The sequence below is a fragment of the Mycobacterium sp. UM_Kg27 genome (assembly GCF_000972905.1).
Classification (GTDB): domain Bacteria; phylum Actinomycetota; class Actinomycetes; order Mycobacteriales; family Mycobacteriaceae; genus Mycobacterium.
The window spans coordinates 1-56,691 of record NZ_JRMM01000004.1 but is presented as its reverse complement, the minus strand read 5'-3'; the positions used below and the strand labels follow the sequence as shown (position 1 = coordinate 56,691).

Genomic DNA, 56,691 nt, shown 5'->3' with positions numbered 1-56,691 from the left:
CGTGACGCCGCAGGCAAGGGCGGTGTCATCAAGCGCATCACGGAGTATCTGAGTCCGCGCACCGTGCGGATCGCGGCGCTACCGGCCCCCACCGAGCGGGAGCGGGGGGAGTGGTACTTCCAGCGCTACGTCGCGCACCTGCCGGCGCGTGGTGAGATCACGCTCTTCGACCGATCCTGGTACAACCGGGCCGGGGTGGAGAAGGTGATGGGATTCTGTACGCCCGAAGAGCATGCGCAGTTCCTCAAGCAGGCCCCGGTCTTCGAGCAACTGTTGATCGATGACGGAATCCTGTTGCGCAAGTATTGGTTCTCCGTCTCGCAGACCGAGCAGCTGCGCCGGTTCCGCAAGCGGCGCAACGACCCGCTGCGGCAGTGGAAGCTGTCGCCGATGGATCTTGAGGCACTGCGCCGCTGGGAGGACTACTCCCGGGCCCGCGACGAGATGATGGCCCACACCGACACGGCGGCCAGCCCCTGGTACCTGGTCGAGTCGGAGCTGAAGACCCACGCGCGGCTGAACATGATGGCGCACCTGCTGCAGACCATTCCCTATCGCGAGGTGGAGCGCCAGCGGGTCAGCCTGCCGAAGAAGCCCATCGTCACCGGTTCTTACGAGCGGCCCGACCGCAGTCTCTACCGCTACGTGGACGATTACGCCGCCACGCTGCTGGGCGACGCGTGACCCGTCCACCGCGAGCGGGTGGGCGCACACCGCAGGTAGGGGAGTGCCCCCAGCGCCGGCTTCGCCGCGCTCGCGATCGCGGCGGTGCCTGAGGCTAAGGTCTGGCTCATGCGGGTATACATCCCAGCGACGCTGGCCATGCTGGCCCAACTGGTCGCCGACGGCTCATTGCGTCCGGTCAGCGGGACGGCGTTCGCGGTGACCCCGGCACTGCGGGAGTCCTACGCCCACGGCGACGACGACGAGCTGGCCGAGGTGGCGATCGGAGAGGCGGCTCTGGCCTCGCTGCGGCTACTGGCCGGTGCGGACGCCGATCCGGACGGTGCGAAGTTACCCACCCGCCGGGCGGTGCTGGTTGCCGAGGTCGAGGGTGCCGCCGTTCGCCCCGATCTGGACGCCGCCGTGGTCCGGTTGGCGGGGCCGGTCGCGATGAGTGACGTGCTTGCGGCTTATGTGGACACCGCCGCGGCTGAACCTGCCGTACTCGCGGCATTGGCGGTGGTCGACGACGCCGACCTCGGCGACGAGGACGCCGAGCTGACCGTCGGTGACGCCCAGGACCACGACCTGGCCTGGTACGCCACCCAGGAACTGCCGTTCCTGCTCGACCTGCTCTGATGCCGACCGGACGAGGTTACGGTACCGTAGGTTCATCAAACCGCGGCATACGAGCAGGGAAGTTTCGTGAGCAAGAAGCATTCGACGATCGTCGCGCAGATCGGCGACACCAAGCGGCCGACCGCCGCCGGTGCCGACCGTCACCCGGTCTGGAATGCTGTGCGCCGCATCGCAACACAGATCACCACTCCGCTGCTGCCGGACGACTACCTGCGCTTGGCCAACCCGTTGTGGTCGGCCCGTGAACTGCGCGGGCGGGTGGTGGAGGTCCGACGGGAGACAGCGGATTCGGCGACACTGACCATCAAGCCCGGCTGGGGTTTTCAGTTCGACTATCGGGCCGGCCAGTACATCGGCATCGGCCTGCTGGTCGACGGACGCTGGCGCTGGCGTTCGTACTCGCTGACCTCCCCGCCGGTGACCGGAGCGCGGACCATATCCATCACGGTCAAGGCGATGCCGGAGGGGTTTCTGTCCAGCCACCTGGTGGACGGTGTGTCCCCGGGAACCGTGGTGCGGCTGGCTGCGCCGCAGGGGGAGTTCGTGTTGCCCGACCCCGCACCGGCCGCGGTGCTATTCGTCACCGCCGGGTCCGGGATCACGCCGGTCATGGCGATGTTGCGGTCGCTGGCCCGCCGCGGACCCATCGCCGATGTCGTCCACCTGCATTCGGCGCCCACCGCGGCCGACGCGCTGTTCGCCGATGAGCTGGCCGCTTTGGCGCAGGATCACCCGGGTTACCGGCTGCTGTTGCGCACTACCCGAGACCAGGGGCGGCTGGAGCTGCGCGGACCGGAAACCCTCGACGCTGAGGTGCCCGACTGGCGCGAACGTCAGACCTGGGCCTGCGGGCCGACAGCGATGCTCGGCGACGCCGAACGTGTCTGGGCTGCGTCCGGGGTCGCCGACCGACTGCATGTCGAGCGGTTCGCGGTGGCGCGCAACGCGCCGGCCGGGGGCGGCGGCACCGTCACCTTCGCGGCCAGTGGCAAGAGTGTGACGGCGGACGCGGCGACGACGCTGCTCGAGGCCGGGGAGAGCGCCGGGGTATCGATGCCGTTCGGATGCCGGATGGGCATCTGCCAGTCGTGTGTGGTCTCGCTGGTGGGCGGACACGTTCGCGATCTGCGCACTGGTGCAGATCATGAGCCGGGCACCCGGGTGCAGACCTGCGTCAGCACAGCGGCCGGCGATTGCGAACTAGACGTCTGACGATTACCCGCTGGTAACCTACGGCAGCGTAGGTTACGATAGCGTAGGTATAGACGATGATGCGTTTCTGAAAGGCGGTCTGATGGCGGTAACCGACGTCGAGGTGTTCGCGCACCTCAGCGACGCCGACGTGGCGAACCTCGCCGCAGAACTGGACGCCATCCGCCGCGACGTCGAGGCCAGCCGCGGTGCGCGCGACGCCCGGTACATCCGCCGCACCATCGCCGCCCAGCGCGCGCTCGAGGTGAGCGGCCGGCTGCTGCTGGCCGCCGGTAACCGGCGCTGGGCGCGCTGGGCCGGAACCGCCACCCTGGGCGTGGCCAAGATCGTCGAGAACATGGAGATCGGCCACAACGTCATGCATGGGCAGTGGGACTGGATGAACGATCCGGAGATCCACTCCACCGGCTGGGAGTGGGATATGGCCGGTGTCTCCAAGCACTGGCGCTTCACCCACAATTTCGCCCACCACAAGTACACCAATATCCTCGGCATGGACGACGATGTGGGTTACGGCGTAATTCGGGTTACTCGCGACACTCGCTGGCAGCGCTTCAACCTGCTCAACCTGTTCTACAACGCCATGTTGGCGATCGGGTTCGAGTGGGGAGTCGCGTTGCAGCACTTGGAGATCGGCAAGATCTTCAAAGGCCGCGACAGCCGCCAGGCGACCCTGGTCCGGCTGCGCGAGTTCGGCGACAAAGCCGGCCGGCAGGTGTTCAAGGACTACGTGGCGTTTCCGGCCCTGACCTCGCTGTCGCCCGGCGCAACGTTTCTCTCGACGGTGAAGGCCAATGCGATCGCCAATGTGATCCGCAACCTGTGGGCCAATGCGATCATCTTCTGCGGCCACTTCCCTGACGGCGCAGAGAAATTCACCAAGACCGACATGGTCGGCGAGTCACAGGGGCAGTGGTATCTGCGGCAGCTACTGGGCAGCGCCAACATCGACGCCGGGCAGCCGATGCGGTTTATGAGCGGCAGCCTGTCGCATCAGATCGAGCACCACCTGTTCCCCGATCTGCCGAGCAACCGCTACCCCGAGATCGCGGTGCGGGTGCGTGCGGTGTGTGAGAAGTACGACCTGCCCTATACCTCCGGGCCGTTTCTGGTGCAGTACGCCAAGACTTGGCGCACCATCGCCAAACTGTCGTTGCCGGACCGCTTCCTGCGCGACACCGCCGATGACGCACCGGAGACCCGCAGCGAGAGGATGTTCGCCGAGCTGGGTTCGGAATTCACTCCCGTCGACCCGGTGACCGGTCGTCGTCGCGGGCTCAAGACTGCCATCTCGGCGGTGCGGGGCTGGCGTCGTGACAAGAAGGTCGATCTGGCTGCCTGAGCCGCTGTCGCGTTGCTGCATCGTCGCGTTGCTGCGTCGGGGTAGGCGGCGCCTCACCCAAAGCAGCTAGCGGGACCGTCGCCTGCTCATCCCGGGTTTGGCTCGATCCGGCTTCGCGTATGCCGCGCCCGAGCAAATCAGGGCGCGGCATACGCGAACGGAGCGGGATCTTGCCCGGTCAGCCGCCAGACGGCGGCCGCCCGACCATCATCGGCCGGAACCCGTAGCGGGGGGTGCCAAAGGCGCCGAACCCGCCGCGGCCGCCGGCGCCACCGGCACCCGCCATCGGCACCCCGCCTAGGGCACTGTGGCCGGCCTCGCCGGCCGCGACCCCGGCGGAGCCGGCGTAGCTGGCCAGTTGGACCGGGGCAGAGTGGACGGCGGCCGCGGGGAGCGCGGCGGCCCAGGTCGGCGGCACCGACAGCGGGCCCACCAGCGAGGCATGCCCGATGGTTCCGGCGACTCCGGCACCGACGCTCTTGGCGGCACCTTCAGCTGCCTTGGCGGCGCCTTCGGCGACCTTTTCGACAGCTTTGGTCGCGGGGACCAGCGAATGCGACAGGCCGTCCATGTCCTTGAACGCGGTGGTGAAAAGTCGCATGGGCGACACCATCCGGATGAACATGTCGAATGGGCTGGACGCACTCAGCGTGGGCGATCCGGTCAGGCCTCGCATCAGATCGCCGAGCATGCCGTTGAACGTGATGGTCGATCCGTCCCACGTGATTGGATTGAGCAGATCTTCGATCAAGTTGGATGCGGCTGGGCCGGCGAGGCTACCGAGCTGACCGGGCAACGTCGAGATCATGGACGCCAGCGTCTCGGCGTCGGTCGCGGTTGCAGTCCCGACGGCAAGGGCAACGGCGGCCTCCTGGGCTGCCACCCCAGCCGGGTTGACGGTGGGGGCCGGCGCCGTGAACGGCGTCAACTGCGATGCGGCTGCCGATTGTCCGGCATAGCCATACATGGTGGTGGCGTCCTGCACCCACATCTCGCCGTAGGCGGCTTCGGTAGCCGCGATCGCCGGCGTGTTCTGCCCCAGGACATTCGTCGCCATCAATGACATCAGTGTCTCGCGGTTGGCCTCGACCACCGCCGGCGGAACCGTCGAGGCAAAAGCCGCATCGTGAGCGGCGGCCGCAGCACCCGTTTGGGCTGCCACCTGCTCAGCCTGCGCGGCGGCCCGGTTGAGCCACTCCAGGTGCGGTTCGAACGCCTTCGCCATCGCGGCCGCAGCCGGCCCGTGCCAGTCCGCGCTCAGGTCGGCCAGCACAGTCGTGTAACTGGCGGCCGTGGTGTAGATCTCGGCGCCGAGGGTCTCCCAAGCGCGGGCAGCGGCCCACAGTGGCGCCGAGCCGGCGCCGGAGTACATCAGTGCGGAGTTGATCTCAGGCGGCAGTGTGCCGAAGTCCATAGCGTCGACCTAGCTCTAGGAGACCGCAGCCGCGTTTGCGGCCTCGGTGGCGTCGTAAGAACGAGCGCTGATGTTCAACACCATTTCCAGCATCTGCCGCATGGCCGTGGCTTGGGCGCTGACCTGCTGGTAGAGCTCGGCATGCGCGGCGAAAGTGGTGGCTGTCAGAAGCGACACCGGGTCGGCGCCCGCGGGGGTGATCTGGGTGGTGGGGGCAGCCGCCGCTGCGTTTCCGGCTTGCATGTCCGCGGTGATGGCCTGCAGCTCTCGGGCGCTCGCGGCCAGTACCTCCGGCTGTGTAACAACGGTCGACACGTCTATCTCCTTTTCGCCTGCAATCACGTACAGGGACTTGGCAGGAACCTTCCAGGACATTGCCAGGTTAGGGAGCGAGGCGCGGGCCACAAAAGCGCCTACACCCTTTGTTCACCAGTACGGAACCAATGTTCATCGGCTGGCCGAAGGCGTTTGATTCGATGACGCCTGCCGTTCACTTTGGGCCCGCGGTTCACCATGTGAGGGCGGTCAATGGGTGCGTTCCCCGCGACCGTCAGCCCTCGCGCAGCACCGTCAGCAGTCGGCGCGCCGCTTCGACACGGCGCTGCGCTACGCCGGTCAGATCGTCCAGCGCGCATTCGGGATCGGCCGGTGGTCCCAGGTGGCCACAGCCGCGAGGACAGTCGTCGATGGTCTCAGCGAGGTCGGAGAATGCCAGCAGCACGTCGTCGGGTGCGATGTGGGCCAGGCCGAACGAGCGGATCCCCGGGGTATCGATCACCCAACCCGAGCCGGACAGCCGCAGCGCCACCGATTGGGTGGAGGTGTGCCGCCCCCGGCCGATATCAGTGACCCGTCCGACAGCCCGATCAGCTTCGGGGACAAGGCGATTCACCAAGGTTGATTTGCCGACGCCGGAGTGTCCCAAGAGCACCGTCACCTGGGATTGCAGCAGGGGGGCGACCGCGTCGAGCGGGTCGTCGCGGCCCGCGGTGACCACCGTGAGGTCCAGGTCGGCGAACTGGCCGGCGAAGGGCGCCGGATCCGCCAGGTCAGTTTTGGTCAGGCACAGAATCGGCGTCAGTCCTCCGGCATAGGCGGCGATCAGCGCCCGATCGACCAGTCCCGTCCGTGGCGGGGGATCGGCCAGCGCGACCACGATCAGCAGCTGGTCGGCGTTGGCGACCACCACCCGCTCGGTGGGGTCGGTGTCATCGGCGGTGCGCCGCAACACGGTTCGTCGTGGTCTGCGCCGCACGATGCGGGCCAGGGTGTCGGGCCGGCCGGACAGGTCGCCGACCACGTCGACGCGGTCGCCGACCACGATCGGGGTGCGACCCAATTCGCGGGCGCGCATCGCGGTGACCTGAAGATCGGCCGGGCCGTCGGGGCCGTCTAGGACACAACCCCAGCGTCCGCGATCGACGCTGACCACCATGGCCGACTGGGCGTCGGCGTGCCCGGGACGGATTTTGGTGCGAGGCCGCGAGCCGCGGCCGGAGCGGACTTTGACGTCGGATTCGTCGTAGTCCTCCGGTTTCAAGCGCCGGCCCCCGCGTCGGCGAGCATGTCCGCCCACATCCGGGGGAATGCGGGCAGGGTTTTGGCGGTGGTCTCGATGTCCTCGACCTCGACACCGGGGACCCGAAGCCCGATGATCGCACCGGCGGTGGCCATCCGATGGTCGGCGTAGGAATGCCAGATTCCGCCGTGTAACGGGGTCGCGGTGATCAGCAGGCCGTCGGGCGTCTCGACACTGTCGCCGCCCAGCCGGTTGATTTCGGTCGTCAGCGCGGCCAGCCGGTCGGTCTCGTGCCCGCGCAGGTGCGCGATGCCGCTCAGTCGTGACACCGAGCCCGGGGCGGCCAGAGCGGCCAGTGCCGCCACCGTCGGGGTGAGCTCGCCGACGGCGCGCAGATCCACGTCGAAGCCGCCGTAGCTGCTCGGGCCCTCCACCTGCAGGTGCGCATCGGCGTGGCTCACCCGGGCTCCGGTCGCACCGAAGATCTCGATGATGGCGCCGCTGGGCTGCACGCCGACGGCCGGCCAGTCGGCGATACGGACGCGGCCACCGGTGACCACCGCGGCCGCCAGAAACGGGGTGGCGTTGGACAGGTCGGGTTCGATCTCCCAGTTGCGGGGCGTCGCCGTCGCCGGGGTGACCCGCCAGCGGTTCGGGACGGCGTCGTCAACGTCGATACCTGCCTGGCGCAGCATCGCGACCGTCATCGCGATATGCGGGGCGGACGGCAGGGTGGCCCCGGTGTGCACCACGGTCAGCCCGTCGTCGAACGCGGCGGACGCCAGCAGCAGGCCGGAGACGAACTGCGATGACGCGGAGGCGTCGATCCCCACGGTGCCGCCCGCGACGGAGCCAGTGCCGTGAATCCCGAACGGTAGGCCGTCGCCCTCGACCGCGATACCCAGGCTGCGCATCGCATCCAGCAGCGGCGCGATCGGCCGGGCCCGGGCCTGTTCGTCCCCGTCGAACGTGACGGTGACGGTGCCCAGCGCGGCCAGCGGCGGCACGAACCGCAGCACGGTGCCGGCGAGGCCACAGTTCAGTCGGAGATTCGGTTCAGGGTCGATCTTGCCGCTGACTGTCACATGGTGAGCTACCGCCTCAACCCGCAGGCCCAGGCCGCGCAGAGCATCGAGCATCAGGTCGGTGTCGCGGCTGCGCAGGGCGCCGGAGAGGGTGGAGACACCGCCACCGCTTGCTGCGGCCAGGGCGGCCAGTACCAGCGCACGATTGGTCTGCGACTTCGAGCCGGGCACGGTCACCGTCGCGTCGATAGGGGCGGTGGGCGTCGGTGCCGGCCAAGTCGTCACGGTTTCATCCTGCCAGCGTCCGCCTCCAGAGCTGGTACCGGCGGTTCAGCGAGCCTCGATCGGGTTCTTTGCCGGCTCGCTGCCTGGTATCACCCAACTGTTTACCCAGCATCATTAGTGTCTGCGGCATGGCTCTGGCGGCGGGCTCGATTTTTGCTGAGTACACCATCTTGAAACTGTTGGGTGCCGGCGGGATGGGCAAGGTTTACCTTGCGCAGCACCCCCGGCTGCCCCGACGCGAAGCTGTGAAGATTCTGCGCCGGTCCTTGAGTGCCGACGATGAGTACGAGGAGCGGTTCCGGCGTGAGGCCGAAGCCGCCGCGGTGCTGGTGCACCCGAACATCGTGCGCGTGCATGATCGCGGCGAATACCGCGGCCGGTTGTGGCTCTCGATGGAATACATCGAGGGCGAGACGCTCAGCGAGCTCATCACCCGCAAGTTCCCGGCCGGGATGCCTGCCCAGATCGTCATCCCGATCGTCGCGAGCATCGCCGATGCCCTGGACTACGCCCACGGACAGGGTGTGGTGCACCGCGACGTCAAACCCAGCAACATCTTGGTGACCGAGGACGGCGACGAAGTTCTGACCGCCGTTCTGGCCGACTTCGGCGTCGCTCGGCAACTGAGCGGACCCACCGGACTGACCGCCAGCAATCTTGCCATCGGCACCGTCGCCTACGCCGCACCCGAACAACTGATGGGTGCCGAAGGTCTGGAATGTGCCGACCAGTACGCGTTGGCTGCTACCACCTTTCAGATGCTGACCGGGATGCCGCCGTATCAGCACGAGAACCCGGTGACGGTGATCAGTCATCACCTGAACACCCCGCCGCCGCTGCTCAGCGACCGGCGTCCCGAGCTGCAACAGTTCGACGATGTGCTGGCCGCTGCGCTGGCCAAAGACCCCGCCGAGCGATTCCGGGACTGCTCGGACTTCGTCGCAGCCCTGGCCGAACAGCTCGCCGACCCGGACTCCGATGACAAGTCCGACTCCGCCAGTACCGTCGTGCGGGGCGTTCCGCGCGCCCTGCCGGCACCGCCGCCGAGCCGGCTGTCGAAACTGGCCCGACCCGCTGTCCTGGTGCCCTTGGGTCTGGCAGTAGTGGGATCGGTTGCGGCGATCGTCCCGCGCCTGCTGGCTGAGGAGCCGACCGACACGGCGTCGGTCACCGCCAGCACAGCACCCGCGGAGGTCGTGGCGCCACCGCCCAAGGCGCCCGCTTTCGAGGGGACTTACCGCGTCGACGCCAACCGGGCTGGCGAGAAGTACAACGGCGTCCCGAACCCCCAGCCGCCCAACGTCAGCACCTGGTGGGCCGTCAAGTCGTCCTGTGACACCTCCGAGTGCACGGCATCGGCGATCATGCTGGACTCGAAAGATCACCGGAAAGCGGCGACGACGCCGTCGGGTGGCAACGAATTGGCCCTGGAATACACCGGTGACTCCTGGCGGTCGCAGCCACAGACATTGCAGGCGCCGTGTATAGCTGTAGACGGCCGCCAAGGCAGTCAGATCACCACCCAGGTGCTCACCCTGGAGCCGACCATTCCGGGTGTCCTGCACGGCGCGATGGTCGCCACCGTGGAAAGCAACGAGTGCGGCCAGCGCGGAGCCCAGATCTGGGTTCCGGTGGTAGCCAGCCGATTCGGTGATCTTCCGGCGGGCATCAACCCGTCGGTCGAAATGGTCAAACCGGCCAAGCCGGCCTGATCATCTCGGGACCGCCCTGCTCGACTTTGCATCACTGGAAAATTTAGAGCGCACTATTGTGCGTTTGCTATCTATGTTACTTTTCGAGTAATTCAAGGCTGCTCGACAGCTTTCGCATGGGCGCAGAGTCCGCCTCGTCGCACGGCAAAGGAGCGCAGGCCATGCAGCGGACCCTTCCCGCGCCGGTTTATCGTCTACCACTGCGCACGCCTGGTCGGGCTGCCCGAAGGAGAACCCAGTGAGTCACGTACGCGGCCCCTTGTGCGCTGTTGCCACCGCCGTGGTGGGTGCGGGTTTGATCGCACCCACGGCGGCGGCCGCGCCGTCAGCCGCCCTGCAGATTCCGGGATTGCGCCTGTCCGCCAATGAAATCGCGACTCAGCCACTGGGCGGCGGCACGGCGTTCATCATCGGCGGCAGTGGGTTGGCCACGCCCGGGCCGTCGTACGTGGCCGCCGCTACGTCGATGTATCTGGAGCCGCTCGGCTTCACCGGCACCACGCAGGTGCTCACCATGCCCCAACAGCTCTACCCGTTCTTGGGCCCGTTCGGCGGAACGCTGGATGAATCGGTAGCGCAGGGCCAGCAGACCCTCTACGAGGCGATCATGGCTCAGTACCAGAACGGAGACCTCAGCGCGGAAAACCCCGCCGTCGTTTTCGGCTGGTCGCAGGGCGCCATCATCGAGTCGATGGCGCAGTACCAGCTTGCGGAAGCAGGCGTGCCCAGTGACTACGTGCGTTTCGTGATGATCGGCGACGTCAGTGCGCCGAACGGTGGCATGCTCTCCCGCTTCAATCTGCCCGAACTCGGGCCGGTGAGCCTGCCGAGTCTGGGGCTGACGTTCAGCGGGGCAGGACCGTCTGATCTGTACCCCACCGAGGTCTACAACCGGGAATACGACGGCTTTGCCGACTTCCCGCAATACCCGCTCAACTTCTTGTCGGTTCTCAATGCGATCCTGGGAATTGCGTTCCAGCACACCACCTATCTGGGCCTGACGTCCGATCAGATCGATGACGCGATCCTGCTTCCCAATGCATCGCCGGATTCGTTGACCAACTACTACATGATTCCGGCCGAGGGACTGCCGTTGCTGTATCCGCTGCTGTTCTTCGGCAGTGGGGGGCAGGCGCTTTACGATCTGTTCGAGCCGGTCACGCGCATCCTGGTGAACCTGGGCTACGGCAATATCGAGCACGGCTGGAGTCAAGGACCCGCCGATGTGGCGACGCCATTGGGATTCCTGCCGGATCCGGCGACGCTGGCGGCGCTTGCGCAGGAGCTGCCGCAGGCGCTGAGCAACGCCTGGCAGCAAGGCGTCGCCGACTTCTTCGACGAGATCGTGAACCCGACCACCGCGCCGCCAGCCTTCATGGCGGAGATGGAGGGCTTCATCAACGCGATCTCGGACACCCAGACGGCGGACTTCTTCTCGTACTTCCCCACGCTGGACGACATTTTCGGCACCTTCCCACCCCATACCGGCATTCCGCTGCTGGATGTGGGCACCGCGCTGTTGTTCAACCTGCCCCAGGTCAGCTTCGACATCTTCGCCACGGAGTTGGCCGACGGTGATCTCCTCGACGCCATCGGCCTCCCGCTGGCCGTCGGCATGGGAATCCTGCCTCTCGCGTTGCTGGGCGCGTTGATCTGAACGCGCCCAGCGCCTATCCGGCGCTGGGCGGCCGGTTCATCACCCGGTGGCGGTAGCCGTATCGGGGAACGAACCGGAAGCCGGTGGGCCCACCGCCGCCGCCGGCGGCCGCCGGCAACGCTGCCAGACCGCCCATACCTGCCATCGCGGCGCGGGGCATCTCAGCGGGCCCGGCGGCCATTCGGCTGGAGACCAGCGTTGCCGCAGCCTGATTGGCCGTGCTAGGGGCAATGGGCCAACTCTGCGGCACCGACAGGGCGCCGACCTGTATGCCCTTGCCCACTGCGGCGGACGGCATCGCGGGGCTGAAACCCGATTTGATTGCGGTGGATCCGGCACTCTTGGCAGCGCTCTCGGCTGCCTTCGCCGCGTCGGCGAGAACGTCCCGCACACCTGCTGGCCCGGAGCCGGCGTGCTGCCAGCCTTTAAAAGCTTCACCGATCGGATGCGCGTACCGCACCGGGTGCAGCGGGTCCCTCCACATGTCGTCTAGCGGCTTCATCGTGTTGACGACCTTCTGCAGGAACGCGGTCAACGGCGGCACGGTGCCTCCAGGCGGCGTGGCCCCGGTGCCTGGAGGCACCGGGGAGCCCGGCGTGGTGGGTGTCCCGCTGGCAGTGCCGGCCTGGGCGATTGACTGGTTCAGCGCCTGCGTGGCCGCCGAGTTCCCAGCAGCGTTGCTGGTTGCGGCCGCCTGTTCGGCGGGCCCGGCCGGGTTGGTGGTCTGCGGCGGTGAGGTGAATTCGGACATCTGTGTTGCCGCTGCGGAGCCGGCCGCATAGGTGTACATCGCGGTCGCATCCTGAGCCCACATCTCCGCATAGTGCGCTTCGGTCACTGCGATTGCCGGGGTGTTCTGACCGAAGAAATTGGTGGCAACCAGCGTCATCAGCTGGATTCGGTTGGCCAGTACGACGGGAGGAGGAACCGTCATTGCGAACGCTGCTTCGAAAGCGGCCGCGGCGGCCCTGGCTTGGGAGGCCGCGAGCTCGGCCTGCCCGGCGGTGGCCCTGAACCACGTGGTGAAGGGCAGCACTGCAGCCGCCATGGCGGCTGCAGACGGCCCACGCCACGGACCACTGGTCAGATCTGCGATGGTCATATCCACCGCGGCAGCGGTAACGCTCACCTCTTGGGCCAGGACATCCCAGGCCCCCGCGGCTGCCAACAGTGGACCGGAGCCGGCTCCCGCGTACATCCGTGCGGAATTGACCTCCGGTGGCAGCGCCCCGTAGTCGATCACCAAGTCTCCTGGGCGCTATCCGCCGAACGGACGGCGCGGCATGACGGTTAGCTGGCTCCCGTAGCGGGGCCCGCCGAAGCCCTTGAAGCCGGCGCCTGCGGCGCCCGCAGCTCCTGCCGGCATCCCCGCCATCCCCATCGGGGGAGCCATCGGGGAGCCGCCGAGGATTCCGCCGGCGGCGGCGCCGCCGATCGGCTGCCACGTTCCTCCCGATACCGGGCCCAGGGCGGTCAATGGCGCCGATGGAACAGTCCAGCTTGGCGGCACCGAGAGCCCACCGAGCGAGCCGGCGGCACCCGCCGCGGCGCGAGCAGCGCCCGAAGCGGCACCCGAAGCGGCGCTCGCAGCGCCCGCGGCGCCCGAAGCGGCGCCCTTGGCGGCGTCGGCGGCACCTGAGGCGGCCTTGGCTGCATCTTTCGCCCCATCGGCGAACATCTTCTGAAGACCGGTGAGACCGCTCATTCCGCGCCAGACCGCACAGAGGTTGTTCGAGTACATGCTGATCTGGCCCGTGGCCATGTCCACGGCTTGGCCGCCCAGTTGGTAGTTCGGGTCGTCGAGGATGTCCCCGGCGGGACTGCCCGTGCTCTCGGCCGACATCGGGCGGAACAGGTTCTGCAAGGCCGACGACGCCGGCGCCGCTTGGTTGGCATTGGTGGCAGGGCCGGCCTCCGAGCCCGGGTTGGTCGGATTCGGCGGCGAGGTGAACTCGCTCAGTTCGGTGGCGGCGCTGGACTGGGCTTGATAGCCGTACATCGCCATGGTGTCTTGTGCCCACATCTCGCCGTGCTCGGCTTCGGTGGCCGCGATCGACGGGGTGTTCTGCCCGAGGATGTTGGTGGCCACCAACTGCTGTAGCAACTGGCGGTTGGCTGTGACGGCTACCGGCGGAACCGTCTGGGCGTGGGCCGCCTCGTAGGCGGCTGCCGCGGAACGGCCCTGAGCGGCGGTCTGCTCGGCCTGCGCGGCGGTGAGTTCCATCCAGTTCACGTAGGGCGCGGCCGCTGTAGCCATCGCCGCTGATGCCGGTCCCAGCCATTCTTCGGAGGTCAACAGATTGATGACCGACCGGTACTCGGCCGCAATGGTTTTCAGTTCAGCGGCAAGCGCGCTCCAGGCCGAGGAGGCCACCACCATCGGCTCCGAACCGGGGCCGGAGTAGATCATGGTGGAGGTCACCTCTGGCGGCAACGACAAGTAGTTCATCGCCGTCGCCTAACCGGCCGCGGCTGCGTTGGCAGCCTCAGTAGCGGCGTATGCGTTGGCTCCGTTGGTCAGGGCGTTGACGAACATTTCGTGGACGGCCACAGCCTGTGCGCTCACGGCCTGGTAGGTCTGGCCGTGAGCGGCGAACTGGGCAGCGGTCAGCGCGGAAACCTCGTCAGCGGCTGCCGGGACCACACCGGTGGTGGGTGTTGCCGCAGCGGCGCTGTGAGCGGCCAGCGACGAACCGATGGTTCGCAGGTTGGCGACGGCGGCCAGCAACGCTTCGGGCTGCGTTGTGACGAACGACATGAAGGCTCCTCGTAGAAGACTTTCCAGTTCCGCGATTGCTACGCAGATCGCGTACGCCCTTGGCGCAGAGCCGACGTTATGCGATCTGACACCCGACACGCAGCCTGGAAGCGGACTTTTCGGAGACTGTCAGCAGTTGTTCATTGACAGTTGGAAAAGGCACCCGAAACATTCACCGAGCAGCCCTCTGGCGTTGGTTTGTCTTCATCTCTTGTTCACTTTGCCGACGCGGCGTCGGCCAATAGCCGCAACGTGACTTCACGCCCCGGCGCGCTGGCGGCAGCGGTGCCTCGCCGGCTTGAGGCGACCGGGTTGAGCATCAACTCGTCCACGCCGAATCGGTCGGCCAATTTCCGCAGCTGTCCGAGCGCTTCGGCCGGCGTGCCGACCACCGCGCGTGAGAGTTCGCCCTGCGCGACGCGCTGTTGCTGCGGCGTCAGAGTCGACTGCTCGGCGTCTTCGACCAGTTCCAGGCGGGCGGGTGGATGTCCGGTCGCCGTGTGAGCCTGCAATCGCAGGTACGGAAGGATCAAAGCCATTGCCTCGTCGTGTGTTTCGGCAACCACGGTGTTGACCGTCAGAAAGGCGGTCGGCTGGTCGGCAAACTCGCTCGGGACGAACTGCGATCGGTAGTGCGCCAGTGCCTCGTCGGTGTGTTCGCCGAACAGGTGATGCCCGAATACGTAGGGCAGTCCCTTAGCCGCGGCGACTTGAGCCGACTGCATCGAGGATCCCAGCACGTACACGCGTGGCCTCGACACCGCGCACGGCGTCGACCGCAGGACGTAGTCGCGGTCCGGCAGTTGCACCGATACGCCCGCGTTGCCCAGCAGGGCGACCACATCGGAGAGGTTGTCGGGGAAATCATTGAGGCCCTGGTTGTCGTGGTCGCCGCGCCCGCCCCGCAACACCGTCGATGCCACCAGGTCGGCGCCGGAAGCGCGTCCGATGCCCAGGTCGATACGGCCGGGATGGGCGGCCTCCAGCAGCGCGAACTGCTCGGCCACGGCCAGGGGAGCGTGATTGGGCAGCATCACCCCGCCCGAGCCCACCCGGATACGTGAGGTGGCGGCGGCGATCATCGCGGTCAGCACCGCCGGGCTGGTGGCGGCTACCGCGGGAATATTGTGGTGCTCGGCGACCCAATAGCGGGTGTAGCCGAGTTCGTCGGCGATCTTCGCCAGTCGCATCGTTGCCGCCAGCGCATTCGAGGTGGACTGGTCGGTGCGGACCGGTGTGAGATCGAGGACGGAGAGGCGCACAGCGGCGATCTTGCCATCATCTGGGCGACTGTCGCCGTTCGTACACCGTGCGTTCTGATTTCGTTAACCGGACTCGCGCACAGTTGTGGGCGATGAACAGCGATACCGAGCTCGGCGGCGCACCACCGGCAAGTCCTCCCGAGCCGTGGGAGATTGGTCGTCCGCAGCCGGTGGTGCAGCAACTGGTGGCGTGCGGAGCGCTGCGCGGGGAAGTCCTCGACCCCGGAACCGGCTCGGGTCATCACGCGATTCACTATGCAGCCCATGGGTATTCGACCACGGGGCTCGACCATTCTCCGGCTGCTATCGCGGTCGCGCAGCGTAACGCGGCCCAAGCCGGTGTGACGGTGAACTTCCAGGTGGCCGACGCGGTCGACCTCGACGGGTTCGACGACCGGTTCGACACCGTGGTCGACAGCGCGTTCTACCACCTGTTCCAGGACGACGAAGAAGCTCAGTTGCGCTACGCGCGCAACCTGCACCGAGCGACCAGGCCTCAAGCCCGGTTGTTCATGTTCGAAGCCGGCCGCCACAACGTCAACGGCTGGCAGTTGGACGGGCTTTCGCCCGAGCGCTTCGGCCCGCTGCTCGAATCCGCCGGGTGGCGTATCGAGCACGTCGGCACCACGACCTATCAAGGGACTTTCGAACCCACTGCCTTCACCGACATGATCGCGGTGATGGAGGCGATGGGTCGCGAGGACCTGGTGGCAGGTGTCCGCGCGCTGGCCGAGCGGTTCGCCTATCTGCAACCGCTGCTGGTGGACAACCTGGTGCATATGCCGTTCTGGGCGGTCACCGCCACCCGGATCGATTAGCTGTCACCATGGAGCTATGTGCGGGCGTTTCGCGGTAACCATCGATCCGGCGTTGCTGGCTACGCGTATCGATGCGATCAACGAGATGCCGGTCGGCGTCGACGCCGGTCCGAACTACAACGTGGCCCCCACCGACGGCATCGCGACCCTGGTCAGCCGGCACACCCAGGCGCCGCATGAACCCGGTGGTTCAGCGAGGTTCGACGTAGGAGAGGCGAAGCTGGGACCGCCGCATGAACCCGGTGACCAACCGACTCGGCGGCTCCGGCAGATGCGCTGGGGACTGGTGCCGCCGTGGACCAAGGCCGGCCCGAACGGGGCGCCGGCCCCGGGCGGCCCATTGTTGATCAATGCCCGTGCCGACAAGCTCACCACCTCACCGGCGTTCTCCGCGTCCGCGCAGCGGCGGCGCTGCCTGGTGCCGATGGACGGCTATTACGAATGGCGCGCAGAGCCCCAAGGTCGCAAGAAACCGTTCTATATCCACGGTGACGGCGCGATGCTGTACGCGGCCGGTCTGTGGTCGGTCTGGCGCCCCGATCGGCTGTCCGACGCGTTGCTCAGCGTCGTAATCATCACCACCGCGGCCGTCGGGGAACTGGCCGGCATTCACGACCGGATGCCGTTACTGCTGGCCGAAAACCATTGGGAAGCTTGGCTGGATCCTGACGCTGCGATCGACACCGCGTTGCTGGCCCGCCCGCCGGACGTGGCCGGGATCGCGGTGCGTGAGGTCTCGACCTTGGTCAACAGCGTGCGCAACAACTCGCCCGAGCTGATCGCACCGGTCGAGCCGCAACCCGAGCAGGCCTACCTGCTTTAACGCCCGACCAGACTCCGTTTCTCCAGCGCGTACTCCTCGGCCGTGAGAATCCCGGCGTTGCGCAGTTCGGCCAGCTCGCGCAGCTCGATGTCGGCGCCCATCAACAGAGCGAACGCCGAGGACGCGGGCAACTCCGGCAGCTGGTTGGGCCGCGATACCGGCGGCGGGGTGACGGTACCGGCGGTCGGGATGCGGTGCCCCTGGGTGGCGCCGGCCCCGGCTCGCCCGGCCACCCCGGCTGCGGCCATCCCTGCCGCTGGGATCACCATCTCACCGGCGGCCACGGCCGGGACAGCGGAGGTGGCGGCGGCCGTACCGGCGGACGCCAGCGACATACCTATCTGCGGCGCCACCGCCGCCGGTGCGGCCGCCGCCCAGGCCAGCGGCACCGACAGCCCGCTGATCGAGGTCGCCGAGGCCAGATTGGCCGAGACCGGCAGCGCACCGGCCATCGCAGCACGCAGCAATTCCTGGCCCACCTCGGCGGCGCCCATCGCATCGATCAAGAACGTCCCAAGCGCGTCGACGCCGAACGTGCCCATCGAGTCGACAACCAGCTCGACACCGGCGATGCCGACCTCGATTGCGGGCTCGCTGATCAAGATTGCGTCTGCACCAATGGCCTCAGCCAGGGCGGACGAGGACTCCAGCGCATGGGTCAAAGTGGTGATGACGCCCTCGCCGTGGCCCTCCGAGCTGGTAGCGGCCGCCTGCATGACGGCCGCTGACTGAGCCGATGTAGCGGCGGAGTTGGTGGTGCGCGGCGGCTGCCTGAACGGGCTCAGCCGGCCGGCGGCGGCGGCACCGGCGGCATAGCCGTACATGGCGGTGGCATCCTGGGCCCACATCTCGTAGTAGTGGGCCTCGGTGGTCGCGATAGCGGGTGTGTTCTGGCCCAGGAAGTTGGTCGCGACCAAAGTCATCAGCAGGCTGCGGTTGGCCGCGACGACCGGCGGCGGCACCGTCATGGCGAAAGCTGACTCGTAGGCGGCGGTGGCGGCGCGGGCCGCGATGGCGGTCTCCTCGGCCTGGATCGCGGCGGTGTGCAGCCATTGGGCGTACGGTGCTGCGGCGGCGGCCATGGCCCGCGCGCTGGGGCCGGCCCAACCGGAGCCCAGTTCGGTGAGCACCGAGGTGTAGGCGAGTCCGGCGCTGTGTAGCTCAGCGCCCAGCGCATCCCAGGATGACGCCGCGGCGAGCATGGGGCCGGCGCCCGCGCCGGAATACATCCGGAGGGAGTTGACCTCCGGTGGCAGCAATGCGAAATCCATGGGGGCTACCGGCCGAGAAGGCGCTGCTTTTCCCGGGTGAACTCTTCTTCGGTGAGGATCCCGGCATCGCGCAGATCGGCCAGTTCCCGCAGCTCACCGGAGATCCGGGTGATGGGGCCGTGCAATGGACGTACCGGCGGTTTCTTCGGCTTCTCGGTTTGGTCGCGCTGTTTGACCATGGCGCGCGGTGCCCGTTTGGGGGCGGCTTTCGGGTTCGGGGTGGCGGCGCGACCCCGCCCGAGGCCCGCGGTGGCCCGGCCGGCCAACCCGGCGGCGCCGATGGCGGCCAGCGGCAGCGCGGAGGCCCCGGCCGCGGCGGCGGGCACTGCAGCTTGCCCGGCGTTGGGCAATGCGGCGCTGAACTGCTGGATCACGGTGGTCGTCGGCGCCGCGGTGGCCCAGGCCTGCGGCACCGACAGACCGCTGAGCGTGGCCGCTTCACCCATCTCGGCGCTCACCGGAGTGAGCGCGCCGGTCAGAGCCATCTCCGGCAGCAGTTCACTCTCGATCTCGCCGACGCCGATCAGGTCGATCCCGAAGGTGCCGGCCGCGTCCACGCCGAAGGTACCGGCCGAGTCGATGACGAAAGTGCCGAACAGGCTGGAGGCCAATGCCAGGTAGGACGCCGCCAGCCCGGGCTCCATTGCCGCCGCTGAACCGATGGAACTCGTCAGCGTCGCATTGGATCCCGCTGCCGCCGATCCTGGCGCGCCGAGACCCTGCAGTGCCTGGGTGATCGCCGCAGCCGCGGAATCGGCGTGGCCGCCTGCCGCGGTGGCTGTGGCCTGGCCTACCGCTCCGGCCTGATTCGCCGTGCCGGTGGGATTGGTGGTGCGCGGGGGCTCGGTGAACGGAACCAGCCTGGTGGCGGCAGCGGAGCTGGTGGCATAGCCGTACATGGCGGTGGCGTCCTGGGCCCACATCTCGTAGTACTGGGCGTCGGTGGCCGCGATGGCGGCCGTGTTCTGACCCAGATAGTTGGTGGCGAGCAGCGACATCATCTGAGTGCGGTTGGCGGTGACCGCCGGGGGAGGCACGGTCATCGCGAACGCCGCATCGTAGGCGGCGGCCGCCGTGCGGGCCGACGAAGCGGTGTGTTCGGCCTGGGCGGCGGTGGCATGCATCCACTGGGCGTACGGTGCCGCGGCGGCGGCCATCGCGGCGGCGCTGGGGCCGGCCCAGCCGGCGGACAGCTCATCGATCATCGAGTCGTAGGCCAGTCCCGCGCTGTTCAGTTCGGCGGCCAGGGCGCTCCAGGCGGCGGCAGCGGCCAGCAATGGCTGTGCTCCTGCCCCCGAATACATCCGGCTCGAGTTGACCTCTGGTGGCAGAATCGCGAAATCCATTGTCAGATAGGCCTGTTATTAGTAGGCGTCATGGTGCCTCCTGAATTTCCCGGTTCGCGCCGGTGCGGCAGGCCACCGGGCGCACTCGGTCTCCGTGACCGTAAACAGTCAACTTGAAGTGAACCTGAAGAACGCGGCGGTGAGCGCAAGCCGCGCCGGTCGGGCCTCCCCTTGACGGCGCGACGGTGTTATCAATGGACCATGGCCGATTCCCGGTCCGCCGACCGTCGCGGCGGTACCCCCTTCAGCGTGGGAACGCCGCGGGTTCTGGTGGTCGAGGACTCCGAGGCCATCCGCGAGATGGTCAGCGAGGCGCTGGCCGACGCCGGCTACCTCACCGACACCCAGCCCGACGGTCACGGTCTGGAGGAGGTGCTGGACGGATTCCGGCCGGACCTGGTGGTTCTCGACGTCATGCTGCCGGGACGCGATGGCTTCGCGCTGATGGATGTGATCCTGCGCTGGGGCGAGGTGGGGGTGGTGTTGCTCACCGCGCGTGACGGCTTACCCGACCGGCTGCGCGGTCTTGACGGCGGCGCCGACGACTACGTGGTCAAGCCGTTCGAGTTGGCCGAGCTGGTGTCGCGGGTCGGTGCGGTGCTCCGTCGGCGGGGCCGGCTACCGGCTGCCGTGCAGTTCGGGGATCTGATGGTCGATGTCGACGCCGGGGTGGCCGCCCGCTCCGGCACCCCTCTGGGTCTGACCGCCACCGAGCTGCGGGTGCTGGTCTACCTTGTCGAACAGCGCGGTCGTATCGTCAGCAGCGCGCAGATCCTTAACGCGGTATGGGGTTATGAGGCATACGACCCCAACCTGGTGCAGGTCCACATCAGTGGGTTGAGGCAGAAGCTCGAGGCGCACGGACCACGAATCCTGCATACCGTGCGCGGGATCGGCTACCGGCTGGAACTTTCGGGTTCATGACCGCCACTCCCTCGCTGCGGCGTCGCCTGACGCTGATGGTGCTGGCGTTGCTTGTCATGCTCATGCTGGCGATGGGGCTGGTGATCAATGCCAGTTTGACCGCGCTGGCGACCCGCAGCGTGCACGAACGACTGGCAGCGGCGACGGCTCGGGCGGATTCCCTCGTAGCACTGGGCATCTCGGCTGAACAGATGTCCGAACAACTCAACGGCGGCATCATCGCCGCACTCGTAGTCACCGCCGACGGCACCAGCTACGGTGACCCCGCGATCGAGCCCGACGCGACCACCGGATCGAAGTTTCCGGCCCCGCCGCTTGAGCCCGACGACACCGCGACAGTCCTGGTGCATCCCCTGGCCAACGGCGACCGGGTGATCCTGGTCGCCGACACCACGGAGTCCGACGAGACGCTGCGCCGATTGCGGCGCTTGATGATCGAGGCCGGGCTGGGGACCTTGCTACTGGCATCGACCTTGTTGGCCGGAGCGAGTCGCGCGCTGCTGGCGCCGCTGGATCGTCTCACCGATCTCGCCCGCGACATCACCACGGGGGATCGGGGTCGGCGGCTGCGCCCAGACCGTCCCAGGACCGAACTGGGTCGGGCGGCAGAAGCTTTCGACGACATGCTCGACGAGCTGGAGAACTCCGAGAAGCGGGCTCAGAGCGCCGCGCAGGGGGCGCAGCGAGCCGAAGCGGCAGTGCGGCGTTTCCTCGCCGACGCTGCCCATGAGCTGCGCACCCCGATAGCGGGAATGCAGGCCGCTGCCGAGCAGATCGCCGGAAACGTCGGCGTGCATGTCGGCCAGTCCATCGGTGAGGACGCCATCGAGCCCGAGGTACTTCGCCAGCATCGTCGTGCCAGCCTGTTGTTGACCGAAGCGCGGCGGGCGACCCGGCTGGTCACCGACATGCTGGACCTGAGCTATATCGATGCCGGATTGCCGTTGGAGCTCAAAGACATCGATCTGGTCGGCATCATCGACACCCAGCTGGACCGGGCCGCGCTGCTTGCTCCGCAACTCCGGATCGGGCGGACCGGCCTGGACTCAGTGACCGCCCGGGTCGACCCCACGCGCGTCGCGCAGATTCTGTCCAACCTGCTCGACAACGCGCGCCGTTACACACCGCCCGGTGGACAGATCAACGTCGACGTCGGCAAAGACAGCGGGGGTGTCGCGGTGGTCGTCACCGACACCGGCATAGGTGTGAGTGCCGAGGACGCCGAGCGGATCTTCGATCGGCTGGTGCGTCTGGACAGCGCCCGCGGGCGCGACCACGGCGGTGCGGGACTGGGCCTGCCGATCGCCCGGGCGCTGGCCGAGGCGCACGGGGGGACCCTGACGTGCGTTCCCCGAAACGGGGGCGCCTGCTTCAGACTGGTCATCCCGACGGGTTCCGGCGGGGCCGTGGTCAGCTCTGCACGTAGCCCGGCGGGTTGACGGTGTCGACCCACAGGTCTACGCCCAGGTCGCTGCCGGGCACACAGTCATAGACCGACAGGTCGGTGACGCCGGAGTCCACCAGCACGTCCTCGCACAGCAAAGAGTTGCCGGTGTATTCGCGGGCCGGCTTGGTCACGATGGCGTATGCGGCGTCGGCGTAGATCTCCGGGGTGCGAGAGCGTGCCATCGCCTCGTCTCCGCCGAGCAGGTTCTGTACCGCGGCGGTCGCGATCATGGTGCGCGGCCACAGCGTGTTGGAGGCGATCCCGTGCTGGCGCAGTTCCTCGGCCATCCCGAGGGCGCACAGCGTCATCCCGAACTTGGCCATCATGTAGGCGGTGGGCTTGAGCCACTGAGGCTCCAGCCGGATCGGCGGGGACAGCGTCAGGATGTGCGGGTTGTCGCGGCCTATCATGTGCGGGATGCAGGCCTGCGACACCGCGTAGGTGCCGCGCACCTCGATGCCGTTCATCAGGTCGAAGCGTTTCAGCGGCACTTCGAGGATCGAACCCAGGTTGATCGCCGAGGCATTGTTCACGCAGATGTCGATGCCGCCGAACCGCTCGACGGTGGCGGCCACGGCCCCTGCCACGGAGTCCCCGTCACGGATGTCACCGACGATCGGCAGTGCCTGCCCGCCGGCCTCTTCGATTTCGGCGGCCGCGGTATAGATCGTGCCGTCGAGCTTCGGGTGCGGTTCGGCGGTCTTGGCGATCAGCGCGACGTTGGCGCCGTCGCGGGCGGCGCGCTTGGCGATCGCCAGGCCGATACCGCGGCTGGCGCCCGAGATGAACATGGTCTTGCCGGAGAGGGGTCCTGTGTTGGCCATGTTGGTCACCCTATGCCGCCGATGACCTCGCTTATCGCCGGATGGCCGGGGTCGCAAGGGCGGGGGATCGTTGGGGCGGTCCGACGCTTCGCGCCGAAATCGGGCGGGTCGACTCCCCGGAAGGATTGATAAAGACAATATATCAATGAGCGAAATACAAGTATTTCAGAATATCAATACTGGTCATTACTGTTGAAAACGTGACCATTTCCGCCGATATCGGGCCCGTGCGCGACCCGGCCGCCGTCTTCGAGGCCGGGCGATGAGCGCCGTCGCGGTGCACGCCGTGATCACCGGCCGCGCAGGCGGTCCGGTCCTGCTGCTGTCCAACTCGCTGGGATCGACCCACCGGATGTGGGACGCCCAGATCGGCGCGCTGCAGGACCGGTTCCAGGTGGTGCGCTACGACACTCGTGGGCACGGCCAATCCCCGGTCCCGGACGGGCCGTACACCATCGACGACCTGGCCGACGACGTGATCGCACTGCTTGACCGGCTCGGTGTGGAGCGGGCACACCTGGTCGGACTGTCGCTGGGCGGGATGACCGCGATGCGGGTCGCGGCCCGCAACCCCGAGCGGGTCGACCGGTTGGCCGTGCTGTGCACGGCCGCGCACCTGCCACCGGCCACCGCCTGGCAGGAACGGGCCGCGACGGTCCGCGCCCGCGGTGCCGGCGCGGTGGTACAGCGGTGGTTCACCCCGCAATACCTTGCGGCGCCCCCCGACGTCCGTGCCGAGGGCGAAGCCATGGTCGCCGCGACACCCGCGCAGGGCTACGCCGGCTGCTGCGAGGCGATCGCCGGCCTGGACGTCCGCGGCGACCTGGCCGCCATCACCGCCCCGACCCTGGCCGTCGCTGGCGCTGACGACCCCGCCACCCCGCCGGCCAAGCTTGAAGAGATCGCGGCCGGCGTCAAAAACGGTCGGCTGCTGGTCGTTTCGCAGGCCGCTCACCTGGCCAACGCCGAACAACCCGAGATCATCACGCCAGCCCTCATCGAACACCTGGAGCGCCCATGAGCCTGAACAAAGTGGTCGAATCTGCGGCCGCGGCGGTCGCCGACATACCCGACAGCGCGAGTCTGGCCGTCGGCGGCTTCGGGCTGGCCGGCATCCCGTGGTTTCTCATCGAGGCCCTCCTTGAACAGGGCGCCACCGACCTGACCATCGTGTCCAACAACTGCGGGGTCGACGGTGCCGGGCTGGGCCTGTTGCTCGACGCGCGCCGGATCAGCCGGGTCATCGCCTCCTACGTCGGGGAGAACAAGGAATTCGCCCGCCAGTACCTGTCCGGTGAACTGACCGTCGAGCTCACCCCGCAGGGCACCCTGGCCGAAAGGATGCGCGCCGGGGGCAGCGGCATCGGCGCCTTCTTCACCCCCACCGGGGTCGGCACCGCCGTCGCCGACGGGGGACTGCCCTGGCGGTATCACCCCGACGGCAGCATCGCCATCGCCTCACCGCCCAAAGAGGTACGCAACTTCCGCGGCACCGACATGGTGCTCGAGGAGGGCATCACCACCGACTATGCGCTGGTGCGCGCCGCGGTCGCCGATAAGGCAGGCAACTGTCAATTCCACGCCGCGGCACGCAATTTCAACCCCCCGGCAGCCATGTCTGGACGGACCACCATCGTCGAAGCCGAGCGGGTGGTCGAGGTCGGGGAACTGCATCCCGACGCGGTTCACCTGCCCGGGATCTTCGTCAAGCGAATCCTGGCACTGACTCCGGAGCAGGCCGCGCGCAAGGACATCGAGAAGCGCACCACCCGGCCGATGACGGCGCGGGCGAGCCACGAGGCCGCCCGGGAGGCGGGCAATCAAGAGCAGGAGGCGACACGATGAGCTGGACCCGCGACGAGATGGCCGCGCGAGCGGCCCGGGAACTGCACGACGGCGACTACGTCAACCTGGGCATCGGCCTGCCCACCCTGATTCCCGGTCACCTGCCCGACGACTCCAGCATCACGCTGCACGCCGAGAACGGCATCCTCGGCGTCGGGCCTTTCCCCTACGACCATGAAGTCGACCCGGACCTGATCAACGCCGGAAAGCAGACCGTCACGGTGTTGCCCGGGGCAGCGTATTTCGACTCCGCGACCAGCTTCGCGATGATCCGCGGTGGCCATGTCGATGTGGCCGTGCTGGGCGGCATGCAGGTGGCGGCCAACGGTGACCTGGCCAACTGGATGGTGCCGGGGGCCATGGTCAAGGGCATGGGCGGTGCCATGGATCTGGTCAGCGGCGTGCGCCGGGTGATCGTCCTGATGGATCACACCACCAAGGCTGGTGCCGCCAAACTGGTCGCCGCCTGCGATCTGCCGCTGACCGGACGCGGTGTGGTCAGCCGGGTGATCACCGACCTCGGGGTGCTCGATGTCGCCGGCGACCGTTTCGCCTTGGTGGAGCTGGCGCCCGGGGTCGGCTATGACGAGGTGGTCGCGAAAACCGCGGCACCGGTGCTTGATCGACGGGCAGTTCGGCAACCGGCCGGCGTAGAAGGTTGAGCGCACGGCGCCAGGCGTCGATCTGGACGCGTCGGGGTTGCTCGAAGCTGGATTCAGCGGCGCAATGCCACGGCAGCTTCGCGGTGACCTACAACTTCGTCCTCGACCCGGTGCAGGACTGAGGCCGCCATGCTGTTTCACGTACGGATGGATGTGCGCATCCCGCACGACCTCGACCCGCAGGTCCGTGCCGAGATTGTGGCCAGCGAAAAGGCGTACTCCCAGGATCTGCAGCGGTCAGGCAAGTGGCCGCACATCTGGCGGATCGTCGGCGAGTACTCGAACATCTCGATCTTCGATGTCGCGTCGAATGACGAACTGCACCAGATACTTTCCGGGCTCCCATTGTTCGCCTACATGGATATCCGGGTGACCCCGCTGGCCGGCCATCCCAGTGACGTCAAGGCGCTCACCCGCTAGCCGGTGGACGCGACTATGGCCGCTTTGGCCTATCGTGGCGAGCTTACGACGTAAACTCGCGGTCGGTGCGCGAAGCGGATCGCAGGAGGCCGCTGGAGTCGGGCCGTCGATGCGGTGAAAAGGGTGATCTGGGTGGATGCCGGCGATCGCGGTGCGCAGCGGCCGGTGCACGCCGAGGGGGCGGACATCGGCGAAGGTCTGCGGCCGTCGCACCTGAGCCGTGACGCGATCCTGGAAATGGCCATCGACTTCATCGACCGGCACGGACTGTCGAAGTTGACCATGCGCGGGTTGGGGGCAGCCTGCGGAGTCGAGGCGATGGCGCTGTACCGCTATGTGCACGGCCGTGGTGACCTGCTCACCGGAGTTGTCGACCATATCGTCGACCGGCTCTACGCGGATCAGCTCGCGGCGCGACGCCAGGAAGACGGCTGGCAGGACTACCTCATGCGGCTGGCGCACGGGGTACGCCAGATCGCACTCGACCATCCGGAGGTCTTTCCGCTGGTCGCCACCCAGGCCCCGGAGGCCCCGTGGGTTCGGCCACCGCTGCGCAGCCTGCGCTGGATGGAGAGCTTCCTCGACACGCTGATCACCTATGGATTCGACGACGGCGCCGCGGTGTCCGCCTACCGTTCCTACACCACGTTCCTGATCGGTCATCTGCTGTTGGAAGTGTCGGCACGCGGCGCGGAACTGCACCCCGACGAGGTGCTTCTCGATGACAGGGGCGCGCGGTCCGGGCGCGACCTTACCGACTACCCGCACCTGCTACGCCTGCAGCCGATGTTGTCGCAGGACCGCAGCACCGCGGAGTTCGAGGAGGCGCTGGAGGCCATCCTGGACCGGCTCGAGCTGCTGATCGCCCGGCGCTGAAGCGATCGGGCCACCCGATGAGGGTTTACGTCGTAAACATGGTGGGTATCCCTTCTGTCGCAACGCCACATGAGGGAGGAGTTCACGATGGGATTGGCAGACAAAGCCAAACATGCCGCGGAGGACGTCGCGGGCAAGGCCAAAGAGGCCGCCGGCAAGGTCACCGGCAATGACGACCTCAGGAACGAGGGCAAGGCTGACCAGGGCAAGTCCAGCCTGAAGAAGGCCGGTGAGAACATCAAGGACGCCTTCAAGGACTAACAAGCGAGAACACCGCCCCGTGCGCCGATTACGGCGTGCGGGGCGGCGGCGTGTCCGGGGGTGGAGCGGGTTGCAGCGGGGGGACGGAAACGCGGTCTAGGGAGCCCCCCGCAGACAGGTTTACAACGTAAACAATCCGGCGTAGCTTCAATTCCATGCTGTTCGGTTTACGCCGTAAACTCAGCCGCTGCGCTGGTTGGCGCCGCAACGGTGCCGGGCCGGAGCGGATGGAAGCGGTTCCGGTCGCCGCGATGGCCGTCGGTGGCGTCGTCGGCGAGGCGTGCGTCGGCGAGGCGTTCGTCGCGCCGGAGGTTCCTGCGGAAGAAGAGCTGCATGTCCTGGTGGAGCGGCGCGGCTCAGCGCTGCTGGTTCACGCGGGTGGCAGTGTCGACGCGTCCAACATCGCCGTCTGGCGTCGCCTGGTCGGCGAGGCCGCGGAGGTGGCAACAGCTCCCGGGCCGCTGATCATCGATACCAGCGCCCTCGAATTCATGGGAATCTGCGCGTTCGCGGTGCTGGTTGAAGAGTCGGCCAGCTGCCGTCGGCGCGGCATCCGGCTCTGCCTTGTCAGCGACCAGCACATCACCGCCCGGGTGGTGGACGCCGCGGGTATCGACGCCGAATTGTCGTTCGCCGCGACCGTCGACGATGCGCTCGGGAACGCACCGCGCGACGATCCCGGTTCGGTTCTGGACCGTTGAACGCCGGCAACCGCGGGGTCAGCGGGCCTGGATGTCCGCGGTGATCGCCCCCGTCACCCGGATCAGATCCGCAGGTGCCACCGCCACGTCCACGCCGCGTTGCCCCGCGCTGCACAGCACCCGGTCAAAGCCCAGCGCCGAGGCATCCACCACGGTCGGCAAAGCTTTGCGCTGCCCGAGCGGCGAGATCCCGCCCAGCACGTAACCGGTCGCTCGTTGTGCCGCCGCCGGGTCGGCCATTGCGGCCTTGGGCGCCCCGAGTGCGGCGGCGACCGCCTTCAACGACAGCTTGGCCGGCACCGGCAGGACCGCGATCGCCAGTCCGGGCGGGATCGCCACCACCAGCGTCTTGAAGATCTGCTCGGGGCGCACCCCGCCCGGTCCCTCGGCCGCGAGCTGCTCGACGGCTTCGGCTCCGAAAGCACGCTGGTCTGGCTCATGCCGGTAACGCAACACCTCGTAGGGCACCTGCGCGGCGATCAGGGCCGCTACAGCTCGGGTTGCCGCACGACTCACCGCGCCAGGATACGGCCGGGAAATAGTGCCATGGCCAACGCTGTTGACTAAGCCAGTTGGTGTGGTCGCTGCGCCAAGTCGTCGATCACGGCCCTAGGATCGGAAAGGAGTCGCCGATGTCAACGGCGATCGGTCTGCTGGAACGCGAGCTATCGGCTGGGCTGGTTGTGGGCACCGCGACAGAAGGGGCAGCGACGATACAGATGGCTGACGGCGAGAGTGCGTCCGGTACCGGGACCGAGGCTTCGACCGAAGCCAAGGCGCCGGTACGTTCCGATGAGACCGACGCGCAGCTGACCGCTCGGTTCGAACGCGATGCGATACCCATGCTCGATCAGCTCTACGGCGGCGCGCTGCGCATGACGCGCAATCCTGCCGATGCCGAGGACCTGTTGCAGGAGACCATGGTCAAGGCCTATGCCGGGTTCCGCTCCTTTCGAGAGGGCACCAACCTCAAGGCGTGGCTGTACCGCATCCTGACCAACACCTACATCAACAGCTACCGCAAGAAGCAACGCTCACCGGCGGAGTACCCGACCGACGAGATCACCGACTGGCAGCTGGCGGCCACCGCCGAACACTCTTCGACGGGGCTGCGCTCAGCGGAGGTAGAGGCTCTGGAGTCGCTGCCTGACACCGAGATCAAAGAGGCGCTGCAGCAGCTTCCCGAAGAATTCCGGATGGCGGTGTACTACGCCGACGTCGAAGGATTCCCGTACAAGGAGATCGCTGAGATCATGGATACGCCGATCGGCACGGTGATGTCGCGTTTGCACCGCGGCAGGCGACAGTTGCGCAGTCTGCTGGCCGACGTAGCCCGCGATCGTGGATTCATTCGCGACGGCCAGACTTCCGAGGAGGTGTCGTCGTGACCGAACACTCGCGAGACTGCAACACGCAACCGGCCGACGGCGAATCCCATGCCAACTGTTCGGAGGTGATCGCCGAAGTATGGACCCTGCTCGACGGCGAATGCACGGCGGAGACCAAGGCCAAACTGCGCCAGCACCTTGAGGAATGCCCCGGCTGCCTGCGGCACTACGGGGTCGAGGAACGGATCAAGACGCTGATCGCCCGCAAATGCAGTGGCGACAAGGCCCCGCGGCGTCTCTACGAACGCGTGCGGCTGGAGATCAGCCGGACCACGATCATCCACCGCGAGGGCTGATCCGGGCCCGCTGCCATGGCGCGGAGGCGATCACACGCGCGGGCGAAGCGGGTCGCCGCTATGGCCTCGAGATGGCCGATAATTGCAGCAAGCCCGGCCTGAGGCCGGGCTTGCGGTCAGCTGTGCTGGCGAGCTTGAACCAACGCGCTAGGCGTTGGGTCGCTTGCCGTGGTTGGCTTTGCTGTGCTTGCGATCGCGCTTCTTGCGGCCACGTTTTGCCATGATTGGCCCTCCTAGCAGGTATTCCGGCTGACAAGTGTCTCACACGACCAGGCCTGGCGATAATCGCGCGGATGACCGGTCTGTCGTGGCAGCGCAACGCTGACGACATAGCCGTCGGCCGCGGCCGGCCGTCGGGCGAATCCGACGACCGGCTCACCGTCTCAGGATCAGTGCACCGAGAAGTTCCGAGCGCCCGCCAGTGTCTGCGGCACCAGGGCCGGAGGTGTCGCCGGAGCGGGCGGGGTCTCCAGTGCAGGCCCCGCGGACATGGGCGCCCCAGGCGGCGTCAGAGTGCTCACGTCGGTGGGCATGATCGACCCCACGCCGGGGACCACGCGGTTGAGCATGCCGTTCAACGCCTGCAGGAAGGAGTTCGCGGCGTTCACGCCGGCTGAGGAGCCTCCGACGGCAGAGCCGGGCATGCCCAGTGGGCTGGGGGCGCCCAGTGCACCTGGTACGCCCAGTGCGCCGGGCACGCCGAGCGGGCTGGGGGTGCCGAGGGGAGTCGGGGTGCTGAGGGGGGTCGGAATCGGCATGGGGTCATCGACCAGGGCCGGGGCGGCTTTGGCGGACGCGACACCGAATCCCAATGTGGCCAGCGTCATGGCGCCGGCGCAGATCAGTGTCAGCCGCACTCGCGGCTGGGCAAGACGGTTTACAGACAACGCGCTACTCCTCAAGTTCGGTGTCGACTTGTGCCGCGTCACGGCGATTTCGTCACGCGTTCAAAACACTCGAGTAACGGTGCTATGCAATTGTCACAGGAGAAACACGACACGATCACGGATCGAACTCTCTATGTCCTCTTAATTATCTTGGAGTTCGCTTACCCGAGCCGCTCTGCCCGATGCCGTGAGGGGGTTGTGGTTCGATAGGGCCTAGCTTTTTGATGTACGCAATCGTTGACTGGGTGATGAACGAGGTGAAGATGGCCGAGGACGTTCGCGCGGAGATCGTGGCCAGCGTGCTCGAGGTCGTGGTCCACGAGGGCGACCAGATCAACGAGGGCGACACCGTGGTGCTGCTGGAGTCGATGAAGATGGAGATCCCGGTGCTGGCCGAGACCGCGGGCACCATCAGCAAGGTGGCCGTGCAGGTCGGTGACGTGATTCAGGCCGGCGATCTGATCGCCGTGATCAGCTGATCGCTGCCGCTGTGACCGGCGCGAGCTAGCCGATGTCGACCCTCGGTGATCTGCTCGCCGAACACACCGTTCTGCCCGGCAGTGCGGTGGACCACCTGCATGCGGTGGTCGGGGAGTGGCAGCTGCTGGCGGACCTGTCGTTCGCCGACTACCTGATGTGGGTGCGCCGCGACCCCGACGCTGACGGTGCCCTGGTGTGCGTGGCGCAATGCCGGCCCAACACCGCGCCCACCGTACTGCTGAGTGACGCCGTCGGCACCATCGTCGTGCCGGAGTGGATGCCGCTGGCGGTCGCCGCATTCGAATCGGGCGTCATCGGCCGAGAAGGTATTGCCGGACAACGCAATATGGAAGCGGTACCGGTGCGTCACGGCGACCGGATCGTGGCCGTGCTGACCCACCAGACCGCGCTGACGGGTCGTCGGGAGTCCAGCCGGCTGGAAGCGGCCTACTTGGATTGCGCGGCCGATTTGGTGCACATGATCTCCGAGGGCACCTTCCCAGACGTCGGCGACATCGCGGTGTCGCGCTCGAGTCCGCGCGTGGGAGACGGGTTCATCCGGCTGGCCGTCGACGGCACGGTCCGTTACGCCAGCCCGAATGCGGTGTCGGCCTACCACCGCATGGGCCTGGCCGCCGAACTGGCCGGCCACGACCTGGTCGCCATCACCCGGCCGCTGATCTCCGACCCATTCGAGGCCCACGAACTGGCCGAACATGTGCGTGAATCGCTGTCCGGTGGCTCGAGCATGCGGTTCGAGGTCGACGCGGCCGGAGCGGTCGTTCTGTTGCGCACCCTGCCGCTGATCGTGCACGGCCGGCCGGCGGGGGCGGCGGTGCTGGTTCGCGACGTCACCGAGGTGAAGCGCCGCGACCGCGCGCTGCTCTCCAAGGACGCGACCATTCGAGAGATCCATCATCGAGTGAAGAACAATCTGCAGACCGTGGCGGCGCTGCTGCGCCTGCAGGCCCGCCGCACAACCAGTACCGAAGGCCGCGAGGCGCTGCTGGAGTCGGTGCGGCGGGTGTCGTCGATCGCACTGGTCCACGAAGCGCTGTCGATGTCGGTCGACGAGGTGGTGAACCTCGACAAGGTGATCGACCGCATCCTGCCGATGATGAACGACGTTGCCAGCGTGGATATCCCGATTCATGTCGCCCGGATCGGGTCGATCGGGTCGCTGGACGCCGACCGGGCCACCGCCTTGATCATGGTGATCACCGAACTGGTGCAGAACGCGATCGAGCACGCCTTTGAGGCAGAGGCCGACCGGCGAGCGGTGACCATCCGGGCCGAACGTTCGGCGCGTTGGCTCGACGTCGTGGTCCACGACGACGGCCACGGGCTTCCCGACGGGTTCCGACTGGAGACTTCCGACCGGCTCGGCCTGCAGATCGTCAACACGCTGGTCTCGGCGGAGCTCAACGGCTCGCTGACCGCGCAAGACGCGCCGGGCGGCGGAACCGAGATGGTGCTGCGCATCCCGGTCGGCGGTCGCCGGCTCCGTCAGGCGTTGTGAGGCAGGTCTCGACACAAAACGACGCGGCCCCGACTGAGTCGGGGCCGCGTCGCTTTGTCTGGGGTCAGACCCCGCTGCGCGCCCGCGTCCGAGCGTTGCGGCGCTTGAGCGCACGTCGCTCGTCTTCGCTCATGCCGCCCCACACGCCGGCGTCCTGGCCGGTCTCCAGCGCCCAGGTCAGGCACTCGGTGACCACCGAGCAACGGGTGCAGACCTGCTTAGCGGAAGCAATCTGGGCGAGAGCCGGGCCGCTGTTTCCCACCGGGAAGAACAGCTCCGGGTCCTCGTCGCGACAGACCGCCTTGTGGCGCCAATCCATAGGTCTCCAACTCCTTACTTTGGGCGCAGCGGGGTGCGCTAGTGCTTTTCGACTGTGTATAAGCGGCGCAAGAAATGATTACGGCTTGCATCCGATCGCTCGATCGTTTCACAGCTTGGGCAGATGTCAAGGGTGCGCTTTATCACGTGGTCAAGGTCACGTTTTCGCGGGGCTGCTGACGGCGTTCCTGTGCAGGTGTACTACAGTGGGATCAACTGTGCGCTCAGTGAGCGATTGGAGCGCTATCTTCGCAGATCAGCGAGCTTTCTCTAGCGGAGGGGCGACGACGTCCAGCGCGTCGGGAACCGCCCGGAACGTCATCGCGGTACGCAGCCCGAGATATTCGCCATCGATCTGAGTCGCTATCGGTGTGTCGCCGGCATCCACCCGCAGCGCGGCCACATCGTCGTCGCGGATGAGCTGTTTGGCGCGCAATTTGGGCCGTTTCGACAGCATCTGCCGAACCAGCCTCAGCGTGGGCAGAACTTTCATGCTGGTGGTCGCGAACACGCCCATTCCCGACTCGAAGGTGGTGTCGGGGTTGGTCCACACGCACCGCTCGTCGGCATAGGTCCACGGAGCGCAGTTCGAGACGAACACGAAGTGCACCCCTTCGACCGGTTGGTCGTCGCCCAGTTGCAAGGTCAATGTCGGCGCCCGGCGGGTGGTGGCCAGTACCGCGGGGACCGCCGCGCGGATGTAGCGCAGTGGGGTGACGGTGTGGCCCTTCTCGCGTTCGGCCTCCACCGCGGCCACCACTTCGCCGTCGACTCCCATGCCGGCGTTGAGAACCGACCACCGCTCGCCGCAGTCGATAAGCCCGATCCGGCGCCACGCGGGCCGGCCGGTTGGGGGGTTGATCAATTCGATGAGCTGATTGGTGGCGGCGATCGGGTCGGCCGCGATGCCCAGCGAACGCGCGAACACGTTCGCCGACCCGCCGGGCACCACCGCCACCGCCGGCAGGTGCGCCGGTGGCGGTGAACCAGGTGCCCCGAGCAGGCCGTTGACCACGCCGTGCACGGTCCCGTCGCCGCCGTGCGCGATAACTAGGTCGATGCCGTCTCGGCTCGCGGCCTGACTGATCTCGATGGCATGGCCGCGATAGTCGGTGTGCACCACGGTCAGGTCGAGGCGGCTCTTGAGCGCGTGGGCGAGCAGATCGCGCCCCGCCGGCGTAGTGGATGTGGCATTGGGGTTCACGATCAGCACGGCGCGCACGAAATACGAGTCTATGGGCATCGGAGGCGATGGGTTCGGGTGGTTACGCTGGCGGCGTGAAAGCCGTCGCTGACTCACCGCGCGCTGTGCTCGGCGCCGGCCTGATTGTCGCTGTGCAGGGCGCGGCCGCCCTTGTTGTCGCGGTGGTGCTGGTACTGCGGGCATTGGCCGGCGCGGATCAGCATGACGCCAATGGCTACGGCACTGCGGCATGGTTCGCCTTCGTCGGTGTTGCGGTGTCGGCGGCCGGGTGGGCGCTGCTGCGAGGCCGGCGCTTCGGGCGCGGCATAGCAGTGTTCGCCAATCTGCTGCTGTTGCCGGTCGCCTGGTATCTGGGGGTGGGCTCGCACCGCTGGGGCTACGGCGTGGCGGTCGGCGTGGCGGCGGTGGCGGTGCTGGCGGCGTTGTTCAGTCCAGCGGCGCTGCGCTGGGCGGAACGACGCCCATAGCCGACAAGATCGTGCCGAACTTCGTCACCGTTTCGGCCAGTTCCTCGTCCGGGTCGGATTCGGCGACGATCCCGCCGCCGGCATGGGCCAGCGCGGATCGTTGGTCGGCGGACAGTTGCGCGCAGCGGATCGAGACCACCCAGCGGCCGTCACCGGCGGCGTCGCACCAGCCGACCGCGCCGGCGTAAAAGCCCCGGTCGCCCTCCAGTTCGGTGATGAGATCGACCGCGGCGGCGGTCGGAACCCCGCCGACCGCGGCCGTCGGATGCAGTGCCAGCGCCAAATCCAGTGCAGTGGTGGAGCAGTCGCGCAGCCGACCGGTGATCGGGGTGTTCAGGTGCCACACCGCAGAGGTCCTGCTGAGCTGTGGTTCCGGCGCTATGTCGAGTTCCACGCACAGTGGCTCGAGGGCCGCACGCAACTGATCGACGACCAGTTGATGCTCGTGGCGGTTCTTGCCGGACTCGGCCAGCGCGGCTCCGTTGGCGGCATCGACTACCGCATCGGGGGAGCGCGGCGCCGAACCGGCGAAGGGCCGGCAGGTGATTCGGTCGCCTTCGCGGGCGACCAACAGTTCAGGACTGGCGCCGACCAGGACCGTGCCGGCGTAGGCCTGCCCGGCCGCGCTCAGGTCGACCAGGTAGCCGTAGCCGCTCGGGTCCGCGGCGACCAACCGGTGCAGGAGGGTATCGGCGTCCAGCGGGGCATCGGCGGCCAGGCGCAGCCCGCGGGCCAGCACCACCTTGCGCAGGGCGCTTCGTGGTGCGGTCAGTTCGTCCAGGGCCCGGCGGATCCGGGCTCGATGCTCGTCGGGCTGCGGAATCTGCGCGACCACGTGGACCGCGGGAAGCGCCGCATCGCGTGCGGGCGGCAGCGCCTCTTCGCGTCGCACCTCGCGCGGGACGAACAGGGCCGCGGCGGAATCGGGCCGGAAAGGCAGCGCCCCCAACACTATTGGTGCATCACCGCGCGACAATGCGGCCTGCGCGGCGGTGACATCGGTGAACCCGGCGGTCATCGCGTCGGCCGACAGCGTCCCGGAGGGTCCGGAAAGGACGAACTTCGGTGGCAGTGTTGTCACAGCCCTGCGGCCTGAGGTCCGGTCAGGCCGAGCGCGATGAGCTGGCGCACTCCGTGCTCGAAGCCACACACGGCCATCGAGGCCGCCGCCATCGCGACTCGTGCGCCATCGGCTAACGGCAGCTCCAGCCACCGCGTGATCACAGCCCGGGAGAAGTGGCCGTGTCCGACGAACACCACATCACGCGAGGGGAGCTGTCGCAGCGCCAACGCAACCATGCGGTCGGCGCGGTCGCTGACCTGCGCCACCGTCTCACCGCCGGCACTGCCGTGTGTCCAGATCAGCCAGTCGGGTTCGGATTCGCGGATCTGCGCGGTGGTCAGCCCTTCGTAGCGGCCGTAGTCCCACTCGGCGAGGTCGTCGAAGATCTCATCGACGTGCAGCCCTGCCAGCTCGGCGGTCACCCGGGCGCGGCGGCGCGGGCTGCAGATCACCAGCGGGTTGTCCAGCGTCAGCTTTGTCAGCGTTGCCCGGGCGGCGACGGCTTGACGCCGGCCCACCTCAGTCAACTCCAGATCGGTGCGCCCGGTGTGCCGGCCGCTTTGGGACCACTCGGTTTCCCCGTGGCGCAGCAGCAGAAGTCGGTGCTCCTCGATCCCCACGTCAGTCGATTCTGCCCGACGGCGGACACCGACCCGCGTTTGGTGCTCCGAGGGCTAAGCCGTGCCAGTATGTCGGTGTGACGGGGATGCGGATCTTGGCGGTTGCCAATCAGAAGGGCGGCGTGGCCAAGACCACGACGGTGGCTTCGCTGGGTGCGGCGATGGCCGAGCTGGGTCGGCGGGTGTTATTGGTCGACCTCGACCCGCAGGGCTGCCTAACCTTCTCCCTGGGCCACGATCCCGACAAGCTGCCGGTGTCGGTGCACGAAGTGCTGCTCGGCGAGGTGGAACCCAATACGGCATTGGTGCCGACCGACGAGGGGATGACCCTGCTGCCGGCCAACATCGACCTGGCCGGCGCTGAGGCGATGCTGCTGATGCGGGCCGGCCGCGAGTACGTTCTGCAGCGGGCGCTGGCCAAGCTCGAAGACGAGTTCGATGTGGTGGTCATCGACTGCCCGCCGTCCTTGGGTGTGCTGACCCTCAACGGCCTTACCGCGGCCGGCGAGGTGATCGTGCCCCTGCAATGCGAGACCCTCGCGCATCGAGGCGTCGGCCAATTTCTGCGCACGGTCTCCGACGTCCAGCAGATCACCAACCCCGAGCTGCGTCTGCTGGGTGCCCTGCCGACGCTCTACGACTCGCGCACCACCCACAGTCGCGATGTGTTACTCGACATCGCCGACCGCTACGACCTGCCGGTGCTGGCTCCGCCGATCCCGCGGACCGTGCGTTTCGCCGAGGCCAGTGCATCGGGTGCCTCGGTGATCGCCGGGCGCAAGAACAAGGGCGCGCAGGCCTACCGTCAGCTGGCCGAGGCCTTGCTCAAGTACTGGAAGAACGGCAAGTCGCTGCCCACGTTTACTCCCGAGGTCTAGCGGGGCCATCAGCCCAGCGGTGATCGCAAGCGCGGCGGAGCCGGGCGCCGCGGGCCGCCGCCATTAACCCAGCGGTGATCGCAAGCGCGGCGGAGCCGCCGCCATCAGCCCAGCGCGACGACGGCGTCGCCGCGCTGCTCCAATACCGTCGGGCCCGACACCGCCGGGAACACGGTCGAGACCCCGGGCGGGCGGCTCACCGGGATGATGCGTTCCGGCGCGCCGGTGTTCTGGTCGAAGACGCCGACCCCGTCGGTCACCGGTATCAGGAGGCGATCGGCCATCCGTACTGCCGGCCCCAACGGAACCGCGGCACCCGACGCCGGAATGGTGTAGCGGTAGGTCAGCGTTCCGGAGTCGAACACCATCACCGCATCGCCGGTCCACCAGCAGATCAACCCGGTGGGCCGCGATACCGGCAGTGCGGCGCTGGCGGGGCTGGGTTTGGCCGGCAGCATGGTCTTGGCGATAGTGGTGCCGGTCTGGTCGACGACCTCGATACGAGGCTGCGGAGTGGGCAGATAGAGCGCGGTGTTGGTGCCGGCGTCGGAGTCGGTCACCGCGAGCACCCGGGCGCCGGAGTCCGCGGTCACTCCGCGTTCGGCGACGTGCTGGGTCTCCGGCTCGTCTTCTTCCTTGCCCGCGCGCAGCAGCGTCAGTTGCACATCGGACTGGCCCGCGCAGGACTCCAGCACCGATACCGCCGAGGAGGCCGCCGCTGCCGAGACCAGGGCGCAGCCCTGCCCTCGGCCGCGCGCCGAAGGTTTCACCCGAGCGTCGATCTCCCCGTAAGACATCACTCGCACCAGATCTGAACGCCACAGTTCCAGGCGGGTGGCGCCGGCTGAGAGCACCGCGCTGCCCTCAGAGGAGACCCGTACGGCCCGGTCGGCGTAGCTGGTGCGGGCCGGTCCCCGCAGGCCGTCGGCAGCGACGACCGCGCTGACCTGGCCACACCCGCGGGAATCAGGGTAGACCGCGACGGCGTAACGGTAGATCCACGACACCGCGCACAGGTCGACGTCGCGGGAGTAGCTCCAGCGCTCTTCGCCGGTGGCCGGGTCACGACCACTCATCCGCGGACCGTCACCGGTGATCACCGTGCCGGAGACCACCACGGGTGCCCAAGTTGCCGGGCTGGCCGCTGTCCACAGCTGCGACAGCGCCGCGGGCACCATCGCCGCCGACGGGGGATTGGTCGCCGAGTCCGACGCCGACCGGCTGATCGTGGCGCGGGCATCGCTGGTCCACCAGATGACCACTCCGACGACAACGATCACGACCGCGATCAAGGCCGCCGCGACCAGATCACCGGAGGTGCGGCGCTCGGGTCGTACCATCTCAGCGGTCCAGCTCAGCCGCCGTTAGCGGCAGCGGCCGCGGTCTTGTTCGGGCGACGGCGGCGACGGCGCCGCGGCGCACTGGGCCCGGTGGCCTCGGAGTTCGCGGCGGTGCCGGACTCACCCGCCTCGGCGTTCTGCGGGGCGCCGTCGGTGGCGCTCGCCTGGCTACCACCGCGGGTGCGCCGACGAGACCGGGTCGGGTTGCGGGGCGCCCGCTGGCGGTCCGCTGCGGTCTCGCGGGTTTCGTCCTCGGACCGCTTGGCCGGTGACCGGCGCGTCTGGCCGATGGAGCCGCTGACGTCGGTGGGAATGTTGAGCTCGGTGAACAGGTGCGGCGAGCTGGAGTAGGTCTCCGCCGGGTCCGGGCAGCACAGGTTGAGGGCCTTGTCGATCAGCGTCCAGCGGGCCAGCTCGTCCCAGTCGACCAGGGTGACGGCGACGCCGGTCTTTCCGGCGCGTCCGGTGCGGCCGATGCGGTGCACGTAGGTCTTCTCATCGTCGGGGCACTGGTAGTTGATGACGTGCGTGACGTCGTCGATGTCGATGCCCCGGGCGGCCACATCGGTGGCCACCAGCACATCGATGTCGCCGGTGCGGAACGCCTTGAGTGCTTTCTCGCGAGCTACCTGGTTGAGGTCGCCATGCACCGCGCCCACTTTGAACCCGCGCTCATTGAGGTCGTCGGCGACCTTCTGGGCGGTGCGCTTGGTGCGGGTGAAGATCATCGTGGCTCCGCGGCCACGGGCCTGCAGCACCCGCGCCACCAATTCGGCCTTGTCCAGGGCGTGGGCCCGGTAGACGAACTGCTCGGTGGCGTCGTGCACCGCCGAAGAGTGCGGCGCCTCGGCCCGGATGTGGGTGGGCTGGTTCATGAAGCTGCGGGCCAGCGTGATGATCGGGCCGGGCATGGTGGCCGAGAACAGCATCGACTGCCGGTCGTCGGGGATACGAGACAAGATGCGCTCGATGTCGGGCAGGAAGCCCAGGTCCAGCATCTCGTCGGCCTCGTCGAGCACCAGCACCGACAGGCCGCCCAGCTGCAGGTGCCCCTGCTGGGCCAGGTCGAGTAGCCGGCCCGGGGTGCCCACCACCACGTCGGCACCGGCCTGCAGCGCCTCGATCTGCGGTTCGTAGGGCCGGCCGCCGTAGATGGCCTGCACCGACAGCGGGCGGTCCCCGGCGGTCAGGTATTTGGCCGCGTCGGCCAGGTCGCCGGAGACCTGGATGCACAGCTCACGGGTCGGCACCACGACCAACGCTCGCGGTGCGCCGGTCAGCGGCCGGTCCGGGCTGGTGCTGACCCGCTGTAGCAGCGGGATGCCGAAGCCGTAGGTCTTGCCCATGCCGGTGCGGGCCTGGCCGATCAGGTCGTCGCCGGCCAGGGCCAGCGGCAACGTCAGCTCCTGGATCGCGAAGGCGTGCTCGATGCCGTCCTCGGCGAGTGCGCGGACGATCTCGTCGCGGACGCCCAGCTCGGCGAAGCTCGGAGGGGTAGTGGGAACGGTGGTTGAGATCAATGGGGTCATGCGCGGGCAGATGCCTTTCGAAGTCGGCGCGGTATGTCAGTCGATCGCGGTGCGGGTCGGGGCGCACACACTGGAGACGGTCGATACTTTGCCCATATTCGGAGGCACCGCCGGGGGCCCTGCACTCGCCGAGGAGGCGGGCCAACCACGTGTACGCACATTGCGCGGCAGCACCGAATAGGCACTGCCTGAGCATGATCCTACCTGGTCGGGCCGGGCATCGGTCCATTGCCGCGGAACGCATACAGTGTGGTGATGAATTCGGTTCCCTCCGCCGACGCGGAAGCGCAGTCTTCCCCGCCGCGGCTGTCCGCCGATCATCCTGGGGTCAACGAGCTTTTCGCGGTACTGGCCTATGGCGAGGTGGCCGCGTTCTACCGGCTCACCGACGAAGCCCGGATGGCGCCCGATCTGCGTGGCCGGATCTCGATGGCGGCGATGGCCGCCGCGGAGATGGGCCACTTCGAACTGCTCCGTGAAGCTCTCGAGCGCCGCAGTGTCGACGTGGTCGCGGCAATGTCGAAATACGCTACTGCCCTTGACAATTACCATCGTCTGACGATGCCCAGCACGTGGCTGGAGGCATTGGTCAAGACCTACATCGGCGACGCGATGGCCGCCGACTTCTACCTGCAGATCGCCGACGGACTCCCAGACGAGGTGGGCGACGTGGTGCGTGCGGTGCTCGCCGAGACCAAGCATTCGCAGTTCGTCGTCGAGGAGGTACGCGGCGCGGTCACGGCCAGCAACAAGCAGCGCAGCCGGCTGGCGTTGTGGTCGCGTCGGCTGCTCGGTGAGGCGATCACCCAGGCCCAGTACGTGTTGGCCGACCGCGACGAACTCGCCGACCTGGTGGTGTCGGGGGCGGCCGGACTGGCCCAGCTGGCCGGGTTCTTCGATCGCCTGCAACACACCCACGACGAGCGCATGCGCGAGCTGGGTCTGGCTTAGCCCGCCGCCACGCAGCGCGTTATCGCCGAGGGCGAACGGCCGGTGCGCACCAACCGGGCCGCCGTCCACTAGCCTGCTTAGCAACGCCCAACGCAAACGAAAGGGGCAGGCGTGGAGGTCAAGATCGGGGTCACCGATAGCGCGCGCGAACTGGTCATCAACAGTGCGCAGACGCCCGATGAGGTCGAGAAGCTGGTCGGCGCCGCGTTGGGCAAGGGCGCAGACGGTGCTGGACTGCTCGCCCTCACCGACGAGAAAGGCCGCCGCTTCCTGGTGCAGGCCGCCAAGATCGCTTACGTGGAGATCGGTGTCGCCGACAGTCGGCGGGTCGGTTTCGGGATTGGTGCCGACGTCGCTGCCGGGGCCAGTTCCGCTTAACGGGTCAGCGGCACGTGTGACAGCCCGCCCCAGGCGAACGCCACCGTACCGTCGACGGCGTCATCCTTGGAGATAGGGCGGTCACTGTCCAGCCAGTACCGGGCGCAGTCGACGCTGATCGCGACCAACCCGACCGCGACCATCCGGGCGCGGTGCGGGTCCAAGCCGGAGTCATGGCTGACCAGGTCGAAAATCGCGTCGATGCACGACTCGGTGGCCACCCGCACCTGGACCGCGACCTGCGGCTCGGCGACATTGTCGTTCTCGAAGATCAGCCGATAGCCCTGGCTGTCGTGCTCGATGAAGTCGAAGAAAGCCTGCACCGCGGACCGCAGCCGCTGACGGTTGTCGGTGGTGGTCCGCAATGCCTGACGGACGCCGGAGACCAGGTTCTCCACGTGGCGGGCCAATACCGCCAGGTACAGCTCCAGTTTCGACGCGAAGTGCTGGTAGAGGATCGGTTTGCTGACACCGGCCCGCTCGGCGATCTCATCCATGCCGGCTGCGTGGTAGCCGCGGTCGACGAATACATCGCTGGCGGCGATTAGCAGCTGTCCCCGGCGCTCGTCGCGCGGGAGCCGGCTGCCGCGACGGCCGCCGGTAGTCGCCGCTTTGGCGCCGCTCGAGCGACGGCCGGTCGGCTGTGCGCCGTCCCGCTCTGCCGTGTCGATCGGTTTGCTCATCGACTCCTCAATCTCGTTCGGCCGGCGCCTGGGACCCTGGGTCCGCGACGGCCGGTGGGTGAGAGCGAGACTACGCGCTGCACCCGTCACTTCCACCAGCGACATCCGACAATCGGCTGTCGATCGCCATTTCGAACTCGTCGCGGCACACCTCCTGGCGTGCCGCAGAGTCCCAGCTCGCAGACCTTGTGCCATTCTGGGACCGTGACCTACGACCCGGGGCGGAGCGGCGGCGGTCGAGCCCCGGTGCTGCGGGATCGCTTCCGCGAGCCATTGCGCGCCCAGCGTGATCCGCTCGCCGCCGGTGCCGGGCGACTGCGGTCTGACCGTGATGTGCACCGCCAGTGGCGCAAGCAGACCTGGCTGGGCAGGTTCGTCTCCACCTACGGGTGGCGCGCGTACGCGCTGCCGGTGCTCATGGCTCTGACCGTCGTGGTGGTGTATCAGACGGTGACCGGCACTGGAGTGCGCACCCAGTCCGCCGATGACACGGTTCAGGGGCCGCCGACGATCGGATCGGCGGGCACCTCGATCATCGGCGCACCACCGCGCGGCCTCACCGAGTTCGACGTCAACCTGCCCACCGGTGTGCTGCCCAACGGCGGCCCGTTCACCGAAGCCGGCGACATGTCCTGGCACGTCATCCCGGGCATCGAGCCGGAATTCGGGCAGGGCACCGAGAAGGTGTTCGCCTACACCATCGAAGTGGAGAACGGCATCGACACCACCGCGTTCGGCGGCGACGAGGCATTCGCCCGGATGGTCGACCAAACCCTGCGTAACCCCAAGGGATGGACGCATACCCCGCAGATCGGGTTCGTACGGGTCGACGCCAGCAGCCCGATCACCCCCGATTTCCGGATCTCGTTGACGTCGCCGATCACGGTCCGGGAGGGCTGCGGCTACGAGATTCCGCTGGAGGCGTCCTGCTATAACCCGGCATACGGGGCCAAGTCGGAGCCGCGGGTATTCATCAACGAAGCCCGCTGGGTTCGCGGTGCCGTGCCCTTCCAGGGCGACATCGGGTCCTACCGGCAGTACCTGATCAACCATGAGGTCGGCCACGCCATCGGCTACCAGCACCACGAACCGTGCGACAAGCAGGACGGGCTGGCGCCGGTGATGATGCAGCAGACTTTCGGCACCTCCAACGACGACGCGGCGAAGTTCGACCCGGACTGGGTCAAGCCCGACGGGAAGACCTGCCGCTTCAACCCCTGGCCGGCTCCGATTGCCTGAGCCGGTCGGGCTGCCTTCGGGAAGCTTCGCGCGCGGTTTGTCGTTGCCCCCACCAGCTGCTGTGATGGGTGGGCGGACCCGACGTTGAGGAGATTGCCAGGTGCCGAGATCACTGCCGCCGCTGGTGGAGCCGGCCGGCGAGCTGACCAGGGAGGAAGTAGCGCGCTACAGCCGCCACTTGATCATTCCCGATGTCGGCGTGCAGGGGCAGAAGCGACTCAAGAACGCTCGGGTGCTGGTGATCGGTGCCGGTGGATTGGGTGCGCCGACACTGCTGTATCTGGCCGCCGCCGGCGTCGGAACCCTCGGGATTGTCGACTTCGACATCGTCGAAGAGTCGAACCTGCAGCGCCAGGTCATCCACGGTGTCTCTGACATCGGCCGCACCAAGGCCGAAAGCGCCCGGGACTCGATTGCCGAGGTCAACCCGCTCGTACGCGTGCAGCTGCACCAGGTACGGCTGGACCGCTCCAACGCCGTCGACCTGTTCAGCCAGTACGACCTGATCCTGGACGGCACCGACAACTTCGCCACCCGCTACCTGGTCAACGACGCCGCGGTGTTGGCGCACAGGCCCTACATCTGGGGCTCGATCTATCGCTTCGAGGGCCAGGTGTCGGTGTTCTGGGAGGACGCCCCGGCCAATGAGGCCGGCAATGAGCGCGGTCTCAACTACCGCGACCTGTATCCCGAGCCCCCGCCGCCAGGCATGGTGCCGTCGTGCGCCGAGGGCGGAGTGCTCGGCGTGTTGTGCGCCTCGATCGGGTCGGTGATGGGCACCGAGGCGATCAAGTTGATCACCGGTATCGGAGAATCGCTGCTGGGACGGCTGATGATCTACGACGCCTTGGAGATGAGCTACCGCACCATTGCGATCCGCAAGGATCCCGCCACACCGGCGATCACCGAATTGGTCGACTACGACGCGTTCTGCGGCGTAGTTCCCGAGGATGACGCCGCCGCGGCCGCCGGGTCCACGATCACTCCCGCCGAACTGCGCGAGCTGCTGGACTCCGGGCAACAGCTGGCCCTGATCGATGTGCGCGAGCCGGGCGAATGGGCGATCAACCGCATCGAGGGCGCCCAGTTGGTCCCGCAGTCGACGATCAACACCGGTGAGGGACTGGCAAAACTCCCGCAGGACCGAATGTCGGTGCTGTACTGCAAGACCGGGATCCGTTCGGCCCAAGCCCTGGCCACCCTGAAGAAGGCCGGCTTTGCCAACGCGGTCCACCTGCAGGGCGGAATTGTGGCGTGGGCCAAGCAGATGCAGCCCGATATGGTCATGTACTAACGCCATAGACCCGGTGCAGGGTGCTTTTGGCGGTGACCCGCCGCGCCCGGCTCCGCCGCGCTCGCGATCACCGGTGCTTTTGGCGGTGACCCGCCGCGCCCGGCTCCGCCGCGCTCGCGATCACCGAGGTTAGTCTTATCGCGTGACCATCGAGCCGCCGCCCGAACATGTGCTGGCGACGTTCGGTATTCGCAACGTTTCGCCCACACCGCTTGGTGCCGGCTGGGAAGACGGCTGGAAGTGCGGGGAAGTGGTCCTGTCGATGGTCGCCGACCATGCCAGGGCCGCGTGGTCGGCTAAAGTCCGCGAGACCCTGTTCGCCGACGGCATCCGCCTGGCCCGCCCCGTGCGGTCCACCGACGGACGTTATGTGGTGTCGGGCTGGCGCGCGGACACCTTCGTCGGTGGCAGCCCCGAGCCGCGCCACGACGAGGTGGTGTCGGCGGCGGTTCGGCTGCACGAGGCCACCTCCAAGTTGGAGCGGCCCCGATTCTTGACCCAGGCACCGGTGGCGCCGTGGGCCGACGTCGACGTGTTCATCGCCGCGGACCGGGCGGCCTGGGAGGAACGGCCGTTCGCCTCGCTGCAGGCCGGTGCACGATTGGCTCCGGGCTCGGTGGACGGTCAGCGGTCGATCGACCTGATCAACCAGCTGGCCACTTTGCGCAAGCCCACCAGGAGTCCCAGCCAGTTGGTGCACGGCGACCTATACGGCACGGTGCTGTTCTCCGGCGCCGCGGCGCCCGGCATCACCGACATCACGCCCTACTGGCGGCCCGCCTCGTGGGCTGCCGGGGTAGTGGTGGTCGACGCCCTGTCGTGGGGTGACGCCGACGACGGGCTGATCGAACGGTGGGAGACGCTGCCCGAGTGGCCGCAGATGTTGCTGCGCGCGTTGATGTTCCGTCTTGCCGTACATGCGCTGCATCCGCGCTCCACCGAGGAGGCGTTCCCCGGTCTGGCCCGCACTGCGGCGCTGGTCCGCCTGGCGCTCTAGCTTTCTCGGCTTTGGCGCCGAATGCGGATCCGTCAGAACCGGTGTCGCAGCGTGCGCAGATCCACCTTCCCGCCGACGGCCAGGACTCCTTCGGCGCGAAGACGTTCCAGTTGCTCGGTGCGCAAGTGATCCGCCGGCCGTCCCGACGCTGGGAGCACCCGGTGCCAGGGCAGATCCGCCCCGTCGATCCGCAGAATCCAGCCCACGATGCGGGGACTGGAAAGCCCTGCCGCGGAAGCGACATCGCCATATGTGGTGACCCGGCCGGCGGGCACACTGATGATCAGCGCACGCACCACCTCGACCTGTTCGTCGGTGACGGCCGCCACGGACTGCGCCCCTAGCGCCGGGCCAGCTGCGCCCGGATCACCGCGGCAGCCTCGGCGGGACGGGCCTGGTCGACCATGTGATTGCAGTCGAAGTCGACCAGCTGGAAGTTCGCGCCCAGCCGATCCCGCAAACCGTCGGTGAGCGTCGCTGTCACATACGGCGGCGAGGTGCGGGTGGCCCGCACGACGGTGGTCGGCGTGGACTGCGGCAGCACGACCGCGCGGGCCAACTCGCTCCAGTACGACATCACCGCGGGCACGCTGATACGCCAACCGAAGCGGCCCGTGGGCAGCGCGACCAGATGCTCCTCGAGTTCGTTGTCGAGCAGGTCGGGATCCACGTCGGACCAGGCACCGTTCTCTTTCTCGGCGCGCGCCTCCGCGGGATCGGGGTAGTCGGGGGAGGCCAGCATCGCGGCGGCGATCGTGGCCATCCACTCGCCGTCCAGGCCGATCGCCGGGTCGAGCAGGATCAGCGCGTCGACGAGGTCGGGGCGTGCTGCGGCCAGATGCAGCGCAATCGCACCGCCGAAGGAATGCGCGACCACCGGAACCGGGCCGTCCGCGGTGTCCTCCAGCAGCGCCGCCAGCGCTGCGACGTTGGCGTCGATGCTCCACGGGGCCGCCCACGACGAGTGGCCGTGGCCGATCAGGTCTGGTGCGGCGACGGCGATGTCGGGCAGCTGGTCGGCCACGTAGCGCCAGCGGGCCCCGTGACCGGTCAGCCCGTGGACCGCCAGCATCTGGACCGGCCCGGACGGTCCGTAGCGGTGCACATGCAGGAGATCGCTCACGTCGCTGATGCTGCCAGCCGGGGCATTCGGTCGGCGGGTCGGCCTGGGTAACCCGGTGCTGAATGTCCCCAAGTCCAGGGAAGACCCTGTGTCGCTCACCTATGTCGCCGTTGGCGGCGGAGCCGCAATGTCGCTGCTAGAGGCCGAGTTTGAACAGGGTGAGTACTAGGGGGGTGATCGCTGGAGTCGTCGCTGCCGGTGCTGCTGTGGCGTTGGCCGGTCGCGCCGCGCCGACACAGCCCGCATCTGGCCGGAGTTGTCAGACCCCGGTGATGTGATGGCGGGGTGAATGAGCGCTGGACACCCGAAGCGGGCGCCGTGCTGGACCCGGCGGCGCGCGGCGTCCTGCGGGTGCTCGGCGGACCCGGGACCGGCAAGACCAGTCTGCTGCTCGACACGGCGGTCGCCCACGTCGCCGCCGGCGTGGACGCGAACTCGGTGCTGCTGCTCACGGGTTCGGGCCGGCTTCCCGCTGCGGACCGCGGAGCCCTGACTGCGACGTTGCTGGCTGCCGCCGGACCCGACGCCGGCCAGGCGATCCGGGAATCTGTCGTGCGCACCGTGCACGGCTACGCCTTCGCGGTGCTGCAGCGCGCCGCGCGGCGGGCCGAGGCCGCGCCGCCGCGGCTGGTCACCGGGGCTGAGCAGGACAGCGTGATCCGCGAACTGCTCGCCGGTGACGGAGCCGCAGCCTGGCCGCCGTCGTTGCATGCGGCGCTGGCCACCGACGGTTTCGCCACCGAACTGCGGGACCTGATGGCGCGCTGCGCCGAACGCGGCGTCGACCCGGCCGAGCTGGTCCGGCTCGGCAAGCGGTGCCGCCGCCCGGAGTGGGCCGCCGCCGGCCGCTTCGCCCGGCAGTACGAGCAGGTGATGCTGCTGCGCGCCGCGGTCGGTACCGCGGCACCCCAGGCGACCACGCCGGCGTTGGGCGCGGCCGAGTTGGTCGGGGCCGCGCTGGAGGCGTTCGTGACTGACCCGGACCTGCTCAACGACGAACGCAGCCGGATCCGGCTGCTGCTGGTCGACGACGCCCAGCAACTCGACCCGCAGGCGGCCCGGTTGGTGCGGGTTCTCGCCGCCGGCGTGCACCGCACGGTGATCGCGGGCGACCCTGATCAGGCGGTGTTCGGCTTCCGCGGAGCCGAACCCACCGTCCTGCTGACCGACGACGCCCAACCCGGCGGAGCCGCGGTGCCGGTGGTGACGCTGACGACGTCGCACCGTTGCGCCCCGGCGGTGGCCAACGCCATCAGCGCCGTCACCGGGCGGCTGCCCGGGACCAGCGCCACGCGTCGCATCGAGGGCACCGGACCCGACGCCGGCGCGGTGAGCGTGCGTACCGCAGCCAGCAGCCACGCTGAAGCGGCCCTGATCGTGGACACTTTGCGGCGCGCCCACCTGATCGACGGGGTGCCGTGGTCGCAGATGGCGGTGATCGTCCGTTCGGTGCCGCGAGCGGCCGCGCGGCTGCCCCGCGCCCTGGCCGCTGCCGGCATCCCGGTCACTTTGCCGGCCAGCGGGGGGTTGCTGGCCGAACAGCCCGCGGTGGCCGCCCTGCTCACGGTGCTGGAGTGCACCGCAGACGCCGTGGACGGGCCCCGGGCGCTGGCCTTGCTCAGTGGGCCGATCGGGCGAGTGGACCCGATCTCGCTGCGGCAACTGCAACGCACCCTGCGCCGCGGTACGGCCAGCCCGGAGATCCCGCTTGAACCCGGCGGTTCAACGAGGCTCGACGCAGGAGAGGCGAAGTTGGAACCGCCGCTTGAACCCGGCGGTTCAACGAGGCTCGCCGCAGTGCTCACCGGTGTTCCCGGTGCGCTGCCGGCCGCGCACGCCCGCGCACTGCGCCGGGTCCGCGGGGTGCTGCAGGCCGCTGCTCGCAGTCACGCCGACGGCCGCGATCCGCACCACACGCTGTGGCAGGCCTGGAACCGGTCCGGTCTGCAACAACGCTGGCTGTCAGCCGCCGAGCGCGGTGGTACCGCCGGCGCTCAAGCCGGCCGGGACCTGGACGCGGTGACCGCGCTGTTCGATCTCGCCGAGCAGTATGTGGCGCGCACTGCCGGTGCCACCCTGACCGGTCTGGTCGAATACGTCACCGCGATGCAGCTGGCGGCGCCCCGCACCGAGTCGGTGACGGGCACGGAGGCGGTCGGTGTGCTGAGCGCACACGCCGCGCTCGGGCGCGAGTGGGATCTGGTGGTGGTCGCCGGAGTCCAGGAGGGCTTGTGGCCCAACACCGTTCCGCGCGGCGGCGTGCTGGGAACCCAGCGGCTCCTGGACACCCTGCATGGCTTCGGGGAAGAGGTCTCGGCTCGGGCCCTGCTGCTTGCCGAAGAGCGGCGGCTGCTGGTGGCGGCGCTGGGCCGGGCACGGCGCCGACTGGTGATCACCGCCGTCGATGGCGAGGGGGACGGCAGCGCCGAAGAACAGATCCCGTCGGAGTTCTTCGTCGAACTCGCAGCCTGCGCCACCGGCGAGGGGGCAACGGCGCCGTCTCCACCGGTGGTGGCTCCGCCGGTGCTGTCCGCGGCCGGGCTGGTGGGTCGACTGCGCGCTGTGGTCTGTGCACCGGAGAACGCGGTAGGCGATTCCGAACGCGCCGACGCGGCAACGCAATTGGCGCGACTTGCCCGAGCCGGGGTGCCGGGTGCCGATCCGCGGAGCTGGCATGGCGTGGTGCCGTTGAGCACCGAGAAGCCACTTCGACAACCCGGCGACGGACCGGTCACTCTGTCGCCGTCGGCTCTGCAAAGCCTGCTGGACTGTCCGCTGCGCTGGCTGGCCGAACGCCACGGCGGAACCGACGGTCGCGACCTGCGCTCGACGATCGGATCGGTGATGCACGCACTGGTCGCCGAATCGGCGGGCAACCCGCAAGAACTGCAGGCCGAGTTGGACCGGGCATGGGAGCAGTTGCCGTTCACGTCGCAGTGGTACTCGGCCAACGAACTCGACCGCCATCGCGCCATCCTCGAGACGTTTCTGGCATGGCGCGCCCAAACCCGGGGCGAACTCACCGAAGTCGGCATCGAGGTCGGTTTCGACGGCGTGATCGACGCTGGCGAGGACGGGGTTCGGCTGCGCGGTCGGATCGACCGAGTCGAACGCGACGCGGCCGGCCGGCTGGTAGTCGTCGACGTCAAGACCGCGAAGACGCCGGCCAGCAAGGACGACGCACAACAGCACGCCCAGTTGGCGGTCTACCAGCTGGCGGTGGAAGCCGGGCTCGTTGGGCCCGACGAGCAGCCCGGCGGGGGCCGGCTGGTCTATCCCGCCAAACCCGGAACCGCCGGGGCCACCGAGCGCGAACAGGACCCCCTCACCCCTGACGCCGGTGGGCACTGGCGGGAGCGGGTCGCGCAGGCGGCCGTGGCCACCGCCGGCCCGCAGTTCACCGCCCGAGTCAATGACGGCTGCCGGCACTGTCCGGTCCGGCCGATCTGCCCGGCCCACAACGATGGGTGTGGCGCATGAGATACCACTACGACCCCGCCGAGCTGGCGGACGCGCTCGGGTTGCACCAGCCCACCGACGAGCAGGCCGCGGTCATCGCCGCGCCGCCGGGACCGCTGGTGGTGATCGCCGGCGCGGGCGCCGGCAAGACCGAGACGATGGCCGCCCGGGTGGTGTGGCTGGTTGCCAACGGCTACGCCGAACCCGGCCAGGTCTTGGGACTGACCTTCACCCGCAAGGCGGCCGGTCAACTGCTGCGCCGGGTTCGGTCCCGGCTGGCGCGATTGGCCGGTGCCGGACTGATGACAGCTGAACCGAACAGATCCGGCTCGAATGGGATCGACGGTGCCCCGGCGACGACGCCTGTGGTGAGCACCTACCACGCGTTCGCCGGCGCACTGCTGCGCGAGCACGGGCTGCTGCTGGGCATCGAGCCCGACACCCGCCTGCTCACCGAGACCGGGCTGTGGCAGCTGGCATTCGACGTGGTCAGCGGTTACCCCGGGGAGCTGCACACCGACCGGGATCCCGCAGCGGTCACCGCGATGGTGGTGCGGCTGGCGGGGCAGCTGGCCGAGCACCTGGTGGACACCGACGCCCTGCGCCACACCCATCTGGAGTTGGAGCGGTTGGTGCACACCCTGCCGCCGGGCCCGCGCCAGCGTGCCGAACCCAACCAGTTGCTGCTGAAGATGCTCGACACCCAGACCGAACGTGCCGAACTGGTCCCGCTGATCGAGGCCCTACACCAGCGCATGCGCACGGAACGGGCAATGGATTTCGGCGCGCAGATGGCGACGGCCGCTCGACTGGCGCAGTCAAACGAGGCGGTCGGCGCCCGGTTGCGCGCCACCTACCGGGTGGTGCTGCTCGACGAGTACCAAGACACCGGGCACGCCCAGCGCATCGCCTTGTCGTCGCTGTTCGGCGGCGGTGCCGACGACGGCCTGGCGCTGACCGCGGTCGGGGACCCGATCCAGTCGATCTACGGCTGGCGCGGTGCCTCGGCGACCAACCTGCCCCGATTCGCCACCGACTTCCCGCTCTCCGACGGCAGCCCGGCGCCCACCCTGGAGCTGCGGACCAGCTGGCGCAACCCGCCAGAGGTGTTACACCTGGCCAACGAGATCTCCGCGGAGGCACGCCAGCGCTCGGTCGCGGTGCAACCGCTCCGGCCACGCCCGGCCGCGCCCCCCGGCGACGTGCGGGTCGCGCTGCTACCCGACGTGGTCACCGAAGACGAGTGGGTCGCCGAGGAATTGCAGCGGCGCTACCGGCAAGCCGAGGCCGACGGGGTGGCCCCGCCCACCACCGCGGTGCTGGTGCGGCGCAACGCCGACGCCGCGCCCCTGGCCGAGGCGATCCGTGCCCGCGGCCTCCCGGTGGAAGTGGTGGGTCTGGCCGGGCTGCTGTCGGTGCCGGAGGTGGCCGACCTGGTGGCGGTGTTGCGGCTGCTCCAAGAGCCGACCGCCGGCGCGGCGGCGATGCGCGTGCTGACTGGCCCGCGGTGGCGGCTCGGCGCCGCCGACCTGGCCGCGCTGTGGCGACGCGCCGCCGAGCTGGCCCGGCCCGATCAACCCAGTGCGCCGGTATCGGCCGCCGAGATCGCTGCCACGGCCGGGCCGGATTCCGAGACGCCGTGTCTGGCCGACGCGCTGGCCGATCCCGGACCGGCGGAGCGCTATTCGGCCGTCGGATACCGCCGCATCCTCGCCGTCGCCGAGGAACTGACCCTGCTGCGCGGCCATCTGTGGCATCCGCTGCCCGACCTGGTTGCCGAGGTACGCCGGGTGCTGGGCTTGGACTGCGAGATGCTCGCCGCGCAGCCGGTGGTGGCAACGGCGGTCGGCAACGAACAACTGGACGCCTTCGCCGACGTGGTGGCCGGTTATGCCGAGGGGGCAGGGGCCCGGGCCGCGCTGCCGGGTCTGCTGGGCTACCTCGATGCCGCCGCCGCGGTGGAGAACGGGTTGGCCCCCGCGGCACTGGCGGTCGCTGCCGACCGCGTCCAGATCCTCACCGTGCATGCCGCCAAGGGACTGGAGTGGCAGGTGGTCGCGATACCGCACCTGGTGGCGCGGGTTTTCCCGTCGACCGCGTCGCGACGCACCTGGCTCTCCGACGTCGGCGAGCTGCCGCCGCTGCTGCGCGGCGACCGCGCCGACTTGGGCGATCACGGCGTCCCGCTGCTCGATACCGATGCGGTCACCAACCGAAAGCAGCTGTCCGACACCATCTCTGAACATCAGCGCCGCTTGGACCAGCGGCGCGTCGACGAAGAGCGCAGGTTGCTCTACGTCGCCGTCACCCGCGCCGAGGACACCCTGCTGATCTCTGGCCACCACTGGGGGCACGGCGAGGCCAAGCCGCGCGGGCCGTCGGATTTCCTCGCCGAGATCAAGGCGGTGATCGACAGCGCAGCCGACGAGGGGACGCCCTGCGGGGTGGTCGAGCACTGGGTGCCGGCGCCGGCCGGCGGAGAGAAAAACCCGTTGTCCGACACCGCAACCGAAGGAGTATGGCCGGCTGACCCGCTGGGCGGCCGGCGCGGTGATGTCGAACGCGGCGCGGCACTGGTCGTCGCGGAACTGCAGGCCGGCGAACCCCAGACCGGCCAGCCCTCGGCCAGCGCGTGGGCCGCCGACGTGGACGCCTTGCTGGCCGAGCGCGCCACGGCCGCAACGCAGCAGACCCGCGCCCTGCCCAACCAGCTCTCGGTGAGCGGCCTGGTCGAGTTGAGCCGCGACCCCGCCGGCGCGGGGCAGCGTCTGAGCCGCCGGCTACCGGCCAGGCCAGACCCGCATGCATTGTTGGGCAATGCATTTCACGACTGGGTTCAGCGGCTCTATGGGGCCGAGCGACTCTTCGAGCTCGAAGATCTGCCCGGCGCGGCCGACGCTGACACCGCCCGCGCCGATGCGCAGGAGCTGGCCCGTCTGCAGGCCGCGTTCCTGGAATCGCCATGGGCCGCCCGTACTCCCACCGCCGTCGAGGTGCCGTTCGAGATGGCCATCGGCAGCCGGGTGGTGCGCGGCCGGATCGACGCGGTGTTCGCCGAGCGCGACGGCAGCGTCACCGTGGTGGACTGGAAGACCGGGGCGCCCCCCGACGGACCCGAGGCGCGCCGGCACGCCGCCGTCCAGCTCGGCGTTTACCGGCTGGCCTGGGCCGCATTGACCGGCTGCCTGCCCGCACAGGTGCACGCCGCCTTCCACTACGTGCGGTCCGGCACCACCGTCGTCGCTGAGGAGCTGCCCGAACTGGCTGACCTGGCCGCGCTGCTCAACACCTGACGACGGGTGTGGTTACAGTGGGTCCGTGCGTCAGGCTGACCGATGACCGCCCGTCGTGGCAGGAGCTAGCTGGCGGCGGTTGCGGCGTCTGGACGAGACGCTGACCGCCCAACCCAGTTATGCGCTCGTCGGCGTGCTGCGCATGCCACACGGACAGTCCAGTCCCGGCCGCACCGTCTACCGCCGAAGCCTGATCGCACTGGCGGCACTGCTGGTGTCCACGCTGTTCGTCTACGTCGACCGTGACGGCTACCAGGACGTGCAAGGCGACCGGTTGAGCTTCCTGGACTGCCTTTACTACTCGGCGGTGACGCTGTCGACCACCGGATACGGCGACATCACGCCGGTCACCGAGTTCGCCCGCATGATCAACGTGCTGGTCATCACCCCGTTGCGGATCGCCTTCCTGATCTTGCTGGTCGGAACGACCGTCGAGGCGTTCACCGAGACGTCCCAGCAGGCGTTTCGCATTCAGCGTTGGAGGAAGAGAGTGAAAGACCACACCATCGTCATCGGGTACGGAACCAAGGGCAAGACCGCGATCGCGGCGATGCTCGGCGACGACGAGACCACCCCGAGCGACATCGTCGTGGTGGACAACGACCGAGCCGTGCTCGAACGGGCGAAGACCGCCGGGCTGGTGACCGTCGACGGTGATGCGACCCGCTCGGATGTGCTGCGGCTGGCCAGCGCTCAGCGCGCGTCGGCGATCGTGGTGGCCACCGGCTCCGACGCCACCGCCGCACTGGTCACCTTGACCGCCCGCGAGATCGCGCCGCAGGCCACCATCGTGGCGTCCATCCGGGAAGCCGAGAACCAGCATCTGCTGGAACAGTCCGGTGCCAACTCCGTCGTGGTGTCCTCGGAGACCGCCGGACGGTTGCTCGGCATCGCCACCACCACGCCCCGGGTTGTCGAGATCATCGAGGACTTGCTCACCCCCGACGCCGGCTATGCCATCGCTGAACGTGAGGTGGAACAACAGGAAGTCGGCGGATCGGCCAAGCATCTCAATGAGATAGTCCTGGCCCTGGTGCGCGAGGGCCGGCTGCTGCGACTGGATGCACCGGAGGTCGATGTGATCGAGGTCGGCGACCGGCTGCTTTACGTGCGTACGGTGACCAACTAATGACGATCGCGGCGCGTCGGCACGGGGAGGAATGATGGGCAACTTCCAGCTGCGCCAGGTGCCCCTGCTGTCGCGGGTCGGGGCGGATCGAGCCGATCAGTTGCGCACTGACACGGACGCGGCCGTCGCCGGCTGGTCATCGGCAGCGCTGCTGCGCGTCGATCCCCGTAACCAGGTATTGGTCGCCGGCGGCAAGGTGGTGCTGCACGAGGCCGGCGAACTGGGCGAAACACCGCCCCCGGATGCGGTGTTCCTGGGCCGTGTCGAGGACGGTCGGCACGTCTGGGCGGTCCGCGGCGCGCTGCAGGCCCCGAGCAGCGCCGACGTCTCGGTGGTGGACATCCGTGCCACCGGCGACGTCTTCGACGACGTCAGCGCCCAGTTGGTGTCGTCGGCCATCGCGCTGCTGAATTGGCATGACAACGCCAGGTTTTCGGCCGTCGACGGTACACCGACCAAGCCGGTGCGCGGCGGCTGGGCGCGCGCCAACCCGGCCACCGGTGTGGAGGAGTTCCCGCGCATCGACCCGGCAGTGATCTGCCTGGTGCACGACGGCGGCGACCGGGTGGTGCTGGCCCGTCAGCACAACTGGCCGGTCCGGATGTTCTCGCTGCTGGCCGGGTTCGTCGAAGCCGGCGAGTCGTTCGAGACCTGTGTGATCCGCGAGGTCCACGAAGAGGTGGGGCTGGCCGTGCGTGACGTGACCTATCTCGGCAGTCAGCCGTGGCCGTTCCCGCGCTCGCTGATGGTCGGCTTCCACGCCGTCGCCGACCCGGGGCAGACATTCGTGTTCAGCGACGGTGAGATCACCGAGGCGAACTGGTTCACCCGCGAGGAAGTGCGGGCTGCGCTGTCCGCCGGGGCGTGGAACCGCGGCGACCCGGATGCCAAACTGCTGCTGCCCGGCTCGATCTCGATCGCCCGGACGATCATCGAGTCCTGGGCCGAATCGAGCTGACGGCGCTACCCGCCGAGCCGCTCCAGCTTCGCCTTGACCTCACGCCCGGTGGGGTTCGTCAGCGTCGAGCCGTCGGCGAAACGCAGCGTCGGCACCGTGCGGTTGCCGCCGTTGGCTGAGCTGACGAACTCAGCAGCGGTGGGGTCCAGCTCGATGTCGATCTCTTCGTAGTCGATCTCGAGCTTCTTCAACGACGCTTTGAGCTGCCGACAGTAGCCGCACCACTGGGTCGTGTACATGACGAGCTGGTTCATAACTCCCCAAACCTAGTAGGTCGCCCGATGATTCCCGAATCGGCGTCTGGGCCCGTCGGGGGTGCCTGCCAAGATGGACGCCATGGATGCGCTCATCGCCGGGCTGGACGAGGAGCAGCGTGCTGCGGTACTGGCGCCGCGCGGCCCGGTGTGCGTGCTCGCCGGCGCAGGGACCGGCAAGACCCGCACCATCACCCACCGGATCGCCCAGCTGGTGGCGGCCGGTCATGTTGCGCCCGGGCAGGTGCTGGCGGTGACGTTCACCCAGCGTGCGGCCGGGGAGATGCGCTCGCGGCTACGCGCATTGGGTTCAGCGGCCGGCGCGGGTGCTGCCGCCGGAGTAGGCGCGGTGCAGGCGCTGACGTTCCACGCCGCCGCGCGCCGGCAGCTGCGCTACTTCTGGCCGCGGGTGGTCGGCGACACCGCCTGGGAACTGCTGGACCGCAAGTTCGGGGTGGTCGCGCGGGCCGCCGGCCATGCCGGGCTGCGGCTGAGCAACGATGACGTGCGCGACGTGTCCGGGGAGATCGAGTGGGCCAAGGCGTCCCTGATCGGGCCGGAGCAGTACCCGGAGGCGGCGGCAGCTGCCGGGCGCGACACCCCGATCGAGGCCGCCAAGCTCGCCGATGTCTACGCCGGCTACGAGGCGCTGAAGGCCCGCGGCGAAGTGGCGATGCTCGACTTCGACGATCTGCTGTTGCACACCGCCGCCGCGATCGAGAACGACGCGGCGGTGGCCGCCGAGTTCCGGGACCGCTACCGCTGCTTCGTGGTCGACGAATACCAGGACGTCACCCCGCTGCAGCAGCGGGTGCTGACGGCCTGGCTGGGCCAGCGCGACGATTTGACCGTGGTCGGCGACGCCAACCAGACCATCTACTCGTTCACCGGCGCCTCGCCGCGCTATCTGCTGGACTTCACCCGCCGGTTCCCCGACGCCGCCCTGGTGCGCCTGGAGCGGGACTACCGGTCCACGCCCGAGGTGGTGTCGTTGGCCAACCGGGTGATCGCCGCCGCACGTGGGCGGGTGGCCGGCAGCAAGCTGAAGCTGATCGGCCAGCGCGAGTCCGGCCCGACGCCGATCTTCCGCGAGCATCCCGACGAGGTCGCCGAGGCCGCGGCAGTCGCCAAGTCCATCGCCCGGCTGATCCACGACGGCACCTCACCGGCCGAGATCGCCGTGCTGTACCGGATCAACGCACAGTCGGAGGTCTACGAGGACTGTCTCTTATACACAT

At 68.5% G+C, this 56,691-nt stretch carries 57 protein-coding genes (1 of these 57 only partly in view); 34 read left to right on the top strand and 23 right to left on the bottom strand.

The window, feature by feature from the left end:
- The 4 genes from ppk2 to LI94_RS01435 form a co-directional block, all read left to right on the top strand.
- A protein-coding gene (ppk2, locus tag LI94_RS01450; protein WP_024443624.1) for a polyphosphate kinase 2 crosses the window boundary here: on the top strand, positions 1–684 show its 3' portion. It extends 147 nt beyond the left edge of the window; the window shows 684 of its 831 coding nt (coding positions 148–831); the start codon falls outside the window, past its left edge; the stop codon is at positions 682–684.
- Positions 685–792: 108 nt separating this feature from the next.
- A complete protein-coding gene (locus tag LI94_RS01445) occupies positions 793–1,302 on the top strand; it encodes a hypothetical protein (RefSeq protein ID WP_046300067.1) in 510 nt (169 codons plus the stop codon).
- A gap of 66 nt (positions 1,303–1,368) precedes the next feature.
- Positions 1,369–2,514, top strand: a complete 1,146-nt coding sequence (locus tag LI94_RS01440) for a ferredoxin reductase (RefSeq protein WP_046300066.1) — start codon at positions 1,369–1,371, stop codon at positions 2,512–2,514.
- An 82-nt stretch (positions 2,515–2,596) separates the two neighbouring features.
- Positions 2,597–3,856, top strand: a complete 1,260-nt coding sequence (locus LI94_RS01435; RefSeq protein ID WP_046300065.1) for a fatty acid desaturase — start codon at positions 2,597–2,599, stop codon at positions 3,854–3,856.
- A gap of 178 nt (positions 3,857–4,034) precedes the next feature.
- Here the strand turns inward: LI94_RS01435 and LI94_RS01430 are convergent, their stop codons facing one another.
- The 4 genes from LI94_RS01430 to aroA all read right to left on the bottom strand — a co-directional run bounded on the left by LI94_RS01430 (position 4,035) and on the right by aroA (position 8,099).
- Complete coding sequence (locus LI94_RS01430) at positions 4,035–5,270, bottom strand: PPE family protein (RefSeq protein WP_024443628.1); 1,236 nt, start codon at positions 5,268–5,270, stop codon at positions 4,035–4,037.
- A 15-nt stretch (positions 5,271–5,285) separates the two neighbouring features.
- Positions 5,286–5,585: a PE family protein gene (locus LI94_RS01425; RefSeq protein ID WP_024443629.1), complete on the bottom strand. Its 300-nt coding sequence runs from the start codon at positions 5,583–5,585 to the stop codon at positions 5,286–5,288.
- A 235-nt stretch (positions 5,586–5,820) separates the two neighbouring features.
- Entirely contained in the window at positions 5,821–6,810 is a 990-nt protein-coding gene (gene rsgA / locus LI94_RS01420; RefSeq protein ID WP_024443630.1) for a ribosome small subunit-dependent GTPase A, read from the bottom strand.
- On the bottom strand, positions 6,807–8,099 hold the full coding sequence (gene aroA / locus LI94_RS01415) for a 3-phosphoshikimate 1-carboxyvinyltransferase (protein ID WP_046300064.1): 1,293 nt from the start codon (positions 8,097–8,099) through the stop codon (positions 6,807–6,809). The genes rsgA and aroA overlap by 4 nt, the downstream gene beginning before the upstream one ends.
- A gap of 128 nt (positions 8,100–8,227) precedes the next feature.
- On the opposite strand from aroA, the gene LI94_RS01410 reads away from it, so the two are divergent.
- Both LI94_RS01410 and LI94_RS01405 read left to right on the top strand, forming a co-directional pair.
- On the top strand, positions 8,228–9,811 hold the full coding sequence (locus tag LI94_RS01410; RefSeq protein ID WP_046300063.1) for a serine/threonine-protein kinase: 1,584 nt from the start codon (positions 8,228–8,230) through the stop codon (positions 9,809–9,811).
- 238 nt (positions 9,812–10,049) lie between these two features.
- The gene (locus tag LI94_RS01405) at positions 10,050–11,468 is read left to right on the top strand and encodes a PE-PPE domain-containing protein (RefSeq protein WP_152664724.1); all 1,419 of its coding nucleotides are present in this window, start codon (positions 10,050–10,052) and stop codon (positions 11,466–11,468) included.
- Positions 11,469–11,481: 13 nt separating this feature from the next.
- On the opposite strand, the gene LI94_RS25020 is transcribed toward LI94_RS01405, so the two are convergent.
- From LI94_RS25020 to LI94_RS01385, 4 genes are all read right to left on the bottom strand, one after another.
- The gene (locus tag LI94_RS25020; protein WP_046300077.1) at positions 11,482–12,711 is read right to left on the bottom strand and encodes a PPE family protein; all 1,230 of its coding nucleotides are present in this window, start codon (positions 12,709–12,711) and stop codon (positions 11,482–11,484) included.
- Positions 12,712–12,726: 15 nt separating this feature from the next.
- Complete coding sequence (locus LI94_RS01395) at positions 12,727–13,917, bottom strand: PPE family protein (protein WP_046300062.1); 1,191 nt, start codon at positions 13,915–13,917, stop codon at positions 12,727–12,729.
- Between the two features lie 9 nt (positions 13,918–13,926).
- A complete protein-coding gene (locus tag LI94_RS01390; protein WP_024443636.1) occupies positions 13,927–14,226 on the bottom strand; it encodes a PE family protein in 300 nt (99 codons plus the stop codon).
- A gap of 215 nt (positions 14,227–14,441) precedes the next feature.
- Positions 14,442–15,488 carry an LLM class flavin-dependent oxidoreductase gene (locus LI94_RS01385; RefSeq protein WP_046300061.1) on the bottom strand — a complete coding sequence of 349 codons (1,047 nt, stop codon included), beginning with the start codon at positions 15,486–15,488 and terminating at the stop codon, positions 14,442–14,444.
- A gap of 92 nt (positions 15,489–15,580) precedes the next feature.
- On the opposite strand from LI94_RS01385, the gene LI94_RS01380 reads away from it, so the two are divergent.
- A complete protein-coding gene (locus LI94_RS01380; RefSeq protein ID WP_024443638.1) occupies positions 15,581–16,306 on the top strand; it encodes a class I SAM-dependent methyltransferase in 726 nt (241 codons plus the stop codon).
- 16 nt (positions 16,307–16,322) lie between these two features.
- Entirely contained in the window at positions 16,323–17,129 is an 807-nt protein-coding gene (locus LI94_RS01375) for an SOS response-associated peptidase (protein WP_046300060.1), read from the top strand.
- On the opposite strand, the gene LI94_RS01370 is transcribed toward LI94_RS01375, so the two are convergent.
- Positions 17,126–18,400 (bottom strand): PPE domain-containing protein, encoded by a 1,275-nt coding sequence (locus LI94_RS01370; RefSeq protein ID WP_046300059.1) that lies wholly within the window; start codon positions 18,398–18,400, stop codon positions 17,126–17,128. The two genes, LI94_RS01375 and LI94_RS01370, sit on opposite strands and share 4 nt — an antisense overlap.
- A gap of 5 nt (positions 18,401–18,405) precedes the next feature.
- Positions 18,406–19,746, bottom strand: coding sequence for a PPE domain-containing protein (locus LI94_RS01365; protein ID WP_046300058.1), 1,341 nt, complete (start codon positions 19,744–19,746; stop codon positions 18,406–18,408).
- 201 nt (positions 19,747–19,947) lie between these two features.
- Here LI94_RS01365 and LI94_RS01360 point away from each other — a divergent pair, with 201 nt between their 5' ends.
- Positions 19,948–20,670 carry a response regulator transcription factor gene (locus LI94_RS01360; protein WP_024443642.1) on the top strand — a complete coding sequence of 241 codons (723 nt, stop codon included), beginning with the start codon at positions 19,948–19,950 and terminating at the stop codon, positions 20,668–20,670.
- Entirely contained in the window at positions 20,667–22,109 is a 1,443-nt protein-coding gene (locus LI94_RS01355) for a HAMP domain-containing sensor histidine kinase (RefSeq protein WP_046300057.1), read from the top strand. The genes LI94_RS01360 and LI94_RS01355 overlap by 4 nt, the downstream gene beginning before the upstream one ends.
- On the opposite strand, the gene LI94_RS01350 is transcribed toward LI94_RS01355, so the two are convergent.
- The gene (locus LI94_RS01350; protein WP_081654624.1) at positions 22,081–22,941 is read right to left on the bottom strand and encodes an NAD(P)-dependent oxidoreductase; all 861 of its coding nucleotides are present in this window, start codon (positions 22,939–22,941) and stop codon (positions 22,081–22,083) included. The two genes, LI94_RS01355 and LI94_RS01350, sit on opposite strands and share 29 nt — an antisense overlap.
- A 262-nt stretch (positions 22,942–23,203) precedes the next feature.
- Here LI94_RS01350 and pcaD point away from each other — a divergent pair, with 262 nt between their 5' ends.
- From pcaD to LI94_RS01315, 8 genes are all read left to right on the top strand, one after another.
- On the top strand, positions 23,204–23,962 hold the full coding sequence (gene pcaD, locus LI94_RS01345) for a 3-oxoadipate enol-lactonase (protein WP_046300056.1): 759 nt from the start codon (positions 23,204–23,206) through the stop codon (positions 23,960–23,962).
- Complete coding sequence (locus tag LI94_RS01340) at positions 23,959–24,786, top strand: CoA transferase subunit A (protein WP_024443646.1); 828 nt, start codon at positions 23,959–23,961, stop codon at positions 24,784–24,786. The genes pcaD and LI94_RS01340 overlap by 4 nt, the downstream gene beginning before the upstream one ends.
- Positions 24,783–25,448, top strand: a complete 666-nt coding sequence (locus LI94_RS01335; RefSeq protein ID WP_046300055.1) for a CoA transferase subunit B — start codon at positions 24,783–24,785, stop codon at positions 25,446–25,448. The genes LI94_RS01340 and LI94_RS01335 overlap by 4 nt, the downstream gene beginning before the upstream one ends.
- Entirely contained in the window at positions 25,445–25,570 is a 126-nt protein-coding gene (locus LI94_RS24925) for a hypothetical protein (RefSeq protein WP_255341891.1), read from the top strand. The genes LI94_RS01335 and LI94_RS24925 overlap by 4 nt, the downstream gene beginning before the upstream one ends.
- A gap of 7 nt (positions 25,571–25,577) precedes the next feature.
- Entirely contained in the window at positions 25,578–25,868 is a 291-nt protein-coding gene (catC, locus tag LI94_RS01330; RefSeq protein WP_024443648.1) for a muconolactone Delta-isomerase, read from the top strand.
- A 237-nt stretch (positions 25,869–26,105) separates the two neighbouring features.
- Entirely contained in the window at positions 26,106–26,744 is a 639-nt protein-coding gene (locus LI94_RS01325) for a TetR/AcrR family transcriptional regulator C-terminal domain-containing protein (RefSeq protein WP_152664725.1), read from the top strand.
- Between the two features lie 87 nt (positions 26,745–26,831).
- Positions 26,832–27,005: a CsbD family protein gene (locus LI94_RS01320; protein ID WP_024443650.1), complete on the top strand. Its 174-nt coding sequence runs from the start codon at positions 26,832–26,834 to the stop codon at positions 27,003–27,005.
- A 155-nt stretch (positions 27,006–27,160) separates the two neighbouring features.
- Positions 27,161–27,706 carry an anti-sigma factor antagonist gene (locus LI94_RS01315; RefSeq protein WP_052739846.1) on the top strand — a complete coding sequence of 182 codons (546 nt, stop codon included), beginning with the start codon at positions 27,161–27,163 and terminating at the stop codon, positions 27,704–27,706.
- Between the two features lie 18 nt (positions 27,707–27,724).
- Here LI94_RS01315 and LI94_RS01310 read toward each other — a convergent pair whose 3' ends face one another.
- The gene (locus tag LI94_RS01310; protein ID WP_046300054.1) at positions 27,725–28,222 is read right to left on the bottom strand and encodes an aminoacyl-tRNA deacylase; all 498 of its coding nucleotides are present in this window, start codon (positions 28,220–28,222) and stop codon (positions 27,725–27,727) included.
- Positions 28,223–28,338: 116 nt separating this feature from the next.
- Here LI94_RS01310 and LI94_RS01305 point away from each other — a divergent pair, with 116 nt between their 5' ends.
- The gene (locus LI94_RS01305) at positions 28,339–29,094 is read left to right on the top strand and encodes a sigma-70 family RNA polymerase sigma factor (protein WP_036458587.1); all 756 of its coding nucleotides are present in this window, start codon (positions 28,339–28,341) and stop codon (positions 29,092–29,094) included.
- The gene (rsrA, locus tag LI94_RS01300; protein WP_046300053.1) at positions 29,091–29,390 is read left to right on the top strand and encodes a mycothiol system anti-sigma-R factor; all 300 of its coding nucleotides are present in this window, start codon (positions 29,091–29,093) and stop codon (positions 29,388–29,390) included. Before LI94_RS01305 ends, rsrA begins: the two co-directional genes overlap by 4 nt.
- A gap of 389 nt (positions 29,391–29,779) precedes the next feature.
- Here the strand turns inward: rsrA and LI94_RS01295 are convergent, their stop codons facing one another.
- On the bottom strand, positions 29,780–30,277 hold the full coding sequence (locus tag LI94_RS01295) for a hypothetical protein (protein ID WP_152664723.1): 498 nt from the start codon (positions 30,275–30,277) through the stop codon (positions 29,780–29,782).
- 263 nt (positions 30,278–30,540) lie between these two features.
- On the opposite strand from LI94_RS01295, the gene LI94_RS01290 reads away from it, so the two are divergent.
- Both LI94_RS01290 and LI94_RS01285 read left to right on the top strand, forming a co-directional pair.
- Positions 30,541–30,756, top strand: coding sequence for a biotin/lipoyl-binding carrier protein (locus tag LI94_RS01290; protein WP_036458599.1), 216 nt, complete (start codon positions 30,541–30,543; stop codon positions 30,754–30,756).
- Between the two features lie 32 nt (positions 30,757–30,788).
- Positions 30,789–32,276: a PAS domain-containing sensor histidine kinase gene (locus tag LI94_RS01285; protein ID WP_024443657.1), complete on the top strand. Its 1,488-nt coding sequence runs from the start codon at positions 30,789–30,791 to the stop codon at positions 32,274–32,276.
- A 64-nt stretch (positions 32,277–32,340) separates the two neighbouring features.
- On the opposite strand, the gene LI94_RS01280 is transcribed toward LI94_RS01285, so the two are convergent.
- Together LI94_RS01280 and LI94_RS01275 are read right to left on the bottom strand one after the other, a co-directional pair.
- On the bottom strand, positions 32,341–32,595 hold the full coding sequence (locus LI94_RS01280; protein ID WP_024443658.1) for a WhiB family transcriptional regulator: 255 nt from the start codon (positions 32,593–32,595) through the stop codon (positions 32,341–32,343).
- A gap of 255 nt (positions 32,596–32,850) precedes the next feature.
- On the bottom strand, positions 32,851–33,816 hold the full coding sequence (locus LI94_RS01275) for a diacylglycerol kinase family protein (RefSeq protein WP_046300074.1): 966 nt from the start codon (positions 33,814–33,816) through the stop codon (positions 32,851–32,853).
- 29 nt (positions 33,817–33,845) lie between these two features.
- Between LI94_RS01275 and LI94_RS01270 the strand changes: the two genes are divergently transcribed.
- Positions 33,846–34,265 carry a hypothetical protein gene (locus tag LI94_RS01270; protein ID WP_046300051.1) on the top strand — a complete coding sequence of 140 codons (420 nt, stop codon included), beginning with the start codon at positions 33,846–33,848 and terminating at the stop codon, positions 34,263–34,265.
- On the opposite strand, the gene LI94_RS01265 is transcribed toward LI94_RS01270, so the two are convergent.
- Positions 34,225–35,283 carry an isochorismate synthase gene (locus LI94_RS01265; protein ID WP_046300050.1) on the bottom strand — a complete coding sequence of 353 codons (1,059 nt, stop codon included), beginning with the start codon at positions 35,281–35,283 and terminating at the stop codon, positions 34,225–34,227. The two genes, LI94_RS01270 and LI94_RS01265, sit on opposite strands and share 41 nt — an antisense overlap.
- Before the next feature lie 59 nt (positions 35,284–35,342).
- Positions 35,343–35,948 carry an acid phosphatase gene (locus LI94_RS01260; RefSeq protein WP_046300049.1) on the bottom strand — a complete coding sequence of 202 codons (606 nt, stop codon included), beginning with the start codon at positions 35,946–35,948 and terminating at the stop codon, positions 35,343–35,345.
- A gap of 77 nt (positions 35,949–36,025) precedes the next feature.
- On the opposite strand from LI94_RS01260, the gene LI94_RS01255 reads away from it, so the two are divergent.
- On the top strand, positions 36,026–36,826 hold the full coding sequence (locus LI94_RS01255) for a ParA family protein (RefSeq protein ID WP_024443663.1): 801 nt from the start codon (positions 36,026–36,028) through the stop codon (positions 36,824–36,826).
- Between the two features lie 104 nt (positions 36,827–36,930).
- Here LI94_RS01255 and LI94_RS01250 read toward each other — a convergent pair whose 3' ends face one another.
- Complete coding sequence (locus tag LI94_RS01250; RefSeq protein WP_046300048.1) at positions 36,931–38,166, bottom strand: hypothetical protein; 1,236 nt, start codon at positions 38,164–38,166, stop codon at positions 36,931–36,933.
- A gap of 14 nt (positions 38,167–38,180) precedes the next feature.
- Positions 38,181–39,695, bottom strand: a complete 1,515-nt coding sequence (locus LI94_RS01245; RefSeq protein ID WP_046300047.1) for a DEAD/DEAH box helicase — start codon at positions 39,693–39,695, stop codon at positions 38,181–38,183.
- Between the two features lie 255 nt (positions 39,696–39,950).
- On the opposite strand from LI94_RS01245, the gene LI94_RS01240 reads away from it, so the two are divergent.
- Positions 39,951–40,646, top strand: coding sequence for a ferritin-like fold-containing protein (locus LI94_RS01240; protein ID WP_046300073.1), 696 nt, complete (start codon positions 39,951–39,953; stop codon positions 40,644–40,646).
- A gap of 111 nt (positions 40,647–40,757) precedes the next feature.
- Positions 40,758–41,024: a DUF3107 domain-containing protein gene (locus LI94_RS01235; protein WP_024443667.1), complete on the top strand. Its 267-nt coding sequence runs from the start codon at positions 40,758–40,760 to the stop codon at positions 41,022–41,024.
- Here LI94_RS01235 and LI94_RS01230 read toward each other — a convergent pair.
- Positions 41,021–41,707 carry a TetR/AcrR family transcriptional regulator gene (locus LI94_RS01230; protein ID WP_046285552.1) on the bottom strand — a complete coding sequence of 229 codons (687 nt, stop codon included), beginning with the start codon at positions 41,705–41,707 and terminating at the stop codon, positions 41,021–41,023. The two genes, LI94_RS01235 and LI94_RS01230, sit on opposite strands and share 4 nt — an antisense overlap.
- A gap of 204 nt (positions 41,708–41,911) precedes the next feature.
- Here LI94_RS01230 and LI94_RS01225 point away from each other — a divergent pair, with 204 nt between their 5' ends.
- The 3 genes from LI94_RS01225 (at position 41,912) to LI94_RS01215 (ending at position 45,237) form a co-directional block, all read left to right on the top strand.
- Entirely contained in the window at positions 41,912–42,946 is a 1,035-nt protein-coding gene (locus LI94_RS01225) for a DUF3152 domain-containing protein (protein WP_024443669.1), read from the top strand.
- Between the two features lie 100 nt (positions 42,947–43,046).
- On the top strand, positions 43,047–44,240 hold the full coding sequence (gene moeZ / locus LI94_RS01220) for an adenylyltransferase/sulfurtransferase MoeZ (protein WP_046300046.1): 1,194 nt from the start codon (positions 43,047–43,049) through the stop codon (positions 44,238–44,240).
- 142 nt (positions 44,241–44,382) lie between these two features.
- Positions 44,383–45,237 carry a TIGR02569 family protein gene (locus LI94_RS01215; RefSeq protein ID WP_024443671.1) on the top strand — a complete coding sequence of 285 codons (855 nt, stop codon included), beginning with the start codon at positions 44,383–44,385 and terminating at the stop codon, positions 45,235–45,237.
- Between the two features lie 32 nt (positions 45,238–45,269).
- Here LI94_RS01215 and LI94_RS01210 read toward each other — a convergent pair whose 3' ends face one another.
- Together LI94_RS01210 and LI94_RS01205 are read right to left on the bottom strand one after the other, a co-directional pair.
- Positions 45,270–45,566: an MGMT family protein gene (locus LI94_RS01210; RefSeq protein WP_024443672.1), complete on the bottom strand. Its 297-nt coding sequence runs from the start codon at positions 45,564–45,566 to the stop codon at positions 45,270–45,272.
- Between the two features lie 11 nt (positions 45,567–45,577).
- The gene (locus LI94_RS01205) at positions 45,578–46,360 is read right to left on the bottom strand and encodes an alpha/beta hydrolase (protein WP_024443673.1); all 783 of its coding nucleotides are present in this window, start codon (positions 46,358–46,360) and stop codon (positions 45,578–45,580) included.
- A 285-nt stretch (positions 46,361–46,645) separates the two neighbouring features.
- Between LI94_RS01205 and LI94_RS01200 the strand changes: the two genes are divergently transcribed.
- Genes LI94_RS01200 through nudC form a run of 4 tightly spaced genes read left to right on the top strand, consistent with a single transcriptional unit; the run spans position 46,646 to position 55,199 of the window.
- Complete coding sequence (locus LI94_RS01200) at positions 46,646–49,840, top strand: ATP-dependent DNA helicase (protein ID WP_046300045.1); 3,195 nt, start codon at positions 46,646–46,648, stop codon at positions 49,838–49,840.
- A complete protein-coding gene (locus LI94_RS01195; protein WP_046300044.1) occupies positions 49,837–53,112 on the top strand; it encodes an ATP-dependent DNA helicase in 3,276 nt (1,091 codons plus the stop codon). Before LI94_RS01200 ends, LI94_RS01195 begins: the two co-directional genes overlap by 4 nt.
- Before the next feature lie 55 nt (positions 53,113–53,167).
- Entirely contained in the window at positions 53,168–54,241 is a 1,074-nt protein-coding gene (locus LI94_RS01190; protein ID WP_024443676.1) for a potassium channel family protein, read from the top strand.
- 31 nt (positions 54,242–54,272) lie between these two features.
- On the top strand, positions 54,273–55,199 hold the full coding sequence (gene nudC, locus LI94_RS01185; RefSeq protein WP_125078335.1) for an NAD(+) diphosphatase: 927 nt from the start codon (positions 54,273–54,275) through the stop codon (positions 55,197–55,199).
- A 5-nt stretch (positions 55,200–55,204) separates the two neighbouring features.
- On the opposite strand, the gene LI94_RS01180 is transcribed toward nudC, so the two are convergent.
- Entirely contained in the window at positions 55,205–55,453 is a 249-nt protein-coding gene (locus LI94_RS01180; protein ID WP_024443678.1) for a mycoredoxin, read from the bottom strand.
- 73 nt (positions 55,454–55,526) lie between these two features.
- Here LI94_RS01180 and LI94_RS01175 point away from each other — a divergent pair.
- A partial coding sequence (locus LI94_RS01175; RefSeq protein ID WP_046300043.1) for an ATP-dependent helicase occupies positions 55,527–56,691 on the top strand: 1,165 nt, incomplete at its 3' end.

Coding starts and splice junctions, on each gene's coding strand:
- LI94_RS01445 (WP_046300067.1), top strand. CDS start 793: ATGCGGGTATACATCCCAGCGACGCTGGCCATGCTGGCCCAACTGGTC.
- LI94_RS01435 (WP_046300065.1), top strand. CDS start 2,597: ATGGCGGTAACCGACGTCGAGGTGTTCGCGCACCTCAGCGACGCCGAC.
- LI94_RS01430 (WP_024443628.1), bottom strand. CDS start 5,270: ATGGACTTCGGCACACTGCCGCCTGAGATCAACTCCGCACTGATGTAC.
- LI94_RS01410 (WP_046300063.1), top strand. CDS start 8,228: ATGGCTCTGGCGGCGGGCTCGATTTTTGCTGAGTACACCATCTTGAAA.
- LI94_RS01395 (WP_046300062.1), bottom strand. CDS start 13,917: ATGAACTACTTGTCGTTGCCGCCAGAGGTGACCTCCACCATGATCTAC.
- LI94_RS01390 (WP_024443636.1), bottom strand. CDS start 14,226: ATGTCGTTCGTCACAACGCAGCCCGAAGCGTTGCTGGCCGCCGTCGCC.
- LI94_RS01380 (WP_024443638.1), top strand. CDS start 15,581: ATGAACAGCGATACCGAGCTCGGCGGCGCACCACCGGCAAGTCCTCCC.
- LI94_RS01375 (WP_046300060.1), top strand. CDS start 16,323: ATGTGCGGGCGTTTCGCGGTAACCATCGATCCGGCGTTGCTGGCTACG.
- LI94_RS01370 (WP_046300059.1), bottom strand. CDS start 18,400: ATGGATTTCGCATTGCTGCCACCGGAGGTCAACTCCCTCCGGATGTAT.
- LI94_RS01365 (WP_046300058.1), bottom strand. CDS start 19,746: ATGGATTTCGCGATTCTGCCACCAGAGGTCAACTCGAGCCGGATGTAT.
- LI94_RS01360 (WP_024443642.1), top strand. CDS start 19,948: ATGGCCGATTCCCGGTCCGCCGACCGTCGCGGCGGTACCCCCTTCAGC.
- LI94_RS01355 (WP_046300057.1), top strand. CDS start 20,667: ATGACCGCCACTCCCTCGCTGCGGCGTCGCCTGACGCTGATGGTGCTG.
- LI94_RS01350 (WP_081654624.1), bottom strand. CDS start 22,941: ATGGCCAACACAGGACCCCTCTCCGGCAAGACCATGTTCATCTCGGGC.
- pcaD (WP_046300056.1), top strand. CDS start 23,204: ATGAGCGCCGTCGCGGTGCACGCCGTGATCACCGGCCGCGCAGGCGGT.
- LI94_RS01340 (WP_024443646.1), top strand. CDS start 23,959: ATGAGCCTGAACAAAGTGGTCGAATCTGCGGCCGCGGCGGTCGCCGAC.
- LI94_RS01335 (WP_046300055.1), top strand. CDS start 24,783: ATGAGCTGGACCCGCGACGAGATGGCCGCGCGAGCGGCCCGGGAACTG.
- catC (WP_024443648.1), top strand. CDS start 25,578: ATGCTGTTTCACGTACGGATGGATGTGCGCATCCCGCACGACCTCGAC.
- LI94_RS01325 (WP_152664725.1), top strand. CDS start 26,106: ATGGCCATCGACTTCATCGACCGGCACGGACTGTCGAAGTTGACCATG.
- LI94_RS01320 (WP_024443650.1), top strand. CDS start 26,832: ATGGGATTGGCAGACAAAGCCAAACATGCCGCGGAGGACGTCGCGGGC.
- LI94_RS01315 (WP_052739846.1), top strand. CDS start 27,161: ATGCTGTTCGGTTTACGCCGTAAACTCAGCCGCTGCGCTGGTTGGCGC.
- LI94_RS01305 (WP_036458587.1), top strand. CDS start 28,339: ATGTCAACGGCGATCGGTCTGCTGGAACGCGAGCTATCGGCTGGGCTG.
- LI94_RS01290 (WP_036458599.1), top strand. CDS start 30,541: ATGGCCGAGGACGTTCGCGCGGAGATCGTGGCCAGCGTGCTCGAGGTC.
- LI94_RS01285 (WP_024443657.1), top strand. CDS start 30,789: ATGTCGACCCTCGGTGATCTGCTCGCCGAACACACCGTTCTGCCCGGC.
- LI94_RS01280 (WP_024443658.1), bottom strand. CDS start 32,595: ATGGATTGGCGCCACAAGGCGGTCTGTCGCGACGAGGACCCGGAGCTG.
- LI94_RS01270 (WP_046300051.1), top strand. CDS start 33,846: ATGGGTTCGGGTGGTTACGCTGGCGGCGTGAAAGCCGTCGCTGACTCA.
- LI94_RS01265 (WP_046300050.1), bottom strand. CDS start 35,283: ATGACCGCCGGGTTCACCGATGTCACCGCCGCGCAGGCCGCATTGTCG.
- LI94_RS01250 (WP_046300048.1), bottom strand. CDS start 38,166: ATGGTACGACCCGAGCGCCGCACCTCCGGTGATCTGGTCGCGGCGGCC.
- LI94_RS01245 (WP_046300047.1), bottom strand. CDS start 39,695: ATGACCCCATTGATCTCAACCACCGTTCCCACTACCCCTCCGAGCTTC.
- LI94_RS01240 (WP_046300073.1), top strand. CDS start 39,951: ATGAATTCGGTTCCCTCCGCCGACGCGGAAGCGCAGTCTTCCCCGCCG.
- LI94_RS01230 (WP_046285552.1), bottom strand. CDS start 41,707: ATGAGCAAACCGATCGACACGGCAGAGCGGGACGGCGCACAGCCGACC.
- LI94_RS01195 (WP_046300044.1), top strand. CDS start 49,837: ATGAGATACCACTACGACCCCGCCGAGCTGGCGGACGCGCTCGGGTTG.
- nudC (WP_125078335.1), top strand. CDS start 54,273: ATGATGGGCAACTTCCAGCTGCGCCAGGTGCCCCTGCTGTCGCGGGTC.
- LI94_RS01180 (WP_024443678.1), bottom strand. CDS start 55,453: ATGAACCAGCTCGTCATGTACACGACCCAGTGGTGCGGCTACTGTCGG.